The organism is Aeromonas sp. QDB34 (assembly GCF_027705405.1).
Lineage (GTDB): Bacteria > Pseudomonadota > Gammaproteobacteria > Enterobacterales > Aeromonadaceae > Aeromonas > Aeromonas hydrophila.
On record NZ_JAPDBT010000007.1, the window covers coordinates 57,672 to 112,953 of the forward strand.

The 55,282-nt window shown below is 64.0% G+C and carries 53 protein-coding genes (2 of these 53 only partly in view); 34 read left to right on the forward strand and 19 right to left on the reverse strand.

The annotated features are described in order from the left end of the window. The 4 genes from OKC29_RS11575 to OKC29_RS11590 all read right to left on the reverse strand — a co-directional run. Positions 1-929, reverse strand: partial view of a patatin-like phospholipase family protein gene (locus OKC29_RS11575; RefSeq protein WP_024946021.1) — the 5' portion only. 217 nt of this gene lie to the left of the window's left edge; the window shows 929 of its 1,146 coding nt (coding positions 1-929); the start codon lies at positions 927-929; its stop codon lies off the left edge, out of view. A gap of 121 nt (positions 930-1,050) precedes the next feature. After that, entirely contained in the window at positions 1,051-1,920 is an 870-nt protein-coding gene (locus OKC29_RS11580; RefSeq protein ID WP_162275633.1) for an alpha/beta hydrolase, read from the reverse strand. Positions 1,921-1,991: 71 nt separating this feature from the next. After that, the gene (locus OKC29_RS11585) at positions 1,992-2,573 is read right to left on the reverse strand and encodes a TetR/AcrR family transcriptional regulator (protein WP_073349250.1); all 582 of its coding nucleotides are present in this window, start codon (positions 2,571-2,573) and stop codon (positions 1,992-1,994) included. Between the two features lie 88 nt (positions 2,574-2,661). Next, a complete protein-coding gene (locus OKC29_RS11590) occupies positions 2,662-3,306 on the reverse strand; it encodes a response regulator transcription factor (RefSeq protein WP_019839067.1) in 645 nt (214 codons plus the stop codon). Between the two features lie 158 nt (positions 3,307-3,464). On the opposite strand from OKC29_RS11590, the gene OKC29_RS11595 reads away from it, so the two are divergent. Then, positions 3,465-4,091, forward strand: a complete 627-nt coding sequence (locus tag OKC29_RS11595) for a glutathione S-transferase (RefSeq protein ID WP_073349252.1) — start codon at positions 3,465-3,467, stop codon at positions 4,089-4,091. A gap of 96 nt (positions 4,092-4,187) precedes the next feature. Here the strand turns inward: OKC29_RS11595 and OKC29_RS11600 are convergent, their stop codons facing one another. The 5 genes from OKC29_RS11600 to OKC29_RS11620 all read right to left on the reverse strand — a co-directional run bounded on the left by OKC29_RS11600 (position 4,188) and on the right by OKC29_RS11620 (position 9,699). Next, the gene (locus OKC29_RS11600) at positions 4,188-6,296 is read right to left on the reverse strand and encodes an alpha-amylase (protein WP_073349254.1); all 2,109 of its coding nucleotides are present in this window, start codon (positions 6,294-6,296) and stop codon (positions 4,188-4,190) included. A 208-nt stretch (positions 6,297-6,504) separates the two neighbouring features. Next, on the reverse strand, positions 6,505-7,668 hold the full coding sequence (locus tag OKC29_RS11605) for a membrane protein (RefSeq protein ID WP_011705134.1): 1,164 nt from the start codon (positions 7,666-7,668) through the stop codon (positions 6,505-6,507). Beyond that, the gene (locus OKC29_RS11610; RefSeq protein WP_073349256.1) at positions 7,668-8,039 is read right to left on the reverse strand and encodes a GtrA family protein; all 372 of its coding nucleotides are present in this window, start codon (positions 8,037-8,039) and stop codon (positions 7,668-7,670) included. The genes OKC29_RS11605 and OKC29_RS11610 overlap by 1 nt, the downstream gene beginning before the upstream one ends. Further along, positions 8,036-9,097: a glycosyltransferase family 2 protein gene (locus OKC29_RS11615; protein WP_029301561.1), complete on the reverse strand. Its 1,062-nt coding sequence runs from the start codon at positions 9,095-9,097 to the stop codon at positions 8,036-8,038. The genes OKC29_RS11610 and OKC29_RS11615 overlap by 4 nt, the downstream gene beginning before the upstream one ends. Before the next feature lie 56 nt (positions 9,098-9,153). Further along, entirely contained in the window at positions 9,154-9,699 is a 546-nt protein-coding gene (locus OKC29_RS11620) for a hypothetical protein (protein WP_016349902.1), read from the reverse strand. Between the two features lie 326 nt (positions 9,700-10,025). Between OKC29_RS11620 and OKC29_RS11625 the strand changes: the two genes are divergently transcribed. The 4 genes from OKC29_RS11625 (at position 10,026) to OKC29_RS11640 (ending at position 13,402) form a co-directional block, all read left to right on the forward strand. Further along, a complete protein-coding gene (locus tag OKC29_RS11625) occupies positions 10,026-10,796 on the forward strand; it encodes a substrate-binding periplasmic protein (protein ID WP_123785006.1) in 771 nt (256 codons plus the stop codon). A gap of 81 nt (positions 10,797-10,877) precedes the next feature. Further along, positions 10,878-12,362 carry a L,D-transpeptidase family protein gene (locus tag OKC29_RS11630; protein ID WP_123785007.1) on the forward strand — a complete coding sequence of 495 codons (1,485 nt, stop codon included), beginning with the start codon at positions 10,878-10,880 and terminating at the stop codon, positions 12,360-12,362. Positions 12,363-12,512: 150 nt separating this feature from the next. Beyond that, a complete protein-coding gene (locus tag OKC29_RS11635) occupies positions 12,513-13,058 on the forward strand; it encodes a DUF882 domain-containing protein (protein ID WP_011705140.1) in 546 nt (181 codons plus the stop codon). 92 nt (positions 13,059-13,150) lie between these two features. Further along, the gene (locus OKC29_RS11640; RefSeq protein ID WP_005303367.1) at positions 13,151-13,402 is read left to right on the forward strand and encodes a hypothetical protein; all 252 of its coding nucleotides are present in this window, start codon (positions 13,151-13,153) and stop codon (positions 13,400-13,402) included. 94 nt (positions 13,403-13,496) lie between these two features. Here OKC29_RS11640 and OKC29_RS11645 read toward each other — a convergent pair whose 3' ends face one another. Next, entirely contained in the window at positions 13,497-14,111 is a 615-nt protein-coding gene (locus tag OKC29_RS11645) for a trimeric intracellular cation channel family protein (protein WP_011705141.1), read from the reverse strand. A gap of 142 nt (positions 14,112-14,253) precedes the next feature. After that, positions 14,254-15,018, reverse strand: a complete 765-nt coding sequence (gene cysZ, locus OKC29_RS11650) for a sulfate transporter CysZ (protein ID WP_011705142.1) — start codon at positions 15,016-15,018, stop codon at positions 14,254-14,256. 109 nt (positions 15,019-15,127) lie between these two features. On the opposite strand from cysZ, the gene OKC29_RS11655 reads away from it, so the two are divergent. The 3 genes from OKC29_RS11655 to ligA all read left to right on the forward strand — a co-directional run bounded on the left by OKC29_RS11655 (position 15,128) and on the right by ligA (position 21,736). Then, positions 15,128-18,502 carry an AAA family ATPase gene (locus tag OKC29_RS11655; RefSeq protein WP_073349258.1) on the forward strand — a complete coding sequence of 1,125 codons (3,375 nt, stop codon included), beginning with the start codon at positions 15,128-15,130 and terminating at the stop codon, positions 18,500-18,502. A 15-nt stretch (positions 18,503-18,517) separates the two neighbouring features. Next, on the forward strand, positions 18,518-19,630 hold the full coding sequence (gene zipA / locus OKC29_RS11660) for a cell division protein ZipA (protein ID WP_029301557.1): 1,113 nt from the start codon (positions 18,518-18,520) through the stop codon (positions 19,628-19,630). Positions 19,631-19,729: 99 nt separating this feature from the next. Beyond that, positions 19,730-21,736 (forward strand): NAD-dependent DNA ligase LigA, encoded by a 2,007-nt coding sequence (gene ligA / locus OKC29_RS11665; protein ID WP_073349260.1) that lies wholly within the window; start codon positions 19,730-19,732, stop codon positions 21,734-21,736. A gap of 82 nt (positions 21,737-21,818) precedes the next feature. On the opposite strand, the gene OKC29_RS11670 is transcribed toward ligA, so the two are convergent. Next, positions 21,819-22,796, reverse strand: coding sequence for an ABC transporter substrate-binding protein (locus OKC29_RS11670; RefSeq protein WP_073349262.1), 978 nt, complete (start codon positions 22,794-22,796; stop codon positions 21,819-21,821). A gap of 442 nt (positions 22,797-23,238) precedes the next feature. Here OKC29_RS11670 and nrdD point away from each other — a divergent pair, with 442 nt between their 5' ends. The 4 genes from nrdD (at position 23,239) to OKC29_RS11690 (ending at position 26,734) form a co-directional block, all read left to right on the forward strand. Beyond that, positions 23,239-25,356: an anaerobic ribonucleoside-triphosphate reductase gene (gene nrdD / locus OKC29_RS11675; RefSeq protein ID WP_073349264.1), complete on the forward strand. Its 2,118-nt coding sequence runs from the start codon at positions 23,239-23,241 to the stop codon at positions 25,354-25,356. Positions 25,357-25,452: 96 nt separating this feature from the next. Beyond that, positions 25,453-25,962, forward strand: coding sequence for an anaerobic ribonucleoside-triphosphate reductase-activating protein (nrdG, locus tag OKC29_RS11680; protein WP_060388790.1), 510 nt, complete (start codon positions 25,453-25,455; stop codon positions 25,960-25,962). Positions 25,963-26,026: 64 nt separating this feature from the next. After that, positions 26,027-26,197, forward strand: coding sequence for a YqaE/Pmp3 family membrane protein (locus tag OKC29_RS11685; protein ID WP_005303354.1), 171 nt, complete (start codon positions 26,027-26,029; stop codon positions 26,195-26,197). A gap of 144 nt (positions 26,198-26,341) precedes the next feature. After that, positions 26,342-26,734 carry an energy transducer TonB gene (locus OKC29_RS11690; RefSeq protein WP_011705150.1) on the forward strand — a complete coding sequence of 131 codons (393 nt, stop codon included), beginning with the start codon at positions 26,342-26,344 and terminating at the stop codon, positions 26,732-26,734. 31 nt (positions 26,735-26,765) lie between these two features. Here OKC29_RS11690 and OKC29_RS11695 read toward each other — a convergent pair whose 3' ends face one another. From OKC29_RS11695 to slyA, 5 genes are all read right to left on the reverse strand, one after another. Further along, entirely contained in the window at positions 26,766-27,125 is a 360-nt protein-coding gene (locus tag OKC29_RS11695) for an MliC family protein (RefSeq protein WP_029303683.1), read from the reverse strand. Between the two features lie 127 nt (positions 27,126-27,252). Further along, the gene (locus tag OKC29_RS11700; RefSeq protein ID WP_073349266.1) at positions 27,253-28,014 is read right to left on the reverse strand and encodes a substrate-binding periplasmic protein; all 762 of its coding nucleotides are present in this window, start codon (positions 28,012-28,014) and stop codon (positions 27,253-27,255) included. Positions 28,015-28,155: 141 nt separating this feature from the next. Then, the gene (locus OKC29_RS11705; protein WP_073349268.1) at positions 28,156-29,184 is read right to left on the reverse strand and encodes a DUF2955 domain-containing protein; all 1,029 of its coding nucleotides are present in this window, start codon (positions 29,182-29,184) and stop codon (positions 28,156-28,158) included. A gap of 10 nt (positions 29,185-29,194) precedes the next feature. Continuing rightward, positions 29,195-30,250, reverse strand: a complete 1,056-nt coding sequence (locus tag OKC29_RS11710; protein WP_073349270.1) for an HlyD family secretion protein — start codon at positions 30,248-30,250, stop codon at positions 29,195-29,197. Position 30,251: 1 nt separating this feature from the next. After that, entirely contained in the window at positions 30,252-30,725 is a 474-nt protein-coding gene (gene slyA / locus OKC29_RS11715) for a transcriptional regulator SlyA (RefSeq protein ID WP_010634735.1), read from the reverse strand. Positions 30,726-31,043: 318 nt separating this feature from the next. On the opposite strand from slyA, the gene OKC29_RS11720 reads away from it, so the two are divergent. From OKC29_RS11720 to OKC29_RS11740, 5 genes are all read left to right on the forward strand, one after another. Next, positions 31,044-31,235, forward strand: coding sequence for a hypothetical protein (locus tag OKC29_RS11720; protein WP_073349272.1), 192 nt, complete (start codon positions 31,044-31,046; stop codon positions 31,233-31,235). Between the two features lie 544 nt (positions 31,236-31,779). After that, positions 31,780-33,087, forward strand: coding sequence for a 2-hydroxycarboxylate transporter family protein (locus OKC29_RS11725; protein ID WP_073349274.1), 1,308 nt, complete (start codon positions 31,780-31,782; stop codon positions 33,085-33,087). An 11-nt stretch (positions 33,088-33,098) separates the two neighbouring features. Beyond that, on the forward strand, positions 33,099-34,649 hold the full coding sequence (locus tag OKC29_RS11730; RefSeq protein ID WP_073349276.1) for an NAD-dependent malic enzyme: 1,551 nt from the start codon (positions 33,099-33,101) through the stop codon (positions 34,647-34,649). Between the two features lie 17 nt (positions 34,650-34,666). Beyond that, positions 34,667-36,235 (forward strand): ATP-binding protein, encoded by a 1,569-nt coding sequence (locus OKC29_RS11735; RefSeq protein WP_073349278.1) that lies wholly within the window; start codon positions 34,667-34,669, stop codon positions 36,233-36,235. Positions 36,236-36,238: 3 nt separating this feature from the next. Then, the gene (locus OKC29_RS11740; protein WP_011705161.1) at positions 36,239-36,931 is read left to right on the forward strand and encodes a response regulator; all 693 of its coding nucleotides are present in this window, start codon (positions 36,239-36,241) and stop codon (positions 36,929-36,931) included. An 85-nt stretch (positions 36,932-37,016) separates the two neighbouring features. Here OKC29_RS11740 and OKC29_RS11745 read toward each other — a convergent pair whose 3' ends face one another. Beyond that, entirely contained in the window at positions 37,017-37,916 is a 900-nt protein-coding gene (locus OKC29_RS11745; RefSeq protein ID WP_073349280.1) for a DMT family transporter, read from the reverse strand. Positions 37,917-38,019: 103 nt separating this feature from the next. Here OKC29_RS11745 and OKC29_RS11750 point away from each other — a divergent pair, with 103 nt between their 5' ends. Continuing rightward, entirely contained in the window at positions 38,020-38,832 is an 813-nt protein-coding gene (locus tag OKC29_RS11750; protein WP_073349282.1) for an AraC family transcriptional regulator, read from the forward strand. A 41-nt stretch (positions 38,833-38,873) separates the two neighbouring features. Here OKC29_RS11750 and exaC read toward each other — a convergent pair whose 3' ends face one another. Continuing rightward, on the reverse strand, positions 38,874-40,391 hold the full coding sequence (gene exaC, locus OKC29_RS11755) for an acetaldehyde dehydrogenase ExaC (protein ID WP_073349283.1): 1,518 nt from the start codon (positions 40,389-40,391) through the stop codon (positions 38,874-38,876). 295 nt (positions 40,392-40,686) lie between these two features. On the opposite strand from exaC, the gene OKC29_RS11760 reads away from it, so the two are divergent. The 16 genes from OKC29_RS11760 to OKC29_RS11835 form a co-directional block, all read left to right on the forward strand. Continuing rightward, positions 40,687-42,363 (forward strand): sigma-54-dependent Fis family transcriptional regulator, encoded by a 1,677-nt coding sequence (locus OKC29_RS11760; RefSeq protein ID WP_073352372.1) that lies wholly within the window; start codon positions 40,687-40,689, stop codon positions 42,361-42,363. Between the two features lie 86 nt (positions 42,364-42,449). Further along, positions 42,450-43,625, forward strand: a complete 1,176-nt coding sequence (locus tag OKC29_RS11765) for an acyl-CoA dehydrogenase (RefSeq protein WP_073349285.1) — start codon at positions 42,450-42,452, stop codon at positions 43,623-43,625. After that, entirely contained in the window at positions 43,625-44,779 is a 1,155-nt protein-coding gene (locus tag OKC29_RS11770) for a CaiB/BaiF CoA transferase family protein (RefSeq protein ID WP_073349287.1), read from the forward strand. The genes OKC29_RS11765 and OKC29_RS11770 overlap by 1 nt, the downstream gene beginning before the upstream one ends. A 149-nt stretch (positions 44,780-44,928) precedes the next feature. Continuing rightward, the gene (locus OKC29_RS11775) at positions 44,929-45,339 is read left to right on the forward strand and encodes a VOC family protein (RefSeq protein ID WP_162275634.1); all 411 of its coding nucleotides are present in this window, start codon (positions 44,929-44,931) and stop codon (positions 45,337-45,339) included. 102 nt (positions 45,340-45,441) lie between these two features. Then, the gene (gene phoB, locus OKC29_RS11780; protein ID WP_005298527.1) at positions 45,442-46,131 is read left to right on the forward strand and encodes a phosphate regulon transcriptional regulator PhoB; all 690 of its coding nucleotides are present in this window, start codon (positions 45,442-45,444) and stop codon (positions 46,129-46,131) included. 8 nt (positions 46,132-46,139) lie between these two features. Continuing rightward, on the forward strand, positions 46,140-47,435 hold the full coding sequence (gene phoR, locus OKC29_RS11785; RefSeq protein WP_024944739.1) for a phosphate regulon sensor histidine kinase PhoR: 1,296 nt from the start codon (positions 46,140-46,142) through the stop codon (positions 47,433-47,435). A 376-nt stretch (positions 47,436-47,811) separates the two neighbouring features. Continuing rightward, a complete protein-coding gene (locus OKC29_RS11790; RefSeq protein ID WP_011705170.1) occupies positions 47,812-48,786 on the forward strand; it encodes a PstS family phosphate ABC transporter substrate-binding protein in 975 nt (324 codons plus the stop codon). Positions 48,787-48,949: 163 nt separating this feature from the next. Next, the gene (locus OKC29_RS11795) at positions 48,950-49,756 is read left to right on the forward strand and encodes a M48 family metallopeptidase (RefSeq protein ID WP_011705171.1); all 807 of its coding nucleotides are present in this window, start codon (positions 48,950-48,952) and stop codon (positions 49,754-49,756) included. Further along, positions 49,744-50,250, forward strand: a complete 507-nt coding sequence (locus tag OKC29_RS11800; RefSeq protein WP_073349291.1) for a GNAT family N-acetyltransferase — start codon at positions 49,744-49,746, stop codon at positions 50,248-50,250. The genes OKC29_RS11795 and OKC29_RS11800 overlap by 13 nt, the downstream gene beginning before the upstream one ends. A gap of 109 nt (positions 50,251-50,359) precedes the next feature. Further along, the gene (locus OKC29_RS11805; RefSeq protein ID WP_017408554.1) at positions 50,360-51,262 is read left to right on the forward strand and encodes an ROK family protein; all 903 of its coding nucleotides are present in this window, start codon (positions 50,360-50,362) and stop codon (positions 51,260-51,262) included. Positions 51,263-51,304: 42 nt separating this feature from the next. Next, entirely contained in the window at positions 51,305-52,030 is a 726-nt protein-coding gene (locus OKC29_RS11810; protein WP_073349293.1) for a copper homeostasis protein CutC, read from the forward strand. A gap of 8 nt (positions 52,031-52,038) precedes the next feature. Continuing rightward, complete coding sequence (locus OKC29_RS11815) at positions 52,039-52,158, forward strand: copper homeostasis protein CutC (protein ID WP_083557432.1); 120 nt, start codon at positions 52,039-52,041, stop codon at positions 52,156-52,158. A gap of 184 nt (positions 52,159-52,342) precedes the next feature. Next, the gene (locus OKC29_RS11820; RefSeq protein ID WP_073349295.1) at positions 52,343-52,954 is read left to right on the forward strand and encodes an FKBP-type peptidyl-prolyl cis-trans isomerase; all 612 of its coding nucleotides are present in this window, start codon (positions 52,343-52,345) and stop codon (positions 52,952-52,954) included. A 129-nt stretch (positions 52,955-53,083) separates the two neighbouring features. After that, positions 53,084-53,965: an ABC transporter ATP-binding protein gene (locus OKC29_RS11825; protein WP_073349297.1), complete on the forward strand. Its 882-nt coding sequence runs from the start codon at positions 53,084-53,086 to the stop codon at positions 53,963-53,965. 73 nt (positions 53,966-54,038) lie between these two features. Then, positions 54,039-55,052 (forward strand): ABC transporter permease, encoded by a 1,014-nt coding sequence (locus tag OKC29_RS11830; protein WP_073349299.1) that lies wholly within the window; start codon positions 54,039-54,041, stop codon positions 55,050-55,052. Then, on the forward strand, positions 55,037-55,282 hold the 5' portion of the coding sequence (locus OKC29_RS11835; protein ID WP_162275635.1) for a DUF2845 domain-containing protein. Its footprint extends 81 nt past the window's final position; only the first 246 of its 327 coding nucleotides appear in the window; its start codon is at positions 55,037-55,039; its stop codon lies beyond the right edge, outside the window. The genes OKC29_RS11830 and OKC29_RS11835 overlap by 16 nt, the downstream gene beginning before the upstream one ends.

The window sequence follows — 55,282 nt, forward strand, 5'->3', positions numbered from 1 at the left end:
GCCAGCAGGTCGAGATCCTGGCTCGGCTTGAGCACGCAGGTCTCCACCCGTTTGAGTTTCAACCGGTTGCGCTCCCGCTCCGGGATGAGATCCAGGGTCTGGTTGATGCGCCACAACCGCTCCAGGTCCGAGTTGAGGGTATCGGTGAAGACGGTGTCCAGCAGGTGGCTGGCGATGTTGGAGCTGGTCAGGTGGCCATGGTGGAAGGTGGGCGCCGTGTGCGCCGGTGGATCTAGGGTGATCAGCAGGATCCGCTCCGCCCCCAGGTGGATGGCGGGGCTGAGCGGGCTCAACTGATGGATGGAGCCGTCGCCGTAGAACTTGTCGCCGATGTGGGTGGCCGGGAAGACGAACGGCAGCGCCGAGGAGGCGAGCAGGTGATCCGAGGTGAGCAGGGTGCGCAGCCCGCGCCGTCTGGCCCGCTCCCACGGCAGGTGCTCGGCTCGCCCCTGAAAGAAGGTGGTGGAGAGGCCGTCGTCGTAGTCGGAGGCGGTGATGGCCAGCGCCTCCAGACTGCCGTAGAGGATGTTGTCGTCGATGCGGTGATAGTCGATGAGCTGATCCAGCAGGCGGCGCAGCGGCGCGTTGTCGAACAGGTGAAAGGCGTGGTTGGTGTGGGGATTGATGAGCCCCGCCGAGCCCTCATACATCAGCCGCCACAACAGACGCCCCGGGTGAAAGTCGAAGATGTGGTGGGTCTCGAAGCGGCGCCAGACCCACTCCAGCTTGCGTACCCCCAGATGGAAGCAGGAGGCGTAGCAGGCCAGCGCGGTGACATTGATGGCGCCGGCCGAGGTGCCGCACAGGATGGGAAACGGAATGCCGAGATTGCGGGGATAGAACTCGGCGATCGCCTTGAGGGCGCCGACCTGATAGGCGGCGCGGGCACCACCACCGGTCAACAGAAGAGCTGTGTTGGGTTTGGCCATGATACTGCGCCTTATGCATGCCACTGGGGGTGTTGCCACCGAGCAATTTAACTATAAGACGCTGTATCAAATATAAAAACAGGCCTGCCAACCATTTTTTGCAGGCCCTTTTTGAGGCTGTTTAGTTGGCGTGGCGAGCGGCGCTCAGCTGATCGAACGAGGCGAATGCGGGGGCACTGGCGAGGATGCGGCCGTGGCCGAGGCCGCGGGTGCTCACCAGCCGGGTACGACCATCCTGAGTGGCGCGCAGGGAGTCGCCGTGCGGGGCGAAGCGATCCTCCTCGTCGTGCACTATGATGGCGGGCCCGCTGCGGCCGGCGAGCCGCCCCAGCGGGTCGACCGTGCTCAAGGGGTGCTGGTACTCCTGTTCAATCTCCTTGACCACCGCATCGAACAGCCGGATGGAGTAGCCGGAGCGCGCCACCATGCCGTAGAGCTGGGGCACGTAGTCGAGCACCGGCGAGATGAGCAGCAGCGGCAGGGCATCCAGCTCGCGTCGGCGGCTGGAGAGGGTGACGGCGCCCCCCATGCTGTGGGCGATGACGCCCTGCAGCGGGCCGTACTCCGCCGTCATCTTCTCTACCAGTTCGTCGAAGGCGCGTACGAAGCGGGGCAGGTGGCCGGTATGGCCGGCGCTGTGGCCGTGGGCCGGGTGATCGTAGGCAATGGCCGTGAAGCCCAGGGCGGCGATGTGGCTCATCAGCGGGTAGAACTGGCCGGCGCTGCCTGACCAGCCGTGCATCAGCAGCCAGACCGGCCCCTGGCCGAGCCGGTAGCTCATCAGGGTGCCTTCGCTGGTGTGCACGGCCTGTTTGACCAGTCCGGCCGGCGCCGCGTCATCCCGCTGGTTGCGCTGGGGGGTGAGCAGCAGCTTGCTGGCGGTGCGCTTGGCATGAGCGGGGGCCAGGGTGTGATGCAAGCGGGTGCCAAGGCCAAGCAGCCATTTGCTCGGGCTGAAGCGGCGGGTGTTGAAGTAGATCTTGCTGCTCATGGTCATCCTGTGGTTTTTATGTGCGAACGGTCGTGCTTTTTTGTCGGTTTTAAAAAAGAGAGGTCAATCCATCAGCGCCAGCCATCCAGCAGTGTCTCCACTTCTGGCCAGAAGTGGCGGGCCGGATCCTGACACAGATCGAGGGCATTGAACACCTGATCCGCCAGATAGAGGCCATAGAGGCGATGGACGGCGCGCCAGGGATCCATGTCGCTGCGCCACTCGCCCTCGCTCTGTCCCTGCACCACCTGGCGGGCCAGGTAGTCGAGCCAGAAGCGCACCAGCTGGCGGGCAGCCTGCTGCACCTCCCCCTCCTGGGCCGAGGTCCAGGCGTCGAGGAACATGCAGCGACCGGCGAAGCACTGGTTCCAGGCCAGCCAGGCCTGCAGCAGGGCCGTCAGCTTCGCTCGCTGGTTGCCGTGCTGCTGCTGGCGCACCGGCTGGATCACCCGCTCCCGGAACACCTCGGCGGCGTACTCCAGCACGGCAATCTGCAGGTTGTCGCGGGACTGGAAGTGGGCAAACAGGCCGCTTTTCGACATCTCGCAGGCGCTGGCAAGGGAGCCGATGGTGAGGCTCTCCAGCCCCTGCTGGCTCGCCTGCTCGAACGCAGTCTGCAAAATGTTGTCGCGGGTCAGCCGGCCCTTGCTCATCGCACTCTCCTTCATTAACTGGAGCAGCATAAAGTACGACCGTGCTATTTGTCGAGCGGCAGATGATGTGCAGGCCTGCTGGGAGGGGTCAGCTCTCCTTGATATCCATCTGCTGCAGAGCGATGACCGCCTGGGTGCGGTTCTTGACGCCCAGTTTACGGAAAATCGCCGTGATGTGGGCCTTGATGGTGGCCTCGGATACGTTGAGCTCCCAGGCGATCTGCTTGTTGAGGCTGCCGTCGCGCAGCATCACCAGCACCTTGTACTGCTGGGGGGTGAGGCTGGCCAGCTTGCTGGCGAAATCGGCGCCCTCACAAGGCTCGGGGTGGAGCGAGATGCCGGCCGGCACCCAGTTGTCACCCCCGATCACCGTATTGAGGGCGTTGACCAGCTCCTTCATCGGCGCCGATTTGGGGATAAAGCCGAGCGCGCCGAGCCGCAGCACCTGCTGGATGATGGCGGGCTCTTCCGAAGCCGACACCACCACGATGGGCAGGTCGGGATATTGGCCGCGCAGGTGGGCGAGACCGGAGAAGCCGTTGGCCCCCGGCATCTTGAGATCGAGCAGCAGCAGGTCGACTTCCGGGTGCTCACCCAGCAGGTGGGCCAAGCTGTCGATGGAGTCTGCTTCCAGCAGCTGGGCATCGTCGATGGCCATGTGCACCGCTTGATAGAGGGCGCCCCGAAACAGGGGGTGGTCATCTGCGATGACGATGGTAAATTGGCTGTCCATTGCTCACATTGTTGCTAACTAATTGTTTTGGAAAATCAAACTAGCACCGCTCCCGGAGAGGGTCAAACCTGCCGGCGCGCAAATGTGAAGCGACCGTCGGATGTCGTGCCATTGGGGCAGATGGGATGGTCAAGAACAACCCATGCAGGAGGCAATAGATGGGATCTCTGGTATTGACGGTGGGCACGGGCTCCACCTGGGCGATGCGGGCAGCGCTGGTGCTGGCCATGAGCGGACTGGAGTGGCAGGAGCAGGTGTTCGACCTGGAGGATGCCAAGGAGCTGCAGCGGCTCAAGCGGCTGGCCCCCGCCGGCCTGGTGCCCTGGCTCGATCACGACGGCGTGCGGGTACACGACTCGCTGGCCATCGCCGAGTACCTGCACGAGCTCTGCCCCGCGCGCCAGCTCTATCCAGAAGCGCGAGCCGAGCGGGCGCTGGCCCGCAGTCTTTGCGCCGAGCTGCACGCCGGTTTTCGCCAAATCCGCACCCTGCTGCCCTTCTTCCTCGGCGCCCCGACCCGCAGTGAACCGCCGGTGGAGGCCATCGGCGAGCTGGCCCGGTTGCAGACCATCTGGTCCCAGGCGCGTGGCCCCTTCTATTTTGGCGAGGCGGGGATCCTCGATGCCTTCTATGCGGTGATGGCCTACCGGTTGGCGAGCTACGGCATCCAGCTGCCCGGGCAGGCCGGCGCCTATCAGCAGGCGCTGCTGGCCTGGCCGCTGTGGCAGCAGACCCTGGTCAAGGCACGCCTGCAGTGGCCGGCGGCCGCCCGTCAGCCGCAGTGAACCTGCGGGCGCAACAGCCTGTCTGAACGGTAGGTGTAAACAGAGAGGGGAGCCACTGGCTCCCCTCTCTGTTTGGGTTTGATTCCTTAAGCTGGATTATGGCTGGCGGCCGGCGAACACCACCACAACCTTGTCATCCCCCTTCTCCCGCACGAAGGCATAGGGGCTGTCGGCCAGTTTCTTGTGGCTGCCCGCCGCCACCGCCGGGTGGGCGGCACGGAACTGGCCGAGTCGCTGCCAGTGCTTGACCAGCTCGGCCTTCTCGCCGCCGGCCAGCTCCTGCCAGTTCATGTCAGAACGCAGTGCCTGATCGAACACGCCGCCATCCTTGGCGAGTCCGCGGCCGGACTCATCGCCGTAGTAGATCTGGATGCCGCCCGGCAGCAGCATGAAGCTGCTGGCGACCCGGCGCTGCAACGGCACGTCCTGATAGTCGCCGAAGAACAGCTTGGTGTCGTGGGAGCTGATGTAGCTCAGCACGTTGAACTCGGGATCCTGATTGATGCGGCTGGCGTAGCCGGCATAGGTGGGCTCGGCGCTGGCCAGACACTGGGCCTGGGGCAGGGCGAACTCGCGCTGATAGTCGAAGTTGATCAGCGAATCGAAGCCGTTCTGGTACCAGAAATCCTTGGCTACCCCGTGATCCCACACCTCGCCCACCATGTAGAAGGGCAGATCGTCGAGCTTCTTGGCCGGGTTGGCGGCTTTCCACTCCTTGAGGGCGGTGGTGCCGGCCTGCTTGAGGCGGGCCCACACCTCGGGCTCCAGGTGTTTGACGGTGTCGGCTCTGAAGCCGTCGATACCGAAGCGGCGCACCCAGTCGGTGTGCCAGGCAATCAGATAGTCGCTCACGGTGGCGTTGGGCAGCACCTTGGCCCTGGTGTCCTGTTTGGCCGTCAGCAGCGGCGGCAGCCCCACCGGCTTGGTGGATTCGGTGAGGAAGTCCGGCAGTCCCGCCACCGAGCCGGTGACGTCGTCGGTACCGGGTTGCGGGTAGCCGGGCAGGCCGGCCCGCACCCAGTCACCGCTCCACCACTGGTCCCACTTCGGCGACTGGTAGTCGATGAACTGGTTGTAGCCATGCCAGTTTAGGCCGCCGCTCGGGCGCCACTGGTTCCAACGGGCCGGCAGTTTACCGGTGTTCTGGGTGAGGTCGGTGAGCCCCAGATCTTGCAGGTCGGCGAGGGTGGCGTAGCCTGCGTGGTTCATCACCACGTCGAGGATGATGCGCATGCCGCGCTTGTGGGCCTCGTCCACCAGGGTCTTGAGGCTCTCCTCGTCGCCGTAGTTGGGATCTATCTTGGTGAAGTCGAGTGCCCAGTAGCCGTGATAGGCGTAGAAGGGGAAGTTGCCCTGCTCGCCGCCGCCGATGAAGCCGTGCACCTGCTCCACCATGGGGGTGATCCAGATGGCGTTGATGCCAAGCTGCTTGATGTAGTCGAGCTTGGCGGTCAGCCCCTTGAAGTCACCGCCGTGCCAGGTGGCTACTTCATCCTGACCGTCCTTTTGGCGGCCGAAGCTGTGGTCGTTGGCGGGATCGCCGTTGTTGAAGCGGTCGGTCAGCAGGAAATAGACGCTCGCCTGATCCCAGCTGAAGGGGGCCGTGGTGGCCGCCTTGATTGGCTCGAGCAGCAGCAGGCCGCCGCTCTCTTTACTCGGCGTCAGGGTCAGCTTGCCGCCCTTGATCACCCCTTGCTGGCCGGAGTAGGCGTCCCGCAGCTGGGTGCCGTCGGGCCAGACTCCTTTCAGGGATACCGTGACCGGGCCGCCATCCCAGCTGATGCAGGGCTCCGCTGGCGGCTGACGTTTGAATTCGCTCTTCTTGGTGGCTCGCAGCACCTTGAGGCTGGGGGTATCCGGGTTGAAGGTGAACTGATAGTCCCCCGCCAGCATCACCCGCAGGTTGAAGTGCTGCCCCTTGCTGCACTTGTCCATGGGCTGGGCGGTGCCGAAGGGGAGCGGTTTGGCCTCGCTCGGGCCGAAGCTGGTGCCGCAGCTGTTGCCTGCGTCGCTGATGCGGATCTGGTGACTCCCCTTGGTGAGCGGATGGGTCAGCTGCACCGCCCCCTTGTCCAGCGTCAGCGGTGTGCCGACCGGCTGGTCATCCACGTAGAGGCGCACCTCGGCGGCCATGGCCTGATGGAGGAAGAGGGGGCTGGCCAGCAGGGCGAGCCAGAGGGAAGAAACCGAGGGAGTGCGACGCATAAGCCATTCCTTGCTGGGGTTAAGCGGACCAGATTGCCGTCAATGGGGCTCATTCTAGGAGGCATGAGGGCGGGCTTGGACAGGCAAACCGTCGATTTGTGACATCAGTTCAAATGGTTACGTTTTCAAGAATGGAAAAGTGTGAGCGGGGTGTCGCGCCCATAAAAAAAGCCGGTCGATAGACCGGCTTGTTGCATTGCCACTTTCGTCACACGGTGAAGAACTTGAAGTTGACGAAGGCCACCGCGATGAAGGAGGCCACCATGCCGCTCAGGCAGAGCACGGCCGGGCGAATGGCCGGCCAGCGATGGGTCAGCAGGATGATCGCCAGCATGGTCGGATAGAGGCCGAACATGTAGCGCGGCATGGCGTTGAGCCCTGTCATCAGCGGAATGGTGCAGCAGATGAACATCAGGGTTGCCTCGGCCCAGCGCTTCTGGCTGAACAGATAGAGGTTAAGAGCCCAGCCGAACATCACCATGATGGAGAGGTAGGATTTGCGTCCGCCCAGCTCGAAGCCGCTCAGCCACCAGTCCAGCGGGCTGTCCATGTAACGGCCCCAAGCCACCTGGATGTGCTTGAACGCCAGCGCATCACCGGTGAGGTGATAGAGGTAGAACATGTAGGCGAACAGGCCGAGCGGGATCATCCAGAGGGTGAACACCACCTTGAAGGCGCGCTCGGTGAAGCGGAAGAACTCGCGCCAGCCGTAGGCCTGCAGCGCCAGGATCAGCACCGGGAACACCATCATCACCCCCAGGTTGCGGGTGGCGGAGATGAACACGCCGAGCAGCGCCACCATCAGCCACTGCTGGCGATAGGCGAACAGGAACATCCCCAGCATCAGCGCCATGAACATCGACTCGGTATAGCCGGAGACGAAGTAGGCGGAGAAGGGGGAGAAGGCCAGCAGCCAGACGCCGAAGCGGGCGGTGTCGTCACCCAGCTTGAGCTGGCGCAGCACCAGCAGCATCAACGGCAGGCTGATGAAGAACGCCAGGTTGGCTACCAGCATCAGGCCGATCAGACTCTCGACGTTGAGCAGGTTGGAGATGGTGCCGGAGATCATCGGGTAGAGCGGCATGAAGGCCCAGTTGGCCGCATTGCCCTTGCTCAGCCAGCGTGGGTAAAGATCGTAGCCGTTCTCGATGATGCGCTGGAACCAGACGCAGTCGAACTGGCAATAGGCCTGCAGCGGGCCTATGTCGGGGGAGCCGTAGAGCTGCACGCCGAAATAGCCCATGCCGTAGAGGGCGGCCCGGCTCAGCACGAAGGCTGCGATGATCATCAGCCAGTCACGGCTGCTGATGGCCAGTGACGGGCGATAGGGGCCCGCATTGTCAGGGGTGATGGAGGTAGTCATGTCATTCATCAGGCAAATACCCAGATCCTGGAGAGGAGGTAGGTGAGCACGGTGACCGTCAGGGTGGCGATCACCACCGGCAACAGACCGGAAAGACCCGCAAACAGCAGACCGCTCAATATCAGGTTACGCACCGCCAGCGAGAAGAGGGCGACCAGCAAGAACTTGCTGGCGGCACCCTGCTTCTGGAAGGTGATGTAACGGTGACCGAAGAAGGAGAACCAGAAGGCGATGGCAAAGGCCAGCGTCGTCACCAGGTGCTCCGAGATGGTGGGCCAGCTGTGAAACAGGGCGATGGAGGTGCCCAGATCGACGAGGGTGGCCCCCCCGCCGACAAACCCGAAACGTACCAGCCGCCAGAATTCCTCGCGGGAGATCATTGAGAAGCCTGCTCCTGCTGGTCATCAGCGGCTTTCGCGGCAGCAGCCTTCTTGCCGGCGCTCTTCTTGCTGCCGGTGGCTGCATCTTGCTTCGGCTCTTCATCCTGTTTGGCATACTGGCCGTATACCCCTTCGATGAGGTAGACGGGGCGCTGCTTCACTTCGACAAACATGCGGCCGATGTACTCGCCGATGATGCCGAGCGACAGCAGCTGGATGCCACCGAGGAACAGCACCACCGACATCAGGGAGGCGTAACCCGGCACGTCGATGCCGAAGAAGACCACCTGGGTGACGATCTTGAGGATGTAGAGGAAGGCGACGAAGGAGACGCCGACGCCGACGTAGCTCCATACCCGCAGCGGCCAGCTGGAGAAGCTCATCAGGCCGTCGAGGGCGAAGTTCCACAGCTTCCAGTAGTTGAATTTGGTCTCGCCGGCGTGGCGGGCGGGACGCTCGTAGGGCACGCCGACGGCACGGAAACCGGCCCAGGCGAACAGCCCCTTCATGAAGCGGTTGCGCTCCGGCAGCTGCTTGATCGCCTCGACCACCTTGCGGTCGATCAGGCGGAAGTCACCGGCGTTCTCCGGCAGCTTGGTGCTGGTGGAAAGGGCGTTGAAGAAGCGGTAGAAGCCGCCAGCGGTGAGGCGCTTCATCGGGGTGTCGGCGCTGCGATCCACCCGGATGCCGTAGACGGTGTCGTAGTCGCCGGTCTGCCACAGCTTGACGAATTCGAGAATGAGTGCGGGCGGATCCTGCAGATCCACGTCCATCGGCACCACGGCATCACCCTTGGCGTGATGCAGGCCGGCGGTCATCGCCGCTTCCTTGCCGAAGTTGCGGGCCAGGTTGACCAGGGTGACGCGCGGGTCGCGGGCAATGGCCTGCTCGACCACCTCACGGGTGCGGTCGCGGCTGCCGTCGTTGACGAATACAATTTCCAGCTGATCCTTGAGCGGCGCCAGTTCGTTATCTATCGCGTTGATGAAGGCATCTATGCTCTCTTCCTCGTTGTAAACGGGAACGATCAGAGAGAGTCGAAAATCGGCATGCGACATGAAAACTTCCTTATTTGGAAAATTATTTTATAAAACAGCGTATTGGAGAATACGTCTTATTGGGCGACGGTCAAGCGCACCGACTGGACATTGAGCGGCGTCGGGGCGGAGAGCGCCAGAAAGTTGGGACGTTTGGGGTCCGAGGTCAGCGACTCGCCCGGCAGGCTGAGACGGATCTCGTTGATGCCGGCCTTGGCCAGCTTGACGGTGGTGGTGAAATCGTGACCCAGCGCCACCTTCAGCAGAGCACCGGCCTGCGGGCTGTTGACCCGGGCCTGGATGGTCAGCTGTTCCGGCTGCGCCTGCTGCTTGGGCAGCACGAAGTAGAGGCCACCCTGGCCGCTCAGTTCGGTGCCGTCCGCACTCGGTTTCTTGGCCCAGCCTTCGCTGGAGAGGAAACGGCTCGGCTTGGTCAGATTGAGCTCGTTGCCGGGCTGGTAGGTCATGCTGGAGTTGTGCTCCCAGAAGCGGGTCTTGCCTTCCAGGTAATAGAGCTTGTAGGCCAGGCTCACGTTGGGGTGGGCGGCCAGATAGAGGGTATAAAGGTAGAAACCACTCAGCGCCATGATGGCGGTCAGAAAACCAAACTTTTTGTACGTCATATCACTCTCTGCGCCTCACGGTTTGTAGGCTGATTTCGCGCATATGCTAATCCAATTGCAAAAAAAGCATAGTGGATCACAAAAATATATTTGGTCACATATTAACCCCTTTCCGGCCGGTGTTCCAAATGTTGCTGTTCCCGTATTTTACCTGCCCTGGCGAGCCGGAGATCCGGCGCAGGTCGGGGGCATTTCAGGCCCGGCTCTGACAAGCATAAATGAGGGCGCCGCTCACACGGCCGGGAGCCTGCATCGCTGTGGCAGGATCTGTCGCCATTTTGCCTAGGCCGATTTATGATGGCGTATCACGCAGTCAAGGATGACCCATGAAGCTGAAACTCTGCTGCTGGATGCTCTGCTTGCTGGCGCCGCTGGCCTCGGCAAACAGTCTGTGTCCCTCGCCCTTGCGGGTCGGTTTTGACAACTGGCCGCCTTATCACTATTACGCCGGCACGGCGGCCGGACAGAAAGAGCTGCGCGGCTTTGCCGTTGAAGCGCTCACCGCCATGCTCAAGCGGCTCGATTGCAGGGCCAGCTACGTGGAGATGCCCTGGAAGCGGGTGCTGCACGGTCTGTCGCTGGGCTCGGTCGACATCGCCATGGAGGCCTATTTCAACGAGGATCGCGCCCGCTATGCCTGGTTCTCCGATGCCTACAATCCGGGTCGCAGCGCGCTCTGGATCCGCAAGTCATCCTCCTACCCCGAAACCGATCTGGCCAGCTGGCTGGCCAGCGGCCATACCCTGGGCATCACCAAGGACTACTACTATGGGGCCGAGATCAGCGAGTTGCTGCGCCGTTATGCCGCTCAGGTGAGCGTGGTCAATGACGAGCAAAACTATGGCAAGCTGGTACTGGGGCGCATCGACGGCTTTCTCGGCGATGTGCTGGCCACCCCCTGGGGCTTGAAGGAGGAGGGGCTGAGCGATCTGATCGTCCCCCACACCATGGCCGTATATGAAGCGCCGACCTTCTTCATGTTCAGCAAGAAGCGGCTGTCACCCGAATTTGTCAGTGCGTTCAATCGCGAACTGGCTGAATTTAAAGCAACAAATGAGTATGACATTATCTGGCGGCGCTACGCGCCCGCCAGCTAGTAAAGTCGCGGGCATTCACGCATCATGAGCGCCTTGACCGCCGGGTCTGACAGGCTGAAGTGAACCGATCTTGAGGTAAGCATGGGGAAGAAGTATTGGCTGGCATTGGCAAACCTGATCTGGCTGGGCTGCTGGCCGGCGGCCATGGTACAGGCCAGCGAGGGCCAGGTGGTGGTGAGCAATGCTGCGATGCAGCACGACTGGTATCAGAACAGCACCGCGGAGCAGGCCAGGCGTGAGCTGGAACTGCAACTGCAGGAGGCCGTACTGGCCCAGTTGCACCCGGATTTTTACACGCTCTGGAAGAAGCTGCAGGCCAAGCCGGCGGATCAGCGTGGCGCCCTCTATGACGAGGCGTTCGGCAAGCTGGCCCGGTTCCAGCAGGCGTGGCGGGCCATGGATCTGGTCTCCCGCGAGCAGATGCAGACCCTCAAGCTCAACCTCAGCAAGCCGCTGGCCCATGAGCCGGCCGGCGACAACCTGCTGGAGCAGGTCAGGCAGCTCAGACCCCAGGTCGTGGAATATGACGCGGTGCGCGAAGAAGTGCGCAAGCTGCTGGCGCTGCCCATGGCCAAGAAGTGGCCGACCCTGACCATGCCGACCCTGCGGGCCGGTGAAGTCTCCCCGGAGCTGGGCCAGATCCGCTCCATCCTCAACGAGCTGGGCGACACGGCCCCGCGCCATGATGACGCCACCTACGACGCCGAAACTTTGCAGGCCGTCAAGCAGTTCCAGCGCCGCCACGGCCTGACCGCCGACGGCATCATAGGCCGGCAGACCCGCAGCTGGCTCAATACCGGGCCCGAGGTGCGCGCCAGCCTGCTGCTGCGCAACCTGTGGCGACGTGACCTGGTGGATCAGCTCTCCGGCGCCCGCTACGTGCTGGTCAACATCCCCGACTATCGGCTGAGCGTGGTGGAGTCCGGCAACGAGGTGTTCACCAGCCGGGTGATCGTGGGCAAGGAGCAGCGGGCGACCCCGATCCTCGCCAGCGAGATCCGCTCCATCGTGCTGAACCCAGCCTGGCACGTGCCGCGCTCCATCCTGAGCAAGGACATTCTGCCCAAGCTGGGACGGGATCCCGCCTACCTCAATCGCGAGCAGTTCGAGGTGATCGACGGCGAGGGCAATCCGGTACAGTTCACCGAAGAGGGCTGGCAGCAGGCGCTGGCGTCCGGCTTCCCCTACCGGCTGCGGCAAAAGCCGGGCGATCACAACGCACTGGGTCGCTACAAGTTCTATCTGCCCAACAACGAGGCCATCTACCTGCACTCCACCCCGCGCAAGGCGCTGTTCGAGCAGGGCGCGCGTGCCTTCAGCTCCGGCTGCATCCGGGTGGAGCATGCCGACGATCTGGCCGAGCTGCTGCTGGCGGACTCCCGCTATCAGCCGGACAAGGTGGCCAGCATCTTGAAAGAGACCCAGACCAAGTGGCTGCCGCTGACCACCCCGATCCCGGTGTTCACCGTCTACTGGAGCAGCTGGATCGACGAGGACGGACGTCAGCAACTGCGCAACGACATCTATGGATTTGATCGAGTCAGCTACCAGAGTCGCTTGCTGTGATCCTCGCCACAGAGTGAAAAGCCCGGCCTGCGCCGGGCTTTTTCATGGCCCCTTGCGGTTTGACAGCGGCCGGCTCGGCGGGTAGTTTCAAGCGCCTGTATCAAATTCATTCAACGGTTTCACCTCAACATAGCGATGGACGGACAAGGGATGCTTGATCAAGAGATAAGCCGACGTCGCCTGCTGCTGGGTGCCGGTTGCCTGCTGGGGGGCTCGCTGCTGTCCTTCCCCGCCATGGCGAGCCGCAGTACGGCAGGACGTGAACTCAGTTTCTTCAATCTCAATACCGGCGAGCGGGTGCGCGCCAGCTATTGGGAAGACGGCCGCTACCTGAAAGACGGGCTGGCCGAGCTCAACCACATCTTTCGCGACTACCGTCGCAACGAAGTGTTCAACATCGACCGCAAGCTGTTCGACCAGCTCTACCTGCTGCAGCACAAGCTGGGTCGTCACGGTGAAATCCAGCTCATCTCGGGCTATCGCTCGCCTGTGACTAATCGCCAGAAGCGCAGCCGCAGCCGCGCCGTGGCCAAGCACAGCTACCATACCCTGGGGCAGGCGGTGGATGTGCGCATTCCCGGAGTACAGCTGGCGCACCTGCGCAAGGCGGCGCTCCATCTCAAGGTGGGCGGCGTCGGTTATTACCCGAGCGACAACTTCGTGCACCTCGACACCGGACCGGTGCGCAGCTGGTAACGGCTGGCTGCCGGCCACAGCTGCCCGGCGGGTGACTGGTCAGCGGGGTGGCCGAGCTGGTAGGCTCTGGACACCATGCAGAGGAGAACCAGATGAAACATATTTTGCTTGGCGGGCTGATTGCCCTGCTGCTGACCGGTTGCGGCAAGCTCAACCGTGAAAACTATGACAAGCTCAAGATGGGGATCAGCTACGCCGAGGCGAGCAGCATCCTCGGCAAGGCCGAGCGTTGTGACGATGCGCTGGGGACCACCAGCTGCATCTGGGGTGACGAGGGCAAGAACATCAAAATCCGTTTCATCGCCGACAAGGCGACCTTCTTCAGCTCGGAAGGGATCAACTGAGGCAGTCACAGCCCCGTTGCCCATATAAAAAAGCGCCTGATCGGCGCTTTTTTGTTGGCTGCAATCCGTACCGGCTTGCCAGAAGCTGGCGCGCTCAGTGCGTGGCGTACTGGTAGTGGAAGGTTGGCAGCCCCCACTTGAAGCGCACCGCCAGGAGCCGCAGCACGAAACCGATGCCGATGGCACCGAAGGCGGCCCAGTCGTTGGGCAGGCCCTGATCCAGCGCCAGGCAGTAGATGGCGGCCGTCACCAGCGAGATGGCGGCATAGAGCTCGCGGCGAAACACCAGCGGAATGCGCTGGCAGAGCAGGTCTCTGAGCACGCCGCCGAAGGCCCCCGTCACCACCGCCATGATGCAGGCGATGCCTGCACCGTGACCCATCTCCAGCGCCCTTGCCGCACCGAAGATGGAGAAGACCACCAGCCCCAGGGCATCGAGCGCCATGAACAGCTTGCCAAGGTAGCGCATCAGCGGCGCCGAGATGACGCCGGCCATGGCCGCGCCGGCGACCAGCAGCACATACTCTGGGTGCTCGACCCAGAGCAGGGGGTAATGGCCCAGCAGCACGTCGCGAATGGTGCCGCCCCCGATGGCGGTCGCCGATGCGATGATCACCACGCCAAACAGATCCATCCGTCGCCGGCCCGCGGCCAGCGCGCCTGTCATCCCTTCGGCCACCAGGCCCAGCAAGAAGAGTGCATGTAACATGAGATATCCCAGGGTGCGAGAAAGCCCCGCATCCTATCAACTCGCGCTATAGGGGACAAGCAATGAAGGCTATGCATTATTTTTTATAATGCAAAAATGAAGCGGGGCCCCCAAGGGAGCCCCGTTGTCACCGCCAACCGACTCAGCGTCTGAGCTGTTCGGCGCGGTAGTGATCGACCCACATGGCGGTGGCGCCGCAGATGGCTACCGGCATCACGAACAGGTTCACCACCGGGATGGCGGAGAAGAGGGTGACCAGAGCGCCGAAGCTCAGGCACTTGCCGCGGCGCTGCTTGAGGGCATCGCGCATGGTGATGAAGTCGATCTTGTGGTTGTCGAACGGATAGTCGACGTACTGGATCGCCATCATCCAGGCGCTGAACAGGAACCAGAGCACCGGCGCCAGGGTCTGGCCCACCACCGGAATGAGGAACAGGATCAGGCAGCCGATGGCCTTGGGCAGGTAGTATTTGAGCTTTGTCCACTCGCGGCCGAAGGTGCGCGGCACGTCCTTGACGATGTCCAGCATGCCGGTATCGCTGACGGTCTCGCCGGTGAGGGCTTGTTCCACCTTCTCCGCCAGCAGGCCGTTGAAGGGGGCCGCTATCCAGTTGGCCACCGAGCTGAACAGGAAGGAGAAGACCACCAGGATGGTGATGAGGGCGATGGGCCAGAGCAGATAGTCCAGCCAGTCGAGCCAGCTCGGGATCTGCTGGTGCAGCCAGCCGAACAGGCCGTCCAGCTGCAGCAGCAGGGCGTAGAAGGCCCCGGCAAACAGCACGAAGTTGACCAGCAGGGGGATCAGCACGAAGGTGCGGATGCCGGGCTGGCGAATGAGCGAGAAGCCGCGCAGGAAGTAGTCTGCGCCGCTGATCGAGTCTTTTACCATACGGGGTGAGTGGCTCATCTGAGCTCCATCTGTTCATGGGAAACTGCCTGCATATTACAAACAAGCTTTTGATTTGGTAAAGTCGCCTGCCCGCCTCCTCTTTATTTCGTTACCCACATAGGCCGCCATGCGTCTGAAATTGATCAAACTCGCCGGTTTCAAGTCGTTTGTCGAGCCGACCCGCATCGAACTCAACGCCGACATGACCGCCGTGGTGGGCCCCAACGGCTGCGGCAAATCCAATGTGATCGACGCCGTGCGCTGGGTGCTGGGGGAGAGCTCCGCCCGCCATCTGCGCGGCGAAAACATGACCGACGTCATCTTCAACGGCTCCGTCAACCGCAGCGCCCACGGCCGTGCCTCGGTGGAGCTGGTGTTCGACAACCCTCACAACCGGGTGCCCGGCGAGTTCGGCCGCTTTACCGAGATCTCGGTGCGCCGCGAAGTGCTGCGCGACGGCTCCAACCACTACCAGATCAACGGCCAGAAGTGCCGCCGCAAGGACGTGACCGACCTCTTCCTCGGCACTGGCCTCGGGCCCCGCAGCTACGCCATCATCGAACAGGGCACCGTCAGCCGGCTGGTGGAGTCCCGCCCCGCCGATCTCAAGCTGTTCATGGAAGAGGCTGCCGGGGTCTCCCGCTACAAGGAGCGGCGCCGCGAGACCGAGCAGCGCATCCGCCATACCCAGGAGAACCTGGAGCGTCTCGGCGACATCCGCGGCGAACTGGGTTCACGCCTCGAGCATCTCAAGGCCCAGGCCGAGACCGCCGAGCGCTACAAGCAGCTCAAGAGCCGTTCGCGCGCCGCCCGCGCCGAGCTGATCGGCTCGGAACTGTGGGCGCTGGAGACGCGCCTCGGCGAGGCCAAGACCGAACTGGCCCAGACCGAGCAGGCGCTGGCGGCGCTCGATGCCAAGCGCACCGCCGATGAGGGGCGTCACGTCACCCTGTCGGTGGCCCGCCAGGAGGCGCAGGCCGAGCAGGCCAGCCGCCAGCAACAGATTTTTCTCGGCGGGCAGGCCATCGCCCGCCTCGAGCAGCAGCAATTGCATCAGAGCGAGCTCGGCCGCGACTGGCAGGCGAGGCGGCAAGCCCTCGGCGAGCGTATCGAGGGGCTCAAGGCCCAGCTGGCCGGCCAGCTGGAACAGCTGAGCGAAAGCACGTTGCAGGGCGAGGTGGCGTCAGCGCGTCTGGAGCAGTGTGAGCAGTTGCTTACCGACCAGCAGAGCGTGCGGGCGGCGGCGACCGAGCGGCTCGAGCAGGCGCGCCAGCGCCAGCAGCAGTGGCAGCAGCAGCTGGGTCAGTTGCAGGGGCGGCTCAACCAGACCCGCGCCGAGGTGAACGGTCTGCAGGAGCTGCAGGCCAAGACCCGGCTGGCCCGTCTCAAGCTGGAGGATGAACAGGCCGGGCCCCTTGGCGGGGAAGGGGAGAACCTGCAACCGGCGCTCGATGCGCTGGCGGCGGAGCTCGCGCTCTCCCGCGCCCGTCATGAGGAGTCCGAAGCGGCGTGGCAGGCCGCTGTGGCCCGTCACGAAGCACTCAAGACAGCGCAGGGTCACCAGCAGGGCTCGCTGCGCGAGCTGGAGGCTCGCCTCGCCACCCTGGATCAGATCCTGGGGGAGCAGATGGCGGGCGCCACCCTGGCGGATCGGCTGCAGGTGCCCCCCGAGTGGGCCCGAGGGCTGGACAAGGTGCTCGGCCGCTGGCTCACCGCCACCCCGGCGGATGAGTGCAATCTGACGCAGTCCGGGCTCTGGATCGGCCCGGCCCAACCGGCGGTTGCCGGTACCCTGGCGGCGCAGCTGGGCGGCGAGCACATTCCTTCTTTCCTCAATGCCATCTGGCTGGTGGAGAGCCGGGAGGCGGCATTGGCCCGCCAGCCGAGCCTGGCGGCCGGTGAGTCGCTGCTCACTCCTGCGGGCGACTGGTTTGGTCCCAACTGGGCGGATCTGGGGGAGGGCATGGCCCTCGGTACCCTGGCGCTGCTCGGCGAACGTGAGCGGTTGCACACCGAGCAGGTCGCAGGCCGGGAGGCGCTGCGCCGGCGCGATGAGCAGCTTGCTGCCGCCGATGCGACGCGGGCCCAGTTGCACGGCGCCCATGGGCAGGCTCTGCGTACCCTGCGCGAGCAGGAGCAGCAGTGGCAGCAGCTGCGTGAAGCCTGGAGCCTGCGCGAGGGGCAACGGCAGGAGCGGTTGCAGCGCCTCGGCCAGCTGGTGGAAGAGCTGATCAGGCTCGACCAGGATCAGGCCGAGGAGGCCAAGCGGCTGGCGTCGGCCGGGGAGCGGCTTGAGCAGGGCGAGGCGGCCCTTGGCGAGTTGCAGGAGCAGGGCGAGGCGCTCGCCGAGGCGCTGTTGCTCGCCCAGGAGCAGGCAAGCGGGGCGGAGCGGGCGCTGGAGGAGGCGCGCTTGCGCCGGGAGCAGCAGCAGGCCGCTTGCCAGCGCCTGCAACTGGAGCAGCAGAACCTGCGTCAGCTCATCGCCCTGCGCGAACAGGAGCTGGCCCGCCTCGGGCTGGAGCTGGCCGAGCTCAAGGAGCCGGGCGCTACGCCGGGTCAGGATCTGTCGCCCCTGCTGGCCGAGCAGCGCAATCTTGAGGCACAGCAGCTTGCCTGTCATCAGCGGCTTGCGGAGCTGGAGCGTCAGCTGACCGAACTGGAGCAGGCCAGAAGCGCCGATCACAAGCAGCTGGTGCACATTCAGGAGAAGCTGGCGACCCTGCGCCTTGAGCGTGAACGCAACCTGACGCGCCGGCAGGGGCTGCACGAGCAGTTCGAAGAGCTGGGCGTGCGGCTGGTGGATCTCGATCAGGCGGTGCTGATTGCCGCTGATCGCGGCAAGCTGCGCCAGGAGATCCAGACCCTGGAGGCACAGGTGGAGGCGCTTGGCGCCATCAACCTGGCGGCCCTCGAGGAGTATGAAGAGGCGAAAACCCGCTCAAGCTACCTGGAAAACCAGTGTCAGGATCTGGAACAGGCGCTGGAAACCTTGAGCCAAGCCATTAAAAGAATTGATAAAGAGACACAAATACGGTTCCGGGATACTTTCGATAAGGTCAACGAAGATTTAAAATCCCTCTTTCCGAAAGTGTTCGGGGGGGGCAGTGCCTGGCTTGAGCTCACCTCCGATGATCTTTTGGAGGCCGGAGTGAGCATCATGGCGAGACCTCCGGGTAAGAAGAATGCTACCATTGCCCTGCTTTCCGGGGGGGAGAAGGCGTTAACCGCACTTGCGCTGGTTTTTGCCATCTTCAGACTCAACCCAGCACCATTTTGTCTGCTGGATGAGGTGGATGCACCGCTCGATGAAGTGAACGTCGGTCGCTTCTGTTCTCTTGTCAAAGAGATGTCGAGCACAGTACAGTTCGTTTACATCAGTCATAATAAGGTCTCCATGGAGATGGCTGAGCAGCTGGTTGGCGTCACGATGCAAGAGCCCGGGGTTTCGCGCATAGTGTCGGTCGATATCGGTGAAGCCGTCGCTTTGGCTGAGCAAAACTAGAAAGAGAAGCAGCTAATGCAGGAATTGCGTTACATCTTGGTTGCCCTGGGCGGTATTGCCATCGCGGCATTGCTCATTCACGGGTTGTGGAGCAACAGAAAGAATCGTCAGGCACCGATCAAAGAGAAACCTCTGGGCCGGATGGAATCCAAATCACGGGATCGTGACAACGACGCCTTCGACAGCGATGGCATCGGTCAGGTGCGAGTGGTCAGCGGTGGCCGTCGTGCCGAGCCCAAACTCCACCATGATGAGCCCCGCCAGCCGGAAGTCAGCCGTCGTGCGCCTGCGCCCGCCTTCGATGATGAAGATGACGACGCCGATCTGCCGCCGCCCGTGGTACGCAAGCCTGCCGCCCGCCCAGTGCCGCCGCCCCCCGTCTATGAAGAAGACGAGGAGGAGTTCGAGGAGCCGGTTGCCGCAACCGTCGAGGAAGTGCCTGCCGCGCCGGTGCGCAAGCCCGCCCAGGTCATTCGCCGTACCCCGGTCCACCGTTCCCGTCCCCAGCGCGAGCCGCTGCTGCAACCGCTGGACGAAGAGCCGCTGGTCGAGCCCGCCTACGCGACCGCACCCACTTTCGGTGCCCGCGAGCCGGCCCCGGTTGCCGCTCCCGAATACCAGGCGCAGCCCCGTCATGCAGCCCCCGAGCCTGCCTACGAGGAGCCCGTCTATGAAGAGCCGGTGCGTGCCGCGCCGGTCGAGAAGATCTGGCAGGATGTCTATGTCATCAACCTGATGGGCCGTCCGGGTCACGATCTGCAAGGGGCCACCCTGCTCTCTTCCCTGCTGGCGCTGGGCTTCAAGTTTGGCGAGATGGATATTTTCCACCGTCACGAAGACCCGAACGGCAAGGGAGAAGTGCTCTTCTCCATGATCAACATGGTCAAGCCGGGCACCTTCAATCCGTACCGGATGGAGCAGTTCGCCACCCCGGGCGTGTCGCTTTTCATGCAGCTGCCGCTGCGCAGCAACGCTGCGTTTGCCTTTGAGGACATGCTGCAGGCCGCCGATCAGCTGGCCAGCGATCTCGATGCCATGCTGACGGATATGGATCGCAGCCCGCTGAGCGACGAGACCATCGCCCGTTACCGGCATGAGCTGGCCGCCTACGAGGCCAGTCGCGACTAATACGCCATGCGGGTCGAATGAATAAAAAGTGCGGTACCCAGGTGCCGCATTTTTATTGGTCCGCTGGCCGGTTTTTCCATCACACTTCGAGACTTTTTCATGAGCGATATCCTCTCCCGCCACCGTCAACTGTGTGAGCTGCTGATCGAGTACGGTCATCAGTACTATGTGCTGGACAACCCCACGGTGCCGGACGCCGAATACGATCGCCTGATGCGCGAGCTGATCGCGCTGGAAGCCGAACACCCCGAGCTGAAGACGCCAGCCTCGCCGAGCGTACGGGTGGGCGGCCAGCCGCTGACCGCCTTCAAACAGGTGCGCCACGAGATCCCCATGCTGAGCCTGGACAACGTGTTTAGCGGCGAGGAGTTGCAGGCCTTCGAGCAGCGCATGCGCGATCGCCTCAAGCGGGAGGTGAGCTTTACCTTCTGCTGCGAGCCCAAGCTGGACGGTCTGGCGGTGAGCCTGCTCTATGTGGATGGCCAGCTGGTGCAGGCCGCTACCCGGGGCGATGGCACCACAGGTGAGGAGATCACCGAGAACGTGCGTACCATCAAGGCCATTCCCTTGTCCCTGCGCGGCGAGGGCTGGCCAGCCAGGCTGGAGGTGCGTGGTGAGGTGTTCATGCCCAAGGCGGGGTTCGAGGCGATGAACGCCAAGGCGCTGGCCGCCGGCGAGAAGGTGTTCGTCAACCCGCGCAATGCCGCCGCCGGTAGCCTGCGTCAGCTCGACTCGCGCATCACCGCCAGCCGCCCGCTGGCCTTCTACGCCTATGGCGTGGGGGTGGGCGGCGAGCAGCTCGGTGGCTCTCACTTCGGTCGCCTCAATCAGCTCAAAGAGTGGGGGCTGCCGCTCAGCCCCGAAGTGAAGATCAAGGAGGGGGCCGCCGGTTGCCAGGCGTTCCACGACGACATCCTGGCGCGCCGTGGCGAGCTCCCCTACGAGATCGACGGCGTGGTCTACAAGGTGGATGCCATCCCCCTGCAGGAGGAGCTGGGCTTTGTGGCCCGCGCCCCGCGCTGGGCCACCGCCCACAAGTTCCCGGCCCAGGAGGAGATGACGGAGCTTGAGAACGTCGAGTTCCAGGTCGGCCGCACCGGCGCCGTGACCCCGGTGGCCAAGCTCAAACCGGTGTTTGTCGGCGGTGTCACCGTCTCCAACGCCACCCTGCACAATGCCGACGAGATTGAGCGCCTTGGCGTGATGATCGGCGATACCGTGATCGTGCGCCGGGCCGGGGACGTGATCCCGCAGATCGTGGCGGTGGTGGAGGCGCAGCGCCCGGCAGATGCCCGCGCGATCCTGTTCCCGACCGAGTGCCCGGTGTGCGGTTCGGCGGTGGAGCGGCTGGAGGGAGAGGCGGTGACCCGCTGCTCCGGCGGCCTGTTCTGCGAGGCGCAGCGCAAGGAGGCGATCAAGCACTTCGCCGCCCGCCGTGCCATGGACGTGGACGGCCTTGGCGACAAAATAGTGGAGCAGCTGGTGGACAAGGGGCTGGTGAAGACCCCGGCGGACTTGTTCAGCCTCAACGCCATCCAGCTGGCCGGGCTCGGTCGGATGGGGCAAAAGTCGGCCCTCAATCTGGTGGCGGCCATCGATGCGGCCCGCAGCACCACGCTGCCCCGCTTCCTGTTTGCGCTGGGGATCCGCGAAGTGGGGGAGGCGACCGCCTTGAATCTCGCCAACCACTTCCTCACCCTGGACGCCCTGCGCGCCGCCTCGGTGGAGCAGTTACTGGAAGTGGCCGACGTGGGGGACATAGTGGCCAAGCATGTCTACTACTTCCTGCGCCAGCCTCACAACATCGAGGTGCTGGAGGCCCTGCTGGCTGCCGGCATCCACTGGCCGGCCATCGAGAAAAAGGAGGCAAGCGAGCAGCCCTTTGCCGGCAAGACCTTCGTGCTGACCGGCACCCTCACCACGCTGTCGCGCAACGACGCCAAGGCGGCGCTGCAGGCGCTGGGGGCCAAGGTGGCGGGCTCGGTGTCGGCCAAGACCGATGTGCTGGTGGCGGGGGAGGCGGCAGGCTCCAAGCTGGTCAAGGCTCAGGAGCTCGGCATCACCGTCTGGAGTGAAGAAGAACTGCAACAGGCGTTGCAGGGCTGAGTCGCTCACGCAGCTCACGCAGAAAGAGAAACAAAGAACCCGGCATGGCCGGGTTCTTTGTTATGGGGGCACTGATCAGAGCTCAATCGCGCCAGAGGATCTTGTAGCGCCACTTGTCGGGCAGGGTGAGCTGCCAGCGGGCCAGCTCGCTCTTGCTGAACACGTACTCGCCACGCAGGGCGGCGCGCGGTGCCAGGGTTTTGGGCTGGGCGCCCGCCAGGATGGCGTTGACCAGCTCGGCCGCCTTGGCCCCCTGATCGCGGCCATCCAGCACCAGGCCACCGATGGCCTTGCCCTTGCCCACCGAAAATTCCCAGAAACAGAACAGCGGCACCGGGCTGTGGGCGCTGGTCCACTCCAGCACAGTCTGCTCGCTCACGTGCTTGCCATCATCGTCCACCAGCGTGTGGTAGAGGCCGATGAAGATGGCTTCATAACCACTCTGCTTGGCATTGAGCACGGCTTCCTGCCACAGGCTGTAGTCGCCGATGAGCTGGCTGTTGACCCGGGTCTGGCCGACCCGCAGCTCGGTCTGGGTCTTGAATTCATCCTCGATGGCGGTGAGCGCCACGTTGCTCGAGTCAAACAGCACCAGTGCCTTCTTGATCCCCCCCATCACCTGGCTCATCTCGCTGATGTTGCGTTTGAGCAAGGGGCGCTCCAGCACGCCGGTGATCTTGGGGTGGCCGACCAGCCCCTTGTGGCGCGGGTTCTCGTTCATGCCGAGAAACACCACCGGGGTGCCGAGGGAGGCGATGTCGCTGGCCAGGTAGTTGATGGCGTTGTCATCGCCGAGCACCACCAGATCCGGTTTCACCTGGCGATAGTAGGCGAGCGCCTGCTCGGCTATCTGATCAAACTCCTCGGCGGGGCGGCGCTTGGTATCCATGTAGAAGTGGCTGATGTGGTGGTCGCCCTTGAGATTGGCGGCCAGGCTGGCGTTGTAGCTCTGATCCCACAGGTATTCAGGGTGGTAGCTGCTGATCACCAGAATTTCGGCCGCCCACAACCGCAACGGGAGGGCACACAGCAGCAGTAGCAGCAATAGCGGGTTGGTCATGTCGCTTCCCATCGAACAAGAGGAGTTGTCATTCATTATGTCCATCTTGGTGCAAACCTGTCCCGGTCAATTACTGTCGGAAGGGAAATCTTTTTCCCTCTGGCCGGTATCGGGCGCCAGCCCGCATCAGGCTTGAATTGGGTCTTGTATGGGGCCGTTTGTGACTGGTCGGGAACTGCGCCACTCGCCTCAAAACCTGTTCTGGATCAAGAAATACGGTCACGCTTTGGTGCCTAATAGACACCACATATAGGGCTGCATTCGTTTTTAATCCCTATATGTTGTGTTATTAAGCTGTGTACAAGCTGTTCCCTTCTCATCGTCAGCCCAGGCTTGTCAAGCCTCGGCTGAATTTATTTGCGCCGAGGACGAGGCGTGGAGAAGGGGGCCAAACAAGGGTAAGCCGAGGGCGAGAGCCTGGCCTTTTTAACGGGGAAAATCCATGAAACCGGTTGTGATCAAACGTGATGGATGTCGCGCACCATTCAATGCCCAGCTGATTGCCGAGGCGGTGGGCCGAGCGGCAGAAGCGGTCAATCAGGCCAGTCCGGCGCTGGCCGAGCGCATTGCCGCCGCCGTCACTCAGGAGCTGGAAGGACGAGGGGAAGTGGACATCCACGAGATCCAGAACCGGGTCGAGAACCACCTGATGGCCTCCGACGACAAGGCGATCGCCCGTGCCTACATCGAATACCGTCACGACCGGGATCAGGCCCGCGAGGCCCGCGGCCGGCTGGCCCAGGAGATCCGCGGCCTGGTGGAGCAGACCAACGCGGCCCTGCTCAACGAGAACGCCAACAAGGACTCCAAGGTGATCCCGACCCAGCGTGACCTGCTGGCGGGCATCGTCGCCAAGCACTACGCCACCAGCCACATGCTGCCCCGCGATGTGGTACAGGCCCACGAGAGCGGCGATCTGCACTTCCACGATCTCGACTACTCCCCCTTCTTCCCCATGTTCAACTGCATGTTGATCGACCTGAAGGGGATGCTGACCCACGGCTTCAAGATGGGCAACGCGGAGATCGACACTCCCAAGTCCATCAGCACCGCCACCGCGGTCACGGCCCAGATCATCGCCCAGGTGGCGAGCCACATCTATGGCGGCACCACCATCAACCGCATCGACGAAGTGCTGGCTCCCTATGTGACCATCAGCTGGGAGAAGCACCGGGAAGTTGCGCTGGAGTGGGGCATCAGCGATGTGGATGCCTACGCCATGGCCCGCACCGAGAAAGAGTGTTACGACGCCTTCCAGTCGCTGGAGTACGAAGTGAACACCCTGCACACCGCCAACGGTCAGACCCCGTTCGTCACCTTCGGCTTTGGCCTCGGCGACAGCTGGCAGTCACGCCTGATCCAGCGCGCTATCCTGAGCAACCGCATCGCCGGCCTTGGCAAGAACAAGAAGACCGCCGTGTTCCCGAAACTGGTGTTCGCCATCAAGGATGGCCTCAACCACAAGCAGGGCGATCCCAACTACGACATCAAGCAGCTGGCGCTGGAGTGCGCCTCCAAGCGGATGTACCCGGACATCCTCAACTACGACCAGGTGGTCAAGGTGACCGGCTCCTTCAAGACGCCCATGGGCTGTCGCTCCTTCCTCGGTGCCTACGAGGAGCACGGCGAGCTGGTCCACGAAGGGCGCAACAACTTAGGCGTGGTAAGCCTCAACCTGCCACGCATCGCCCTGAAATCCCGCGATGAAGCGGACTTCTGGGACAAGCTGGATGCTGCCCTGCGGGTAGCCAAGACCGCACTGATGTACCGCATCAAGCGCCTCGACGGGGTCAAGGCCCGGGTCGCGCCCATCCTCTACATGGAAGGGGCCTGCGGGGTACGCCTGAAGGCGGACGACAATGTCAGCGAGATCTTCAAGTACGGCCGCGCCTCCATCTCCCTTGGCTACATCGGGGTACACGAGACCATCAACGCCCTGTTTGGCGATCAGGTGCACCTGTTTGACAGCGCCGAACTGCAGCAGAAGGCCATCGCCATCATTGCGCGGCTCAAGGCGGCCACCGACGAGTGGAAGGAGGAGACCGGCTACGGCTTCAGCCTCTACTCCACCCCGAGCGAGAACCTCTGCTCGCGCTTCTGCCGCATCGACGCCAAGGAGTTCGGCGTGGTGGCGGGGGTGACCGACAAAGGCTACTACACCAACAGCTTCCACCTCGACGTGGAGAAACAGGTCAATCCGTACGACAAGCTGGACTTCGAGGCGCCCTATCCGCCCATCGCCAGCGGCGGCTTCATCTGCTACGGCGAGTACCCCAACATCCAGCACAACCTGGAAGCGCTGGAGAACGTCTGGGACTACAGCTATGACAAGGTGCCCTACTACGGTACCAACACCCCCATCGACGAGTGCTACGAGTGCGGCTTCACCGGCGAATTCGAGTGCACCTCCAAGGGATTCACCTGCCCGCGCTGCGGCAACCACGACCCGGCCAAGGTGTCGGTGACCCGCCGTGTCTGCGGCTACCTCGGCAGCCCGGATGCGCGCCCCTTCAATGCGGGCAAGCAGGAAGAGGTGAAGCGCCGCGTCAAACATATGTAAGTACGGTAACGATGAAGCGCTGGCCCCTGTTGCAAGGGGCCATTTTCATGGGGTGGCGACCGTTTGCACACCCATGAAGGAGGCAGGAAACAAGCGATGCACTACCACCAATACTACCCGGTCGATGTGATCAACGGCCCCGGCACCCGCGCCACCCTGTTTGTCTCGGGCTGCGAGCACCAGTGCCCAGGCTGCTACAACCAGAGCACCTGGCGGCTCGATGGCGGCAAGCCGTTCGATCAGGCGATGAGCGATCGCGTCATCGCGGATCTCAACGACACGCGCATCAAGCGGCGCGGGCTGTCGCTCTCCGGCGGCGATCCGCTCCACCCCGCCAACGTGCCCCACGTGCTGGCGTTGGTGCGGCGGGTGCGTGCCGAGTGCCCCGGCAAGGACATCTGGTGCTGGACCGGCTATCTGCTTGGCGAGCTCAGCCCGGCCCAGCGCGAGCTGGTGGCCTTGCTGGACGTGCTGGTGGACGGCAAGTTCGAGAAGGGGCTGGCGGATCCCGGCCTGCTCTGGCGCGGCAGCAGCAATCAGGTCATCCACGACCTCAACGCCTGGCGGGAAGGGGGTGAGCGCATTCCCTGTCTGGTTTGCAGTTGAAGCCAGGGATGTTTATGGTTAGCCCATTGCTATCCCTGTGACATCGTTGACGAGGAAATCCGAGATGAACAATCTGCTCAAGATCCTGCTGGCCATCTTTCTGCCCCCGGTCTGTGCCTTTCTTCAGGTGGGCTTCAGCCTGCATTTTCTGATCAACATAGTGCTGACCCTGCTCGGCGGCCTGCCCGGCATGGTGCATGCGCTCTGGCTGGTGGTGAGCGACAAGCGCGGTTGACGTTGAGCCGCTTTGCCAAAAGCCAACCCGATGGGGTTGGCTTTTTTTATGCTGCTCAAACGGGTTCCGATTGTTACAGTAATGGGCCGGCAACCCTGCCGGGGAGGGGCGATCCCTCTGATCTGACTCAACAAGGAGTGTTGAATGGGTTTGAAGGTCTTGCTGCTGGGCACTGTGCTCGGTCTGCTGGGGGGCTGTGCCAGCCCCAGTCCCACCGTGAAACTGAACCAGCCGCCGCTGGAGGTGACCATGGCGGAGCTTGGCAAATACTGGGTGCAGGATGGCGAGGTGCCCCCGTTTGAACCGGTGGGTGGCGCGCCAGCCAAGCTGCCCGTCAAGGGCTATGTGGAGATCCGTTATCTCATCGACTCCAACGGCAATCTGTTCAGCCCAGAGATTGTGGCCTCGGAGCCGCCCGGCGTGCTGGACCTGATCGCCCTGTCGGGGCTGGCCAAGACCCGCTATCGCGTGTCGGAGCAGAACCCGCAGGCCATTCCGGTGCGAGTGGTGGGTCGCTACGAGATTGAAGTGGAGTAATGAACAACCCCGGCCTGGCCGGGGTTGCTGTTTACTGCTGCTTGCAGTCGTTGTAGACGCTCTGCCACTCGCCATCCTTGTCGCGCATCTCGACAAAGCCTTCATCTCCCTTGTTCCACCAGACGGCCTCATGGTCGTCGGTGTAGCGGGCGCCGGAGGCGGAAACGCTCTGCGGCAGGGTGTAGTCCTTGCCATCTGGCAGTGCCAGTTTGACGAAGTTGAGGCTCTGATCGGAGAGGGCGAAGTAGCGTACCTGCACCCGTTGGCCCTGTTCACACAGATAGGTGACGGGGTCGCCACCGGTCACGCTCAGGGTGCCGGCGCCGCGTTCGCAGCCGCTCAGCAGGGTCAGGCTCGTGATGCCCAGCAGCAGAAGGTTGGCGTGCTTCATGTTGATTCTCCATCGGTGTCATCCGGGCGTGATCCTAACAGCTTGCCAAAGGGGCGCAATGCGCCTCGACCCGGCTTGCGTCGATATGCGTCCATGGGCGTCAAAAGAAGCGCTAATGAGCAGTGGCTCAATGCAGACCGAGTCTGGCCTCGAAGGCGCGCACCAGCGTCTCGTAGGTGCCGTTGTTGCGGATCTTCTGCAGCCCCTCTTCGAAGCGTTTGGCCATTGCCTCGCCCTGGGGGTGGGCGCGGGAGAAGGCGAGCCAGAAGCCGTCGGTGGAGATCTTGCCCACCTTGACCACCTTCCCGCTCAGCTGTTTTTGCTGGATCTTGAGGTAGCCCGGCATCTCGTTCATCAGGATGTAGTCGACCCGGCCGCGCACCAGCATCTCGATGATCTGGGCGTCGGACTTGGCCTGGAAGCGGGTGATCCTGGGGTTTTCCATGAAGTCGGTGGGGTAGGTGTAGCCAAGGGTGATGCCCACCGTCTTCTGTTCCAGCGAGGTGAGCTTGAGATCCCGGCGCGGTTCGCGGGCCAGGGCGAAGATGGCGAGATCCTCCTCGAACATGGGGGTCTCGTGCCAGAAGTACTGGTAGCGATTCTCCTCGGTGATGGTGGCATCAAAGCAGCCGAGCACCTTGTCGCTGCGCGCCTCGTGCATGCAGCGGGCAAAGGGGATGGTGCGAAACTCGACGTCGACCCCCTCGGCGGCAAAGGCCGCCTTCACCAGCTCGGGGGCCAGTCCCTGCGGCTGACCGCTCTGCTTGTCGAGGGCGCAGTAGGGGGCCCAGTCATCCTCGGCGGCAATGAGCACCTGCTCTGCTTGGGCACAGGTCATCCCCAACAGCAGAGTGATTGCCAACCAGTGGATGTATGCTGCTCGTGCCATGGTCTCTCTCCTGTTGCCGACTGCCCTAGCAAGCATAGTTGCTGGGGCTGGCCGCAGGTGCCGCCAAACGGGAGGCAAAAAAACGCCCCGGTAGGCATAACGGGGCGAAAGGCAGCACATCCTTGAGCTAACAACAGGGAGTCAATAACCGAACCGAGTGGCCTCGAAGCGGTTAAGCAGTCGGTGGATGAGGTAACAGGCCAGCAGGGTGGCGACGATGGCAAACAAGATGCTGCTGACCCGGTAGAGGGCGCTGAACACCAGATCGTTGCCCGGCGTCAGGTATTGGCCGAACAGGATGCCGAGGGTGGTGAGGGCGCCGAAGCCGACCCCGGAACCGCTCGCCTCCTTCACGTGGGCATGGCTGAACAGCATGGCGCCGAGCCAGAGCATGGGGGCGACCAGCAACAGCAGTCCCGACCAGTCGTAGAGCACCAGCTGGCTGACCAGGCCAAAACTCACCCCGAGCAGGGTGCCCATGGCCCGTTTGCGGGCATAGCTCAGGGCGCCGTCCCAGTGCATGGGGAAGAGCACCAGCAGGGTCGTGGCCTGGGCGGACATGGAGTCCCGCAGATCGAAGATCTGGAACACCATGAAGGAGAGGGTGGCGATGCTGGTGCCAAGCAGCGCCTCGTGTCGCATCCGGTGCGGTGCCTTGGGGGAGGGAGCCGGCTTGGGGCGCTCCTCCACGTCCGGGATCAATGCCGTCATCAGGTAGGCGATGAGCACCGACAGCACGCTGGCCCACAGGTTGCTGAAGATGAGGTCGTTGAGATCGGTCTGCGGGTAGCTGGCAAAGTGCAGCATGATGCTGAGACTCAGCACCCCGTTGGCACCGAACAGGAACAGGCTGCCCCGCGACATGGCGGCGAAGCGGTAGAGAAACAGCAGGAAGGCGATGGGAACCATCAGGCCGGGATGGCCGCCAAACAGCCCCCCCAGCAGCCCCACTTCCAGCCCGCAGACCACGGCGGCGGCGATCAGCTGGCGGGCGGCATGGCCGTTCATCACCGGCACCATGCCCAGCAGCAGCACCGGCGTGACGGTGTAGAAGACGCCGTAGTTCCAGCCAAACAGCTTGCAGAGCAGAAAGCCGGTGGTGCTGCCAAAGGCGATGCGCAGGCATTGGCGCAGTTCGTTGGCGGTGAGGGGCCTGTGCCACAAAGTCATTGCCGTCACCTCAGTAGATGTAGTGCAGCAGGCTGAGCAGGCGGATCTGGGCGCGGGCCAGCAGTCCGGTCAGGGCGTTGTCGGGCAGCAGCTGCACGGTGGCGCGGGCACCGGCCGGCAGATGGGCGGGCAGCTGTTCCAGCGCCAGGTGCAGGCGCAGACGCTGGGCGTCGCGCACCCAGCGATCCGACTCGGTAGGGCTGGCCAGGAGGCCGTTGGCATCGAACTGGCCGGCGCTGACTCCGGCATCCAGGCTGGTGACCCGGGCCTGATAGAGGCGACCCGGCTCGCCATCGAAGGCGACCAGTGCCTGGCTGTCCTGATTGACGTGACGCAGGCTCTTCTCGCGAAAATCGGCGATCACGTCCACCTGCTCGGAGACCAGCGCCAGCAGCGGTGCACCCGCCGCGGCGAAGCTGCCCGGCTTGAGCTGCAGGTTGGTGATGATGCCGTCCTGGCTGGCGTGAACCCGGCTGTAGGCGAGGTTGAGCTCGGCCTGGGCGAGGCGGTTGCGGGCCTGGCGCAGCAGCAGGTTGTCGTCGCCGGGCAGACCGCGGTTGACCCGGGCCTGGGTCATGCGGGCCTTGCTGGCCAGCAGGTTGGCCTGGGCGGTGCGAAACGCGCTGTCGGCATCATCCTTCTGCTGTTCGGAGACCATGTGGCGGCGATAGAGGGCGTCAATGCGCTCTGCTTCCCGCAGCTTGAGGGCGGCCTGGGTCTGCAGCGAACTGAAGTCGGCGCTGGCGGCATTGAGGGTGGCATCGAGCTGGCGATTCTGCTGCTCGGCCTGGGCCAGGGCGAGGCGGGCCTGCTCCACCGCCAGTTCAAAGGGGGCGGGATCGAGCACGAACAGCAGATCGCCCTGCTTGACGTGCTGGTTGTTGCCGACGGCCACCTCGACCACCTTGCCGCTGACCTGGGGCGCCATCTTGGTCACGACGCGGGTCGCCATGGCTTGCGGGGTGAGCGGCATCTTGAGGTCGGCCAGCAGGAAGTAGGCAAAGACCAGTACGAAGGCGCCCATGGCCCATTTTATCCAGCGCTTGAATTGTTGATCCGGGGTCATTTCACTCTCTCTCTTCACTCTGTGCACCTATCTTGCCGAGGGCATTGGCGCAGATGCGGTGCACGATATCTTCAAACTGTTCCAGCTCCCGCTGGCTGATGCCGGCGAGCAGCTCCCGGCGTATCTCCATGATGCGATCTTCAATCTGGTCGAGCAGCGCCTTGCCGGCCGGGGTCAGGGTGACGATGCGGGCCCGCTTGTCCTGACTGCAGCAGTGGCGCTCCACCAACCCCTGCTCTTCCAGCTGGCCCAGGGTGCGCATCAGGGAGGGCAGTTCGATCTCCAACGCTTCGGCCAGGGTCTTCTGGCTGAGGTGGCCACCGAGCCGACTCAGCTTCCACAGCGCTGTCCAGCGGGGATGGGTGAGGCCGAGGGGGGCCAGCTCGAGATCGGCCACGGTGCGCCACAGCCGATGCAGCCGGCCGACCCGTTCGGCGAGGGACAGCTCGCGCAGCATTTCCAGATCCTTCATCATGAGGCTCTCCATTTACTTAGCTTGCTAAGCATTGTAGTTGTTTAGCAGGCTAAGTAAATAGTGTGATCGCGATCTTGTTTATGAAAATTGTAGGTAGGTTTCTTTTGGAGCTTGCTTGCTGGGTTTGAACGTCCCGCCGGCAGCAACCCGTGTCTGCCGCGAGCCTATTTGGGTGAATCATTCCCGCCATGGGCTGGTGAAATAACCAAATCATCTCACCAATCGTGCTGAAAATAGTCTTGGAATAGCCATGGCCGATAATGTTGGCAGCAGAAAAATATTATCTGAATTCGGCAGGCTGTTTTTTATCCACTAATATTGATGGGTCAGCTAAACAGGGAGACGATAGCTGTGGAACGATATGAATCGGGTGACCCCCATTTCTCCATCGAGAGCCTGTTGGTGGAGGTGGAATATGTTGCCGATGGCCATTATGGACTCAGCCTGGAAAGTACCGAAACCTGTCATGAATTTGACCCTGCCAATATTCCACTGTTATTAGCCGAATAGTTTTTCGGTTGGTGTCATGAGACCGTCATCATCATCTGACGGTCTGTTGCAGGGCCTGCTCGTATCGGCTCAAACGCTCCCTGAGGCAGGCACGGCCTGCCATGGGCAGATCATCCTTGTGGGCCTCGTCGTGATCGCCCGCCCGCAATCTTCCAGTTGTCTCTTCCGGTCTGCGGCGGTTTATCCGATTGGCATTTGCCGATCTTGAGATCACTACTCAATCCTTGCCGGTGATCAATCGAAATAGCGTGGAGCGGGGCAAGCATGGTTTCCCATTATTGAGAAGCATGCCGCCCATTATTTAATCGTTATTTGATAATGGCCCCATCAAGAGCCTGATGGCATTGAGAGATGAGTGCCCACCGGTTTGATTGGCGCGGCACAATAGTGCGTCTTAATAATGCCAATAACAGGCCTGGCGGCATCCTCTGCCAGCCATAACGTTTAAGAATTTAATGTTTTTATATGCCTTTGCAGAGAGGCTAACCGACAGGGGAGAGAGAGATAGCTAGAGTGGCGCCACACCACACGCTGGAGCATAACAATGAAAAACCTCTCTACCCCACCAACCCGGATCGCGCTGTTTGGCGACCGACAGATTGCCGGCATGCCCATGATGATCTTCCTCGGGCTTGCCACCTGCGTTCTCTTCTCGGGCTGGAACGGCTCTCTGCCACTCGGCATGGTCGGTGCGCTGGCCTTGATGTTCGTGCTCGGCACCTTGCTGACCGAGCTGGGCGAGCGCATTACCCCCATCCGTGAATACCTGGGGGGTGGCACCATACTCGCCATCTTCGGCGGCGCCGCCCTGTTTGAATACCGGATCCTGCCCGTCGAGGCGGGCCAGGTGATCATCGGCTTCATGAAGGAGGGGGGCTTTCTCAACTTCTTCATCGCCAGCCTGGTGACCGGCTCGGTGTTCGGCATGAGCGGCGCCCTGCTGAAAAACGCCGCCATGCGCTACCTGCCGGTGATCCTGGGGGGCGTCGCGCTGGCGCTGCTCAGCGTTGGTCTGGTGGGTGCCCTGATGGGGTATGGTTTCAAGAATGCGGTGCTGCTGATCGGCCTGCCCATCATGGGCGGCGGCATGGGGGCCGGCGCCGTGCCGCTGGTGGAGATCCTCTCCGGGCCGTTGCAGATGTCGAGTGCCGATCTGCTGTCGCGCATGGTGCCGGCGGTGGTGATCGCCAACACCCTGGCCATCCTGGTGGGGACCTTGCTGGCCCGCCTCGGTCGCCGCTACCCCTCCCTGACCGGCAATGGCAAGCTGATGATAAAAGAGAGTGCCGCTGGCGTGGCCGAAGAGAAGGTGCAGGCGCCGACGCTGGAGAGCCTGGGTCTCGGGCTCTTCATCAGCTCCAGCATGTTCGTGCTGGGCTCATTGCTCGGCAACTTCATCCCCATGCATCCTTTCGCCCTGATGATCCTGGCGGTGGCCGTCATCAAGGTGAGCGGCCTGCTGCCCCGCCGTTACGAGCAGGCGGCGGCCGACTGGTACCAGTTCGTGGTGAGCAACCTGACTCCCTCCCTGCTGGTGGGGATCGGTGTCGCCTACACCAGCATCCCCGAGCTTATCGGCGCCTTCTCGGTCAGCTACTTCGTGCTGGTACTGGTGACCGTGGTTGGCGGTGCCCTGGGGGCGGCGCTGGTGGGCCGAATGATCGGCTTCTACCCCATTGAGGCGGCCATCACCGGCGGCCTGTGCATGGCCAACATGGGGGGCACCGGCGACGTGGCCGTGCTCTCGGCGGCCCAGCGCATGACATTGATGCCGTTTGCCCAGATCTCTTCCCGTCTCGGGGGGGCCGTCATGCTGATCCTGGCCACCCTGCTCATTTCGCTGCTGGCATAAGGAACAAGATAATGAACGACATCATGATGGGCACCAGCCTGCCCTATGCCGAACGCAAGCGACAGGGGCTGATGGGGCGCATGCCCCACAAGGAGGAGTCGCTGGCCCAGCAGCGGCGCCGCATCTACCGGCTGGTTTCGGCCATGCAGAGCCCGTTTGATCAGCACCTGCTGCTGCGCCAGCTGCAGGAGGACAACCCGGTACTGTTTTACGAGCTGGTGCGCCACCACCTGCCCGAGCTGTTGCCCATCATCTACACCCCGGTGGTGGGGGAGGCGTGCCAGCGCCACAGCGATCTTTATCTGCGCAGCCACGGCCTCTACCTCTCCTGGCACGACCGGGACGAGCTGGATGACATCTTCGCGGCGGTGGAGCAGGAGGTGGACGTCATCGTCATCTCCGATGGCGAGCGGGTGCTGGGGCTCGGCGATCTCGGCATCGGCGGCATGGGGATCTGCATCGGCAAGCTGGCGCTCTACTCCGCCGCTGGCGGCATCAATCCGGCGCGCACCCTGCCGCTGTGCGTGGACGTGGGCACCAACAACCCCGAGCTGCTGGAAGATGACTCCTACCTCGGCTGGCAGGCGCCGCGGGTGGATGGCGAGCCCTATTACCAGTTCATGGACAAGGTGGTGGCCGCCATTCGCAAACGCTGGCCCCAGGTGGTGCTGCAGTTTGAAGACTTTGCCGGCAAGCATGCCGCCAATCTGCTGGCTCGTTACCGCGATGAGCTTTGCATGTTCAACGACGACATCCAGGGCACGGCGGCGGTGGCGTCGGCCTGCGTGCTGGCGGGACTGCAGCAGGCGGGCAGTGTGCTTGCCGAGACCCCGGTGCTGATCGTCGGGGCCGGCTCGGCCGGCTGCGGTATCGCCGCCATGCTGGCCCAGCTGGCGGGCAGCACGGAGCGGGTGCAGCTGTTCGATCAGGATGGCCTGGTCTGCCTGGACCGGGCCGGGCTCACCCCGGCCCAGCAGCCGTTTGCCCGCCCGGCGGCGGAGGCGTGCCACTCCTTGGCCGCGCTCATCGAGCGGGTGCGCCCCGGGGTATTGATCGGGGTAAGCGGTCAGGGTGGCCTGTTCGACGCGGCGGTGCTGACGGCCATGGGGGAGGTGTGCGAGCGGCCGGTGATCCTGCCGCTCTCCAACCCCACCCGCAGCGCCGAGGCGACCCCGGCCCAGGTGTGGCAGGCGACCGGCGGGCGCGCTCTGCTCGCCACCGGTAGCCCCTTCCCGCCGGTGGCGGTGGACGGGACGGCGCGGGTGGTCTCCCAGTGCAACAACGTCTATGTGTTCCCGGGCATTGGCCTCGGGGCCTGTGCGGTCAAGGCGCGGCGCATCAGCGACGGCATGCTGCGGGCGGCGGTGCAGGCGGTGGGTGCCTATCCACTGGCCGAAGGGCGGCTGCTGCCTCCCATCGAACAGGTGGGAGAAGTGGCCCGTGCCGTGGCGAGAGCGGTGGCACTGTGTGCCCGTGCCGAGGGGCTGGCCGATTTTGCCGGCGATCCCGCACCTTTGATTGACCAGACCTGGTGGCGCCCGCACTATTGGTCCGCGTCCTGATGTTGCAAGGCTAATCGATGAAACTGCGTCACCAACTGGTCACCCTCTCCCTGGGCCTGTCACTGCTCCTGATCGTCATCCTGGGCAGCCTGCTGGCGCTTTTTATCCGCCACCTGCTGGAAGTGAACCTGGAGGAGAAGGGGGGCGATCTGGCACGGGTGCTGGCGGCGGACCAGCGGGTAGTGCAGGCGCTGGAGTGGGGCAGCGATCCGGGTCTGCGCGACTATGTGCAGGGGATCTGCAGCCGTACCGATGCCGCCTACATGGTAGTGACCGACGAGCACGCCCGCCGGCTGAGCCACCCCTCCCCGGAGCTGGTGGGTGGCCTGTTTCGCGGTGAGGATATCTGGCCCTCCCTCAACGAGCGCAGCAGTTATTGCTCCAAGGACGTGGGCACCCTGGGGCCGGCCATTCGCTGCTTTGCCCCGGTGATCGGGGCGGACGGGCGCGCCATCGGCGCCGTGGTGGTGGGTTATCTGATGCAGACGGTGGAGGGCATCTATCTGGATCGGATCGCCCTGCTCATCAGCGCCATCGGCGCCGTGCTGGGCTGCGGCCTGCTGCTGGCGCTCTGGATCCAGCATCGGCTGCGGCGCACCCTGCTGGATCTGGAGCCGGAGACCATCGTCAACCGCTTCGTGCTGCAGGAGCTGGTGCTGGAGCACATTTCGGAGGGGGTGATCGCTCTCGACAGTCACGGCCATATCCGCATGCTCAACAGCGCCGCCTTTTACCAGCTGCGCCTGCCCGGCACCGGTCGCCACTCCCTGCTTGGCCAGCCGCTGGCGGAGTTGTCGCCGCCGCTCGCCCCCGCCCTGACCCAGGTCGAGACCGAGCTCGGCTTCACCGTGCACGGCGAGTCCTTCATCGGGCGCTGGCAGGCGGTGGAGGGCAAGATCCCCGGCCGGCTGCTGATCTTCAGCCGCCCCGAGGTGACCGGCAGCCTCGGCATGCAGGTGACTCACCTGCGCCAGTATGCCGAGATGCTGCGGATGCAAACCCACGAGTTCGCCAACAAGCTCAGCAGCCTCTCCGGCCTGCTGCAGCTGGGCCATGTGGAGCAGGCGGTGGAGCTGATCCAGCAGGAGAGCGAGGCGTGCCAGACCATGCTGCACGATCTGCTGCGGGCCATCGAGGACAAGCCGGTGGCCGGGCTCATCCTCGGCAAGTTCAGCCGGGCCCGCGAGCTCGGGGTGGAGCTGGTGCTGGATCCCGATTCGGCGCTGGGCGAGTACCCGGCGGCGGTGTCGGCGGATCTCATCACCCTCATCGGCAACCTGCTGGACAACGGCATTCGCGCCGCCTGGGCCCGGCGCAAGCAGTGTCCGCCACGGGTGCTCATCTCCCTCAACGACTTCGGGCGCCGGCTGGTGATCGAGGTGGAGGACAGCGGCGAGGGGGTGGACGAGGCGCTGGCGGATCATCTGTTTGATTACGGCATCAGTCGCCAGACCGGCGATCACGGTGTCGGCCTGTTCCTGGTCAAGGAGACGGTGGCCAGGCGAGGGGGTGTGATAGAATGGCGCCGCACCGCCGAACAGACGACGCTGTTCGGTATCTACTTGAATAAAAACCAATTGGTGTGATCTATGGAGCCCATTTTCACTCTGGTGATCGAGGATGACGAACGGATAGGATCCATTCTGGCCGAGCTGGTCTCCTCCACCCCCGGATTTTCCCTGCTGGGTCGGGCCGAGAGCCTGACCCAGGCCGATCTCATGATGCGCGCGGCCCAGCCGCAACTGTTGCTGGTGGACATCTCCCTGCCCGACGGCTCCGGCCTGGAGTGGGTGAACCGGCTGCGCAGCCACAACCGCGAAGCCTACGTCATCATGGTGACCGCCTCCTGCGACGTGGAGACCATCCAGCAGGCCCTCAATCAGGGGGTGCAGGATTACATCATCAAACCGCTGCGGCTGTTTCGCATCCAGCAGAGCCTGGACGAGATCCTCACCCTGCACCGGCGCATCTGCGAGCGCGGCTCCCTCGAGCAGAGCGACCTGGACCGCTTGATGGGCAAGGTGAGGCCCCAGGGGCGCGAGGTGCGTGACACCCCCAAGGGGATCGACGCCATCACCCTGCGCCAGGTGCTGGAGCTGCTGGCGGGTGAGCCGGACAGCGCCTTCTCCACCGACACGGTGGCGCTGCGCTTGTCCCTCAGCCGCACCACGGCGCGCCGCTATCTGGAGTATCTGGAATCGGAGGACCGGGTGGATGTGGACCTCAACTACGGTCAGCGTGGCCGGCCCGAGCGCCGCTACCACTGGCGGCGGGGCAGTTGAGCCGCTTGCCGCATGCGGATGCATACCAACAAAAAGGGAGCCTGAGCTCCCTTTTTTGTGTCTGTCGTTGGTGTAAAAAGGCCGCTCAGGCCTCTTCCAGCAGGGCCGGGCGGGCCTTCGGTTTGAACTGGGAGAGCATGACCCCCGCCAGGATGAGACCGCCCCCCAGCAGGTGGTAGCCGTGTATCGGCTCCCCCAGGCTGATGACGGCGATCAGCGCCGTGCACAGCGGCATCAGGTTCATGAACACCGAGGTGCGCTCTGCCCCCATGCAGGCAAGGCCGCGCATCCAGCAGTAGGCGGCGAAGAGGGAGGAGGCGATGCCGGCAAACAGCACCAGTCCCCAGCCTTCGGCCGGCACCGCCAGCGACTCGGCACAGAGGGCCACCGGGATCAGCAGCAAGACCGCCAGCAGGATCTGCAGGTAGAGGTTGAGCCAGGGGCCGAACGGCAGCTGCCAGCGGCGGATCAACAGGCCATAGAGGGCGTAGCTGGCGGAGCCGAGCAGCATCAGGCCGTCCCCCTGATTGATGCCGTCGTGCAGCAGTGCCAGCGGCTGGCCCAGGCTCAGCAGCCAGAATACCCCGAACAGGGAGATACTCATGCCGAGCAGCGCCTGTTTGCCCGGCCGTTGGCCGAATAAGAGCGCGCTCTGCAGCAGGGTCAGCAGCGGGATGAGGGAGCCGATGACCCCCATGTTGGTGGCCGAGGTGGTGTGGGCGGCGTAGTAGGCGAGGCACTGATAAAGCACCATGCCAAGGGCCGCCAGCACCAGCAGCTTGCCGAGCCAGGGGCGGATCTCGCCACGGCGGCGCCACAGCTGCGGCAGGCAGAAGGGGGTCAGTGCCAGGGAGGCGATCACCCAGCGGTAGAAGGAGATGGCCGCGGGATCCAGCACATCGGCGGCGGCCTTGGACACCACGGTATTGGTGGCCCAGATCAGCACGGCGAGCAGCGGAAACATCAGCGGGTAGAAGATACGCATCAAAGACTCCTTATTATCGAGGTGACCAGTCTACCCTTGTCTTTCTGATATCAAGTAACGTAAAACTGACAAATCATCCCGCGCAAAGGACAATCCGCCCGCCATGGCCATACGTCACTACCATCCGACGGACCTGCATCTGCCAGCGCCCAATCCGCTCTATCTGCGCTATCAGCAGATTCAGGCCGAGAGCGCATGTGCGCCCCACAGCCACCCCTGGGGCCAGCTCAGCCTCATCAGTCTGGGGGTGATGGAGATAGTGCTGGACGATCACCGGCTGGTGGCGCCGGCCGACTACCTCATCTGGGTGCCGGCGGATCTGGAGCACGCCTCCTACAACCAGCAGGCTCTCGATTACACCTCCATCTACGTCAATCACGCCCTGGCGGCGCGGCTGCCGGCCGAGCCCAGGCTGCTGCAGATGACCCCGCTGATCCGCGCCATGCTGGCGGATTTTTGCGATCGCAAGCTGGGCCACATGGCGGATGAGTGGGACGTGCGCCAGGCCGAGCTGCTGGTGGAGAAGCTGACCCGCACCCGCTGCCAGGACAGCTACCTGCCCATGAGCCAGGACAAGCTGCTGGCCCCCATGCTGGCTGCGCTCTACAGCGACCCCGCCGACCCGCGCACCCTGGCCCAGTGGGCCGAGCAGCTGCACACCACCGAGCGCACCCTGGCCAGGCGCTGCGTGCGGGAACTGGGGATGAACTTCGGCCAGTGGCGGGCCCGCCTCAAGCTGCTCAAGGCGCTGGCCTGGCTCAAGGGCGAACTGCCGGTGCAGGAGATTGGCTGGCGGCTCGGTTACGGCTCCACCTCGGCCTTTATCGCCATGTTCAACCGGGAGCTGGGCTGCTCGCCCCAGCGTTATCGCCAGCAGCTGGGCATCGGTGCCGGGCAGGCGGCGCTCCAGCAATGAAAAGGGAGCCCGCAGGCGCCCTTGTTGATCATGAGAGGGGCTTAGAAGAAGCCGAGGGGATTGATGTCGTGGCTCACCAGCAGGTTCTTGGTGTTCTGGTAGTGGTCCAGCATCATCTTGTGGGTCTCGCGGCCGATCCCTGACTTCTTGTAGCCGCCAAAGGCCGCGTGCGCCGGGTAGGCGTGGTAGCAGTTGACCCAGACCCGGCCGGCCTGGATACCGCGTCCCATGCGCCAGGCCAGGTTGCTGTCGCGTGTCCACAGGCCCGCTCCCAGCCCGTACTGGGTGTCGTTGGCAATCGCCAGCGCATCCGCCTCGTCCTTGAAGGTAGTGACCCCGAGCGCCGGCCCGAAGATCTCCTCCTGGAACACCCGCATCTTGTTCTGACCCGAGAAGATGGTGGGCTGGATGTAGAAGCCCCCCTCCAGCCCGCTCACCCTGGCCGGGCCGCCGCCGATCAGCATCTTGGCCCCTTCGCCGCGACCGATCTCCATGTAGCTCAGGATCTTGTCGAACTGCTCGCGCGACGCCTGGGCACCGACCTGGGTGGATGTGTCGAGGGGATTGCCCTGCACTATGGTGCGGGCGCGGGCCAGTACCTTGTCCATGAAGTCGTCATAGATGCTGGCCTGTACCAGGGCACGGGAGGGGCAGGTGCATACCTCGCCCTGGTTGAAGAAGGTCATCAGCATCCCTTCCACTGCCTTGTCGATGTAACTGCTCTCGTGCTGCATCACGTCGGCGAAGTAGATGTTGGGGGACTTGCCCCCCAGCTCCACGGTGGAGGGGATCAGCTTGTCGGCGGCGCAGCGCAGGATATGGGCACCCACCTCGGTGGAGCCGGTGAAGGCGAGCTTCTGGATGCGGTTGCTGGTGGCGAGCGCCTGGCCCGCCTCGGCGCCGAAGCCGTTGACCACGTTGACCACCCCGGCAGGCAGGATGTCCTTGATGAGATCCATCATCAGCATGATGGTGACCGGGGTCTGCTCGGCGGGCTTGAGCACGCTGCAGCAGCCGGCCGCCAGCACCGGGGCCAGCTTCCAGGCCGCCATCAGCAGCGGGAAGTTCCACGGGATGATCTGGCCGACTACCCCGATGGGCTCCTTGAAGTGGTAGCTGACGGTGTTCTGATCCAGCTCGGCGGCCGAGCCCTCCTGGGCGCGGATGCAGCCGGCGAAGTAGCGGAAGTGATCCACCACCAGCGGCAGGTCGGCGGCCAGGGTCTCGCGCACCGCCTTGCCGTTCTCCCAGGTCTCGGCGATGGCGAGCACCTCGATGTTCTGTTCGATGCGATCGGCGATGCGCAGCAGCAGGTTGCTGCGCTCGGTGACGCTGGTCTTGCTCCAGCTGGCAAATGCCTTGTGGGCGGCATCCAGCGCCAGCTCTATGTCGGCGGCGTCGGAGCGGGCCACTTCGCAGAACACCTTGCCGTCCACCGGCGAGATATTTTCAAAGTAGCGGCCGGCGCGTGGCGCCACCCACTCACCACCGATGAAGTTGTCGTAACGGGACTTGAAGCTGACCAGGGCACCTGCCTGACCGGGAGCGGTATAAATCATCTCATCATCCTTTATGTGTGTGGTCCTGACCGGGCTGGCGGGCAACCCGGTTGCTGCTGTGTATCGCAAGGGGCGTGCCAGAGGGTCTGACCAGCACAGTAAAAGTTACAAAAACGTTATCAAACGGGGTGCGGCAGCGTATCTTGGTTAACCAATGACCAGGGCGAAGGTGAGGAAACTGTGCCGATTCTGGACAGTGACCGTGACAGTCGTGCCGTTTGTGAACAGGAGGCGTGATGAGCGTGTTATCCGCATTTGCCGGCCCCATGCGTGCCGTTTGTGAACAGGAGGTATGGTGAGCGAATTATCTCAATCCAGTGCCAGCCCGATCGAGCGTTCCTGGCAGCGCTGCCTGCATCAGGGGCTGAGCCGCCGGCAGAGCGCCGAGCTGGACTTGCTGCCCCAGGGGGAGCTGTCGGCCCGTCAGGAGCAGCACAGGGTGCTGATCGCCAGCTTCCAGCGTTTCGTGTTGCCGCTGTTTGGCCAGTTGCTGGCAGGGCGCCCCTGTCGGTTGATGCTGTGCGATGGCGAGGGCGCCATCCTGGCCGCCAGTGGTGACGACGGCTTCGCCCGCCACGCCGAGCGCATTTTTTTGTGCAGCGGCGCCCGCTGGGGGGAGGCGAGCAAGGGCACCAACGCTATCGGCACCGCGCTGGCCGAGCAGAGCGAGGTGCAGGTGCTCGGCAATCAGCACTTCTTCGCCCAGCACAGCTTTCTCAGCTGCAGCGCCTGTCCGCTGCTCGGGCCAGACGGGCAACTACTCGGGGTGCTCGACATCTCCACCGATGCGGCTCATCACGACGGTGACATGCTGGGCACGGTGCGGCTGTTGGCCATGACCCTGGAAAACGCGTTGCTGGCACGCCAGCCGGGCTGGCTGGTGGATCTCGAGCCCCAGAGTCTCTGGTCCGCCCGTCTGCTGCTGGGGGAGGAGGGCGAGCTGCTCGGAGCCAACCGGGCCGGTCGGCTCTGGCTCGGCCAGCACCCCTTCGACGGCAAGCAGCTGCTGCGGGATCGACGCGGGCTGAGACTGGTGCCGGAGGCTCATCCCGTGGCGACCCTGCCCAGCCTGCCGGCCGATGCCGGCGATTCGCACGGCCGGCAGGTGCCGCTCAAGATGCTGGAGCGCGGCATCTCGCTGCTCATCGAGGGGGAGACCGGCAGCGGCAAGGAGCATCTGGTGCGCGAACTGCACGGGCAGTCGAGCCGGCGGGCACAACCGCTGGTGTGCGTCAACTGCGGCGCCCTGCCGGCCGATCTGGTGGAGGCCGAGCTGTTTGGCTATGTGGGGGGCGCCTTCAGCGGTGCCCGCAGCCAGGGCAGCCAGGGGTATCTGCGCGCCGCCCACGGCGGCATCCTGATGTTGGACGAGATCGGCGAGCTGCCGCTGCTGGCCCAGACCCGGTTGCTCAGAGTGCTGCAGGAGCGCGCCGTCACCCCGGTTGGCAGCCACAAACCCGAGGCGGTGGATTTCTGGCTGGTCAGCGCCAGCCATCGGGATCTGGCGGCCATGGTGGCGGCCGGCACCTTCCGCGAAGATCTCTACTACCGTATCTGCGGCTGGCGCCAGCAGCTGGCGCCGCTGCGCGACTGGCCGCCCCGCGAGCGGCAGGCGCTGGTTCGGCGGCTACTGGCAGAGATGGATCCTGCCCTGCGCCTGACCGATGAGGCCGAGCGCCAACTGCTGGCCTACCCGCTGCCCGGCAACGTGCGCCAGCTCAAGCAGGCGCTGGAGGTGGCCTGCGTGCTGGCGGAGGGGCAGGGCTGGATTGAGCTTGCCCACCTGCATCTGCCGACCGTGGCCGTGGCGCCGGCCGCCACCACAGCGCTGGCGGGCAGCACATTGCGCGAGCAGAACCGGCAACGGGTGCAGCAGACCCTGACAGAGTGCGATGGCAACGTGAGCGAGGCGGCTCGCCGGCTCGGCATCAGCCGTACCACCCTCTATCGGGCGCTGCGGGAGGCAGGCTGAGGTGTTTTTTACCCGAGCTTTTTCGTGGTTAAGATGGGTCCACAAGAGACCCTTTGATGATTCTTTTGCATGGCATGGAGTGCTTTATGACGCGTACCCGATTTGATTGGCAAGACCCCTTCTTTCTCGATGCCCAGCTCGGCGAAGAGGAGCGGCTCATCCGCGACGCCGCCCGCGACTACTGTCAGGCGCGGCTGATGCCCAGGGTGCTGGAGGCGAACCGCCGCGAGCAGTTTGACCGCACCATCATGAACGAGCTGGGGGAGCTGGGACTGCTCGGCGCCACCCTGCCGGAGCAGTATGGCTGCGCCGGGGTCAATCACGTGGCCTACGGCCTCATCGCCCGGGAGGTGGAGCGGGTCGACAGTGGCTACCGTTCGGCCATGAGCGTGCAGTCGTCCCTGGTGATGCACCCGATCCACGCCTATGGCGACGAGGCCCAGCGCCAGCGTTGGTTGCCGGGGCTGGCCCGGGGCGAGCTGGTGGGCTGCTTCGGCCTCACCGAGCCGGACGCGGGCTCCGACCCTGGCTCCATGAAGAGCCGCGCCGAGCGGGTTGACGGCGGCTATCTGCTGACCGGCAACAAGATGTGGATCACCAACTCCCCCATCGCCGATCTGTTCGTGGTGTGGGCCAAGCTGGATGGCGAGATCACCGGCTTCGTGCTGGAGAAGGGGATGGCCGGGCTCTCTGCCCCCAAGATCGAGGGCAAGTTCTCCCTGCGCGCCTCCATCACCGGCGAGATAGTGATGGAGCGGGTCTTCGTGCCAGAAGCGAACCGGCTGGCCGGAGTGAGCGGTCTCAAGGGGCCGTTCGGCTGCCTCAACAAGGCGCGCTACGGCATCGCCTGGGGCGCGCTTGGCGCCGCCGAGTTCTGCTGGCATGCCGCCCGTCAGTACGGGCTGGATCGCCAGCAGTTCGGCCGCCCGCTGGCCGCCACCCAGCTGTTTCAGCTCAAGCTGGCCAACATGCAGACCGAGATTGCCCTCGGCCTGCAGGGCTGCCTGCAGGCCGGGCGCCTGATGGACGAAGGGCTCTGCCCGGTGGAGCTGGTGTCGCTCATCAAGCGCAACAGCTGCGGCAAGGCGCTGGAGATAGCCCGCGTCGCCCGCGACATGCACGGCGGCAACGGCATCAGCGACGAGTTTCACGTCATTCGCCACGTGATGAACCTGGAGGCGGTCAACACCTACGAGGGGACCCACGACATCCACGCCCTGATCCTGGGGCGGGCCCAGACCGACCTGCAGGCGTTTGAGTGATGGGGCCCCTTGCCGGCGTGCGCGTGCTGGATCTCAGCCGCGTGCTGGCCGGCCCCTGGGCCAGCCAGCTGCTTGCCGATCTCGGCGCCGACGTGGTCAAGGTGGAGGCCCCCGGGCGCGGCGACGACACCCGCCACTGGGGCCCGCCCGAGCTGGTGGCGGGGGAGGCGGCCTACTTTCATGCCGCCAACCGGGGCAAGCGCTCCATCGCCCTGGATCTAGCGCGCGACAGAAACACCCTGCTGGCATTGGTGGACTGTGCCGACGTGGTGATCGAGAACTTCAAGGTAGGGGGGCTGGCGCGCTACGGCCTCGACTACCCGAGCCTCAAGGCCCGCCGTCCGGCGCTCATCTACTGCTCCATCACCGGTTTTGGCCAGGACGGTCCCTGGGCCCAGCGACCCGGTTACGATCTGCTGATCCAGGGTCTGGGCGGCTTGATGAGCATCACCGGCCAGCCCGACGAGGCCCCCGGCGGCGGGCCGGTCAAGGTGGGGGTGGCGCTTGTCGACATCCTCACCGGCCTCTACGCCACCATCGGCATCCAGGCGGCCCTGCGCCACCGTGAGCGAACCGGGGAGGGGCAGCAGATCGATCTGGCCCTGCTCGACGTGTCGGTGGCGGTGCTGGCCAACCAGGCGATGAACTATCTCGCCACCGGGCAGGCGCCCGGACGCCTTGGCAACGGCCACCCCAATATCGTTCCCTACGACGTCTATCCCACCCGGGATGGTCATCTGATCCTCGCGGTGGGCAACGACGGCCAGTTTGCCGCGCTGGCGGCCCTGCTGGGGGAACCAGGGTGGGCGACGGACCCCGACTTTGCCAGCAACAGCGCCCGGGTGCGCCAGCGCCACCGGCTCAATGCCCTGATTGCCGAGCGGCTGCTGGCGCGCAGCAGCGCCGAGTGGAGTGCCATGCTGGAGGCGGCCGGGGTGCCGGGCGGCCCCATCCTCGCTCTGGATGCGCTGTTTGCCCTCGAGCAGGGGGCGGTGCGCGGCTGGGTGCAGCAGGTGCAGCGTGGCGAACAATCCTTGCCCACCCTGGCCAACCCGCTGCATCTGTCGGCCACCCCGGTGCGCTACGGGCGCGCCTCGCCGGCGCTGGACGGGGACCGGGATAGCGTGCTGCGCGACTGGCTCGGGCAGGGCTGAACCGGTTGCTTTAGGCGGGGAAGTTGCGCCTGCCCGACGGGATGCTCCCGCTTTCTACCCTTATGTCCTCTCATCTGCCCCGGTGCTGGAGCCCGGGGCCGTCCCCCGTTATGATGCGCCCCGTCCATTCATCTGTTGAGGAACTTCCCATGGCACAACACATTGGCGCCCTGGCCCTGCTGGTGGCCGATTACGATCAGGCCATCACCTTCTTTACCCAGGGACTGGGGTTCGAGCTGCTGGAAGACACTCCCCTCGACGAGCCGGGCAAACCGGGCAAGCGCTGGGTGCGGGTTGCCCCCAAGGGGGCCCCCGGTTCCGCGCTGTTGCTGGCGCGGGCCGCCACCCCGGAGCAGCGGGCCGCCATCGGCCAGCAGGGGGGCGGCCGGGTCTTCCTGTTCCTCGAGACCGACGACTTCTGGGGCGATTACCAGCGCATGCAGGCGTACGGTGTCCATTTTTGTGAACAGCCGCGTATCGAGGCTTACGGCACCGTGGTGGTATTCGAGGACATCAGTGGCAATCGCTGGGATCTGCTGCAACTCACTGCTGCCAACTGAATCTGAAAACGTTTATCATCCCGCCTGTCATAAAGTCATAAAAGTGTCACAGAAAGTTCTAATAATTGGCGCACCCATCTTCACAGAGGAGAGAGAAGGGATATGGCTAAGCGAATTCTGGTGGTCGAGGACGAAGCACCGATCCGCGAAATGCTCTGCTTCGTGCTCGAGCAGAAGGGATATGAAACAGTAGAAGCTGAAGATTTTGCCGACGGATTGGCGAAGGTGCGCGAACCCTACCCCGAACTCATCGTGCTGGACTGGATGATGCCGGGCGGCAGCGGCATCCAGTTCATCAAGCAGCTCAAGCAGGATGAGGTGACCCGCCAGATCCCGGTGGTGATGCTGACCGCCCGCGGCGAGGAAGAGGACAAGGTGCGCGGGCTGGAGGCGGGGGCCGATGACTACATCACCAAGCCGTTCTCGCCCAAGGAGCTCACCGCCCGTCTGCATGCGGTGATGCGCCGCGTCTCCCCCACCTCGGTGGACGAGGTGATCGAGGTGCAGGGGCTCAAACTGGACCCCGTCTCCCACCGGGTCAGCGCCGAGGAGAAGGCGCTCGACATGGGGCCGACCGAATTCAAGCTGCTGCACTTCTTCATGACCCACCCGGAGCGGGTCTACAGCCGCGAGCAGCTGCTCAACAATGTCTGGGGTACCAATGTGTACGTCGAGGACAGAACCGTGGATGTGCACATCCGTCGCCTGCGCAAGGCCATTGAAGAGACGGGGCACGATCGCTTGATCCAGACGGTGCGCGGCGCAGGCTATCGCTTCTCAACCCGTCTGTAGAGGAAGTTATGTTGCAACCTTATGCCTGGCGGCGCCAGTTGTGGCGAATGGCGTTCTTCTATGCGCCCTTCGCCTTGGTCGGCTGGTTGACGAATACCCTCGCCCTCTGCCTGCTGGCGGCCACCGTGCTGCACCTGGGCTGGCACTATCGCTTCCAGAAGCGGCTGTCGGACTGGCTGTGGCACGATCGCAGCCTGGTGCCCCCCAACGGCAGCGGCAGCTGGGAGTACATTTTCAACGGCATCTACAAGTTGCAGCAGCGCCACCGGGCCCGTCGCCGGGAGCTGGCGGGGCTGATCCGCCGCTTTCGGGAAGGGGCCGAGGCACTGCCCGATGCGGCCGTGGTGTTTCGCACCGACGGCAGCATCCTCTGGTGCAACCGGCTGGCCGAGCAGCTGCTCGGTTTTCGCTGGCCGGAAGACGCCGGTCAGCACATCGGCAACCTCATTCGCAATCCCGCCTTCGGCGCCTACCTCGGCAAGGGGCAGTATGACGAACCGTTCGAGATGACCTCGCCCATCAACGAGGAGAAGTTTCTCGAGTTTCGGATCATGCCCTACGCCGAGGATCAGGCCATGCTGGTGGTGCGGGACGTGACCCGGCTGCGTAGCCTGGAGAAGACCCGCAAGCACTTCGTCTCCAACGTCTCCCACGAGCTGCGCACCCCGCTCACCGTGCTCAAGGGTTATCTGGAGATGACCGAGGAGCCGCCGCCGCCCGCCATGTGGGCCAAGGCGCACAAAGTGATGATGGAGCAGACCATCCGCATGGACAATCTGGTCAATCAGCTGCTCACCCTGTCGCGCATCGAGGCGGCGCCGAGCGTGGATCTCTCCCACCTGGTGGACATGCCCGCCATGCTGGGGCTGCTGGAACAGGAGGCGCGGGCGCTCTCCGGCGAGCGGGCCCACCAGATCGAGTTCATGGTGCAGCCCAATCTGTTGGTGCGTGGCGATCAGGATCAATTGCGCAGCGCCGTCTCCAACCTGGTCTACAACGCTATCCACTACACCCCGGCGGGGCGCAAGATCACGGTGGAGTGGCGCAAGCAGGGGGCGATGGCGCTGTTTGCGGTGCAGGACGAGGGGGAGGGGATCCCGCCCGAGCACCTGGCGCGGCTCACCGAGCGCTTCTATCGGGTCGACAAGGCCCGCTCCCGTCACACCGGCGGCTCGGGGCTCGGGCTTGCCATCGTCAAGCATGCCCTGAGTCACCACGACTGCCAGCTCGACATCGAGAGCCGGGTTGGCCTCGGCAGCCGCTTCAGCTTTCTCATCCCCGGCCGCATGGTGGTGGTGAAATAGTCTTTTCCGGCAAGGGGTTGGCATCAAAAGAGGGCGGCGATGGCGGCCCTTTTTTCATTTGTTAAACAAGCCCGCCATGTCATTAAAGTGTCACATTAAATCCATAAATTTGTCACTGCCAGGTCAGATACTGGCGCCGTCTTGAGAACGGACCTGTCGCCGGTTTGGCGCAGGGAGAGCACGAAACGCGACCAGCCGATCGCAGTGCTCGGGATGTGACCACTTTCGGCCTCAGATTGACGCTTGCCTTCTGCCACCACAGGACTGGGGGAAGAGGGCAGGAAATGACACTCAGCGCATCGCTCGGCGTGACCGGCGGTGAGCCAAGTTAACCCGTGTTTTGATGGACTGCGTTCTGCAACCTTGGAGAGATTGGATGAAACTCAACAAACTGGCTGGTGTAATCGGATTCACCGCAGCTACCCTGTTTTCCGTCAGCACCCTGGCTGCCGGTGTGGATAAAAACCTGCCGGATTACACTCCGACCAGCGGCATCTCGGGCAACCTGTCCTCTGTCGGCTCGGACACCCTGGCCAACATGATGACCCTGTGGGCCGAAGAATTTAAGCGCATGTATCCCAACGTCAACGTGCAGATCCAGGCCGCCGGTTCCTCCACCGCGCCGACCGCACTGACCGAAGGCGTTGCCCAGTTCGGCCCCATGAGCCGCGCCATGAAATCCGGCGAGGAAGAGGCCTTCGAGAAGCGCTACGGTTACAAGCCGACCGCCATCCGCGTCGCGGTCGATGCCCTGGCGGTGTTCGTCAACAAGGACAACCCCATCAAGGGGCTGACCATGCCGCAACTGGATGCCATCTTCTCCAGCACCCTCAAGTGCGGCGAAGCCAAGGCCGCCACCAAGTGGGCTGATCTGGGTCTGGACGGCAACTGGTCTTCCAAGGATCTGCAACTGTTCGGTCGCAACTCGGTGTCCGGTACCTACGGTTACTTCAAGGAACACGCCCTGTGCAACGGTGACTTCAAGAGCGGCGTGAACGAGCAGCCGGGTTCTGCCTCTGTGGTGCAGTCGGTTTCCTCCTCCCTGAACGGCATCGGCTACTCCGGCATCGGTTACGTCACCTCCGGCGTGCGTGCCGTACCGCTCTCCAAGGATGGCAAGACCTTCATCGAGGCGACCTCTGACAACGCCATCACCGGCAAGTATCCGCTGTCGCGCTTCCTGTACGTTTACGTGAACAAGCACCCGAACAAGCCGCTCTCTCCGATGGAGCAAGAGTTCCTGAAGATGGTGCTCTCCAAGGCGGGCCAGAACATCGTTGCCAAAGATGGCTACGTCCCGGTACCGGCCAAGGTGGTCGAAGCCGACCTGAAGAAACTGGGCATCATGTAAGCCGGTTTCCTTTGCCAGACGGGCCCTGCGGGGCCCGTTTTGTTTTTTGGCCGCCATCCGATTGCAGTATGTGACCGCTTTCGCCAGACCGGGTGATTTGTCGACTTGCACCGGACGCCCGCATTTCCGAAAATAGGGCATCTTTATGGTGAAGGACACCTCCATGACATCTCCCCTGTTCAAGCTTGGCCTGGCGGCACTCTGTTCCACCCTGCTCGCCAGCTGTGCCCAGTCTCCAACCGGCCGCAGCCAGATGCTGCTGTTCTCGCCCCAGCAGATGAGCAAGCTGGGGGCCGACTCCTTCGAAGAGATGAAGAAGCAGGAGAAGGTGAGCACGGATGCGAAGATGAACGCCTATGTCTCCTGCGTTGCCAAGGCGGTGACCGCTCAGGTGCCGAGCCAGTACGGCATCACCAGCTGGGAAGTGGTGGTGTTTGACTCCAAGCAGGTCAACGCCTTCGCCCTGCCCGGCGGCAAGATCGGGGTCTACAGCGGCCTGCTCAAGGTGGCCAAAAACCAGGATCAGCTCGCCACCGTCATCGGTCACGAGCTGACCCACGTGCTGGCCCAGCACTCCAACGAGCGTCTCTCCCGCAGCCAGCTGACCGGCCTTGGCCTGGCGGCGGCCGACATCGCCATGGGCAGCAGCGAATACCGCGGTGCCACCATGGCGGCGCTGGGGCTCGGGGTGGAGGTCGGCGTCATGCTGCCCTATGGCCGCGAGCAGGAGAGCGAGGCGGACCGGCTGGGTCTGGATCTGATGGCCCGCGCCGGTTTCAATCCGGCCGAAGCGATTCCGCTGTGGCAGAACATGAGTGCGGCCGCGGGCGGCAATGCACCGCCCCAGCTGCTCTCCACCCACCCCAGCAACGAGAACCGGATCGCCGAGCTGCAGGCCCAGCAGGCTGAAGCCGTGCCGCTCTACGAGCAGGCCCGCGCCTCCGGGCTGGTACCCCAATGCAAGGCATAAGCCTGCGCATGGCGCGGCCCGATGACGCCGCCGCCATGACGGTGATGCAGCGGGCCAGCTGGCTCGCCGCATACGGCGGCGTGCTCGGTGCCGACATGCTGGCCCAGCTGGCGGTGACCGAACATCTGCAGATCTGGCAGCGCCGGCTGGCGGAAGAGGGCCCCAGGCCCATGCTGCTGTGTCAGGACGAAGTGGTCATCGGCCTGCTCTACTGGCAGCCGGAGACGACGGGGGAGTACCCCACCGCCTGGATCCGCGCCTTTTACCTGCACCCCGACCACTGGCGCCAGGGCCACGGCAAGCGGCTGTGGCAGGCGGTGGCGATGCAGATGCGGCGCGCCGGCTGTGAAGGCGTCAGATTGTGGCTGCTCGATGGCAACCACATCGGCGAGGGGTTCTACCTGCGCCGCGGCTTCATGTTTGATGGTCAGGAGCGCACCCTGATGAGCCTCGGCCAACCCTGCCTGCAGCGACAAATGTTTCGTTTGCTTTGATCTCTCTCCCGTTTTTCGCCTCCGGTCACTTTATTTTTTTTGCGAATTAATACAATGTCCCCCTCTGGACAGGTTGAGGTGAGGCGACTCATCGACAAGGGAGTGTGGCATGTATTACGGCTTTGATATTGGTGGCACCAAGATAGCGTTCGCTGTGTATGACGGCGCCTTGAATCTCTGTCATGAGGAGCGCATGAGCACTCCCGGCAATGATTACGAAGGGCTGCAGCAGCTGATCCGCGCGCGGGTCGAACAGGCGGATGCCCGTTTCGGCGCCCGTGGTGCGGTGGGCATCGGCTTTCCCGGCATTCTCAACCGGCACGACCACAGCATAGTGGCGGCCAATCTGCCCTCCATCAATGGTCGCCACCTGGGCGCCGATCTGGCCGAACTGCTGGAGCGTCCGGTCAAGGTGGACAACGATGCCAACTGCTTCCTCTGGTCCGAGGTACATCAGGGGGCGGCGGCAGGGGCCGACAGCGCCCTCGGCGTCACCATCGGCACCGGCATCGGCGGCGCCGTCTATCTGGCGGGCAAGCTCATTCAGGGCCGCAACTGGCTAGCGGGGGAGATAGGCCACTACCCGCTGCCGGCTACCATGCTGATGAAGTACCCCGACCTGCCTCGTCCCCGTTGCGGCTGCGGCCGTCTGGTCTGTTTTGAAACCTATGCCTCCGGCACCGGGCTGGAGCGGCTCTACCACCACTTTCACGGCCAGCGTGCCAGCGGCCACCAGATAGTGGGGCGCTTCGAGGCGCACGAACCCCATGCGGTGGCGACGGTCGACTGCTGGCTCGAAATCATGGCTGCCGGACTGGCCACCGCCATCTCGGTGGTCGACCCCGACGTGGTGGTGCTGGGGGGCGGTCTGAGCGGTCTGCCCGCGCTCTACGAACAGCTGCCGCTGCGCCTGCCTGGCCATCTGCTGCCCGGGGTCGCCCTGCCCGAGATCCGCGAGGCCCGCTTCGGCGGCGCCGGTGGGGTGCGCGGGGCCGCCTTGCTCAATTTATGAGATCAGATCCGGGGTCTGATCTCCCCAATAAAGGAGTCCATCATGACCTCTCTTGAAATCTGTATCGACAATCTGGAATCCCTGTTTACCGCCCAGGAGGCTGGCGCGAATCGCATCGAGCTCTGCTCTGCGCTGGGGCTGGGCGGCCTGACTCCCTCCTATGGCTTCATGCAGCTGGCGGCGCGCCATGCCACCGTTCCCGTCTACGCCATGATCCGGCCCCGGGCCGGCGACTTCTGCTTTGGCGAAGGGGAGTTCGAGATGATGCTGCAGGATATCACGGCGGCCCGTGCCGCCGGTCTGCAGGGAGTGGTGGTCGGTCTGCTGGACGAGCAGGGACGGGTGCCTGCCGCCAAACTCACCCAGCTGGTCGAGGCGGCAGGGCCCCTTGGCGTTACCTTCCACCGCGCCATCGACCTCTCCTTCGACTGGCGCCTCGACTTGGAGACCATAGTCGCCGCCGGCTGCGAGCGCATTCTGAGCTCGGGCCACGCGCCGACCGCGCTGGCGGGCCTCGAGACCCTGCAGGCGATGCAGCAGGCGCTGGCGGGGCGGGCCAGCCTGATGCCGGGGGCCGGGGTCAATGCCGACAACGTGCGCACCATAGTGGAGTTCACCGGGGTGAACGAGGTGCACATGTCCGGCATGGGCTGGCGCGGCGGCATGGTGCCCCATGGCGTCAACATGGGCACCTCGGACGATGGTCGGGTCAATATCACCGACGGCGCCAAGGTGGCGGCGGTTCGGGCTCTGCTGGACAGGGCCTGATACGGGCCGTGCGGCGATATGGTGTCTCGTCATGGGGCGTCAACATGGGCACCTCGGACGACGGCCGGGTCAATATCACCGACGGCGCCAAGGTTGCTGCGGTGCGGGCTCTGCTGGACAGGGCCTGATACCGGCTCGGCGAAGGAGATAATCCTACGAGACAGAAGGGCGCCGCGTGTCGGCGCCCTTCTGTCAGCTTGTGTGAACTCTCTCCCACGGTAGGGGAAATCAGGCGCCAGGCCGGCAGCACCCGGCGCAAAAGTCTGATATTATCCCGTCTCTTTTACCCTCAGGACCCGGAGCAACTTCTCAATGTCCCAATACGACTCTATCGAACAGAAGGCCAGCTATGGCATCGGCCGCAACATGGGTGATCAACTGGCGCAGCAATCCTTCGCCGGTCTGGATATCCCGGCCCTGCAACAAGGTCTGGCAGATGCCCTGAATGGTCTGGAGTTCGCGGTCAGCCGTGACGATATCAACGATGCCTTCCAGGTCATCACTGCCCGCATGCAGGAAGAGCAGGAAGCCGTCGCCAAGGCTGCCGCCGCCGAAGGCGAAGCCTTCCTGGCTGACAACGCCAAGCGCGCCGAAGTGAAGACCACCGAGTCCGGTCTGCAATACGAAGTGCTGGTGGAAGGCAACGGTGCCGTACCGGTAGCCGGTCAGTCCGTGCGCGTGCACTACCACGGTACCTTCACCCACGGTGGCGTGTTCGACAGCTCCGTCGCCCGCGGCCAGCCGGCCGAATTCCCGGTCACTGGCGTGATCGCCGGCTGGGTAGAAGCGCTGCAACTGATGCCGGTTGGTTCCAAGTGGAAGCTCTACATTCCGCAGGATCTGGCTTACGGCGCACGCGGTGCCGGTTCCATCCCGCCGTACTCTGCCCTGGTATTCGAAGTGGAGCTGCTGGACATCCTGTGATCCGGCTGGCTTGATTGATACAGACGGCGACCCTAGGGTCGCCGTCTGTTTTTTTGCGCCGCGCGCGGCGGGGCATGGGCAGCGCCTGCGCTTTTGGATATAGTCATGGCTCCTGCTGGGAGAGCGCCCATGGCTGCCATCATTGAAGTCATCGATCTCGTCAAGCACTTCCCCGGTGTGAAAGCGGTGGATGGGCTCAGCTTTGCCATTCCCGCCGGCAGCTGTTTCGGCCTGCTCGGCCCGAACGGGGCGGGCAAGACCACCACCATCGAGCTGCTGGAGGGGATCCTTACCCCGGACAGCGGCCAGATCCTGTTTCACGGCGCCCCCCGCGGCCCCGACTACCGCTCCCGCATCGGCATCCAGTTCCAGCACACGGCGCTGCAGGATTTCCTGACGGTGCGCGATACCCTGCGGCTGTTTGCCAGCCTCTACCCGGCCTCCTTGCCCCAGGCTCAGCTCATCGAGCTGTGTGCGCTGGGAGAATTTATCGATCGGGACAGCCGCAAGCTCTCCGGCGGTCAGCGGCAACGGCTGCTGCTGGCGCTGGCCCTGCTCGGCGACCCCGAGCTGCTGTTTCTGGACGAGCCCACCACGGGGCTCGATCCCCAGGCCCGCCACCACTTCTGGCAGCGCATCGAGGCGATCAAGGCGCAGGGCAAGACGGTGGTGCTCACCACTCACTACATGGACGAGGCCCAGCAGCTGTGCGATCAGATTGCCATCGTCGATCACGGCCATCTGCTCAGCCTGGATACCCCGGTCGCCCTGCTGGCCCAGCATTTTGACGGTGTGCTGGTGCGCCTTGCGGCTCACCCGGCCCTCATCAGTCTCGGTTATCCCCTGCGCCCGCTGGGCGAGCAGGTGGAGCTGAGCTGCCCTGACGTGGCGGACTTGCTGCCACGGCTGCTGAGCCTGGGCGTGCCGCTGACCGGCATGCAGGTGCGCTCCCCCAATCTGGAGGATCTCTTCCTCCACCTGACCGGTCACAGCCTGCGGAGCGGCGCATGAACGCGGGCCGGTGGTACCCCGCAGCGGCGCCTGTCTGCATGCCGTCCCAGCCTGCCAGCCCAAGGAGCACCCGATGACGGGATCCCTCAAGCGCATCGGCGCGCTCTTCTATGCCCGCAACCTGGAGTTCGTGCGGGATCGGGCCGCGCTTGTCTGGAACCTGGCCTTTCCGCTGTTGCTGGTGCTGGGGTTCACCCTCATCTTCTCCGGCCCGCCCAAGCCGCTGGTGCAGATGGGCGTGGTGGGGGAGCTGCCCGCGGCCTATGCCCCGCTGCGCGCCGTGCCGCTGCTCAAGCTCATCCCCTATGACGAGGAGGAGAAGGGCCGGCTCAAGGTGCGCCACCATCAGCTGGATCTGCTGCTCTCGCCCGGCACGGGTCGTTACTGGATCAACCCGGACGCCCCCCAGGGAGCCATGGCCGAGTATCTGCTGCGCCAAGCCGTGCCGGCGCAGCTGGTGCGGGAGACCCTGAGCGGGCGCGCCATTCGCTACGGTGACTGGCTGCTGCCCGGAGTGATCGGCATGAACCTGATGTTCTCCGGCTTGTTCGGGGTGGGCTTCGTCATCGTCCGCTACCGCAAGAACGGGGTGCTCAAGCGGCTGCGGGCCACTCCGCTCTCGGCCGCCGAGTTTCTCTGCGCCCAGCTGCTGTCGCGCATCCTGATCACCCTGGTGGTGAGCCTGCTGGTATTTTTGGTGGCCTACGGCCTGCTTGGAGTGCCGCTGCTGGGCTCGGGCTGGCTGCTGCTGTTGATCGCCCTGCTGGGCGGGGCGTCCATGGCGTCCCTCGGTCTGCTGGTGGCGGCCCGCATCCAGAACGAGGAGCTGGCGAGTGGGCTGCTCAACGTCATCAGCATGCCGATGATGTTTCTCTCCGGTGTCTGGTTCTCGCTGGAAGGGGCCCCCGCCTGGCTGCAGCAGCTGGCGGCCTGGCTGCCGCTCAGCCAGATCATCGCGGCGGCCCGCGCCGTCATGCTGGAAGGAGCAGGCTGGGCCGAGGTGGCGGCGCCACTGGGCTGGGTCCTGCTGTTCACGCTCTGCTGCATCACCCTGGGCAGTGCCCTGTTCAAATGGAGTCACCGATGAAATCACTACCGCTGGTTGGCGGGGCCCTGCTGGTTCTGCTGTTGAGTCTGCCGGCCAGTGCCGGCGCCATGCGCTGCAAGAATGCGCTGATAACAGAAGGGGACAGCACCGCCGAGATGCTGCTCAAGTGCGGCGAACCCATGCTGCGCGAGGAGCTGACCCGCAACGAGGAGAATCAGTTCGGCAACCTGATGCAGGTGAAGTATGGGGAGCGCTGGACCTACAACTTC

What these genes read in the sequence shown, in the direction of transcription:
- OKC29_RS11810 (WP_073349293.1), top strand. Translation starts at nt 51,305, where the DNA reads ATGACCTCTCTTGAAATCTGTATCGACAATCTGGAATCCCTGTTTACC.
- nrdD (WP_073349264.1), top strand. Translation starts at nt 23,239, where the DNA reads ATGAAACCGGTTGTGATCAAACGTGATGGATGTCGCGCACCATTCAAT.
- ligA (WP_073349260.1), top strand. Translation starts at nt 19,730, where the DNA reads ATGAGCGATATCCTCTCCCGCCACCGTCAACTGTGTGAGCTGCTGATC.
- nrdG (WP_060388790.1), top strand. Translation starts at nt 25,453, where the DNA reads ATGCACTACCACCAATACTACCCGGTCGATGTGATCAACGGCCCCGGC.
- OKC29_RS11685 (WP_005303354.1), top strand. Translation starts at nt 26,027, where the DNA reads ATGAACAATCTGCTCAAGATCCTGCTGGCCATCTTTCTGCCCCCGGTC.
- OKC29_RS11795 (WP_011705171.1), top strand. Translation starts at nt 48,950, where the DNA reads ATGACATCTCCCCTGTTCAAGCTTGGCCTGGCGGCACTCTGTTCCACC.
- OKC29_RS11670 (WP_073349262.1), bottom strand. Translation starts at nt 22,796, where the DNA reads ATGACCAACCCGCTATTGCTGCTACTGCTGCTGTGTGCCCTCCCGTTG.
- OKC29_RS11830 (WP_073349299.1), top strand. Translation starts at nt 54,039, where the DNA reads ATGACGGGATCCCTCAAGCGCATCGGCGCGCTCTTCTATGCCCGCAAC.
- OKC29_RS11605 (WP_011705134.1), bottom strand. Translation starts at nt 7,668, where the DNA reads ATGAATGACATGACTACCTCCATCACCCCTGACAATGCGGGCCCCTAT.
- OKC29_RS11740 (WP_011705161.1), top strand. Translation starts at nt 36,239, where the DNA reads ATGGAGCCCATTTTCACTCTGGTGATCGAGGATGACGAACGGATAGGA.
- OKC29_RS11745 (WP_073349280.1), bottom strand. Translation starts at nt 37,916, where the DNA reads ATGCGTATCTTCTACCCGCTGATGTTTCCGCTGCTCGCCGTGCTGATC.
- slyA (WP_010634735.1), bottom strand. Translation starts at nt 30,725, where the DNA reads ATGATGAAGGATCTGGAAATGCTGCGCGAGCTGTCCCTCGCCGAACGG.
- OKC29_RS11595 (WP_073349252.1), top strand. Translation starts at nt 3,465, where the DNA reads ATGGGATCTCTGGTATTGACGGTGGGCACGGGCTCCACCTGGGCGATG.
- exaC (WP_073349283.1), bottom strand. Translation starts at nt 40,391, where the DNA reads ATGATTTATACCGCTCCCGGTCAGGCAGGTGCCCTGGTCAGCTTCAAG.
- OKC29_RS11805 (WP_017408554.1), top strand. Translation starts at nt 50,360, where the DNA reads ATGTATTACGGCTTTGATATTGGTGGCACCAAGATAGCGTTCGCTGTG.
- phoB (WP_005298527.1), top strand. Translation starts at nt 45,442, where the DNA reads ATGGCTAAGCGAATTCTGGTGGTCGAGGACGAAGCACCGATCCGCGAA.
- OKC29_RS11610 (WP_073349256.1), bottom strand. Translation starts at nt 8,039, where the DNA reads ATGATCTCCCGCGAGGAATTCTGGCGGCTGGTACGTTTCGGGTTTGTC.
- phoR (WP_024944739.1), top strand. Translation starts at nt 46,140, where the DNA reads ATGTTGCAACCTTATGCCTGGCGGCGCCAGTTGTGGCGAATGGCGTTC.
- cysZ (WP_011705142.1), bottom strand. Translation starts at nt 15,018, where the DNA reads ATGAGCCACTCACCCCGTATGGTAAAAGACTCGATCAGCGGCGCAGAC.
- OKC29_RS11655 (WP_073349258.1), top strand. Translation starts at nt 15,128, where the DNA reads ATGCGTCTGAAATTGATCAAACTCGCCGGTTTCAAGTCGTTTGTCGAG.
- OKC29_RS11765 (WP_073349285.1), top strand. Translation starts at nt 42,450, where the DNA reads ATGACGCGTACCCGATTTGATTGGCAAGACCCCTTCTTTCTCGATGCC.
- OKC29_RS11645 (WP_011705141.1), bottom strand. Translation starts at nt 14,111, where the DNA reads ATGTTACATGCACTCTTCTTGCTGGGCCTGGTGGCCGAAGGGATGACA.
- OKC29_RS11705 (WP_073349268.1), bottom strand. Translation starts at nt 29,184, where the DNA reads ATGACTTTGTGGCACAGGCCCCTCACCGCCAACGAACTGCGCCAATGC.
- OKC29_RS11695 (WP_029303683.1), bottom strand. Translation starts at nt 27,125, where the DNA reads ATGAAGCACGCCAACCTTCTGCTGCTGGGCATCACGAGCCTGACCCTG.
- OKC29_RS11625 (WP_123785006.1), top strand. Translation starts at nt 10,026, where the DNA reads ATGAAGCTGAAACTCTGCTGCTGGATGCTCTGCTTGCTGGCGCCGCTG.
- OKC29_RS11790 (WP_011705170.1), top strand. Translation starts at nt 47,812, where the DNA reads ATGAAACTCAACAAACTGGCTGGTGTAATCGGATTCACCGCAGCTACC.
- OKC29_RS11825 (WP_073349297.1), top strand. Translation starts at nt 53,084, where the DNA reads ATGGCTGCCATCATTGAAGTCATCGATCTCGTCAAGCACTTCCCCGGT.
- OKC29_RS11615 (WP_029301561.1), bottom strand. Translation starts at nt 9,097, where the DNA reads ATGTCGCATGCCGATTTTCGACTCTCTCTGATCGTTCCCGTTTACAAC.
- OKC29_RS11725 (WP_073349274.1), top strand. Translation starts at nt 31,780, where the DNA reads ATGAAAAACCTCTCTACCCCACCAACCCGGATCGCGCTGTTTGGCGAC.
- OKC29_RS11775 (WP_162275634.1), top strand. Translation starts at nt 44,929, where the DNA reads ATGGCACAACACATTGGCGCCCTGGCCCTGCTGGTGGCCGATTACGAT.
- OKC29_RS11690 (WP_011705150.1), top strand. Translation starts at nt 26,342, where the DNA reads ATGGGTTTGAAGGTCTTGCTGCTGGGCACTGTGCTCGGTCTGCTGGGG.
- OKC29_RS11590 (WP_019839067.1), bottom strand. Translation starts at nt 3,306, where the DNA reads ATGGACAGCCAATTTACCATCGTCATCGCAGATGACCACCCCCTGTTT.
- OKC29_RS11735 (WP_073349278.1), top strand. Translation starts at nt 34,667, where the DNA reads ATGAAACTGCGTCACCAACTGGTCACCCTCTCCCTGGGCCTGTCACTG.
- OKC29_RS11710 (WP_073349270.1), bottom strand. Translation starts at nt 30,250, where the DNA reads ATGACCCCGGATCAACAATTCAAGCGCTGGATAAAATGGGCCATGGGC.
- OKC29_RS11730 (WP_073349276.1), top strand. Translation starts at nt 33,099, where the DNA reads ATGAACGACATCATGATGGGCACCAGCCTGCCCTATGCCGAACGCAAG.
- OKC29_RS11750 (WP_073349282.1), top strand. Translation starts at nt 38,020, where the DNA reads ATGGCCATACGTCACTACCATCCGACGGACCTGCATCTGCCAGCGCCC.
- OKC29_RS11580 (WP_162275633.1), bottom strand. Translation starts at nt 1,920, where the DNA reads ATGAGCAGCAAGATCTACTTCAACACCCGCCGCTTCAGCCCGAGCAAA.
- OKC29_RS11700 (WP_073349266.1), bottom strand. Translation starts at nt 28,014, where the DNA reads ATGGCACGAGCAGCATACATCCACTGGTTGGCAATCACTCTGCTGTTG.
- zipA (WP_029301557.1), top strand. Translation starts at nt 18,518, where the DNA reads ATGCAGGAATTGCGTTACATCTTGGTTGCCCTGGGCGGTATTGCCATC.
- OKC29_RS11640 (WP_005303367.1), top strand. Translation starts at nt 13,151, where the DNA reads ATGAAACATATTTTGCTTGGCGGGCTGATTGCCCTGCTGCTGACCGGT.
- OKC29_RS11585 (WP_073349250.1), bottom strand. Translation starts at nt 2,573, where the DNA reads ATGAGCAAGGGCCGGCTGACCCGCGACAACATTTTGCAGACTGCGTTC.
- OKC29_RS11770 (WP_073349287.1), top strand. Translation starts at nt 43,625, where the DNA reads ATGGGGCCCCTTGCCGGCGTGCGCGTGCTGGATCTCAGCCGCGTGCTG.
- OKC29_RS11820 (WP_073349295.1), top strand. Translation starts at nt 52,343, where the DNA reads ATGTCCCAATACGACTCTATCGAACAGAAGGCCAGCTATGGCATCGGC.
- OKC29_RS11600 (WP_073349254.1), bottom strand. Translation starts at nt 6,296, where the DNA reads ATGCGTCGCACTCCCTCGGTTTCTTCCCTCTGGCTCGCCCTGCTGGCC.
- OKC29_RS11800 (WP_073349291.1), top strand. Translation starts at nt 49,744, where the DNA reads ATGCAAGGCATAAGCCTGCGCATGGCGCGGCCCGATGACGCCGCCGCC.
- OKC29_RS11620 (WP_016349902.1), bottom strand. Translation starts at nt 9,699, where the DNA reads ATGACGTACAAAAAGTTTGGTTTTCTGACCGCCATCATGGCGCTGAGT.
- OKC29_RS11630 (WP_123785007.1), top strand. Translation starts at nt 10,878, where the DNA reads ATGGGGAAGAAGTATTGGCTGGCATTGGCAAACCTGATCTGGCTGGGC.
- OKC29_RS11635 (WP_011705140.1), top strand. Translation starts at nt 12,513, where the DNA reads ATGCTTGATCAAGAGATAAGCCGACGTCGCCTGCTGCTGGGTGCCGGT.